The organism is Mycetohabitans sp. B8, assembly GCF_021991875.1.
Classification (GTDB): domain Bacteria; phylum Pseudomonadota; class Gammaproteobacteria; order Burkholderiales; family Burkholderiaceae; genus Mycetohabitans.
The window spans coordinates 171519-227147 of sequence record NZ_JAHLKR010000001.1 but is presented as its reverse complement, the minus strand read 5'-3'; the positions used below and the strand labels follow the sequence as shown (position 1 = coordinate 227147).

Below are 55629 nucleotides of genomic sequence, written 5' to 3'. Positions count from 1 at the left end.
GAAAGTACTGCTCACCGCAGAAGAACTGAAAGTACACGTCCTGTGCCCAGCGCTCGCACACCGACTCATCACTTTCGTTGTAGGCATGCTTCAGATAGAGCAGTCCCACCATCAATCGAATTGGCAGTCGAGGACGTCCGGCTACGCTTACACCGGCGCCAGCCAGCTTGGGCGCCATCCCGAACAGATCGGGCACTGTGCTGCTTAGACCTTCGTGCGTGCGCCGCTCAAACAGCGGGACAAGCGTCGCTTCAATCGTGCTCCATGGCATACGCGTGGCCAGCACCGCAAGCGGGTGCCGTAGATCAATCATCGCGTCCAGGCGGCTACGAAAAAAATCCGGTGTCCCACAAGAACTTGTCTGGCTCGTGCTCATCGGCAGTATTGAAAACTCCCAGAAATTGCCCCTATTGGATTATCTTTCTGGGAGTTACGCAACCCCTCGAGCGACTTCTGCGCCTGACCGCAACAGCATCTCAACCTTTTTGCAGGGCCGACTACCTATGATTACCCCATTAAATCCAGAACTGTTTGGATTCACATAGAGCGCGTAGAACGAACCGTCATCGAGAACCACAGCGACTAAATCTTGATTCTTGTTGGTTTGACCACCATAGGCCCCTTGAGCATCCGTTACAGGACTGGATACGTCACCACCGCCTCCTCCGCAGCCGTATTGAGTAAAAGCCAGAACTATAGCAGCAAGTAATTTATTGTAATTGTTCAAATATTAACCCCGTTGTTCATATTGAGCAAAGTCTCTCCCATAACATTCTTCACAACCTGCTCGAATGGGATAGATACCGGCTTACATCCAGCCTTTGTTGAGCATAGTATTCTTCGCAATTCACTCAGGTACGTCTTTCCGTCATTATGTAGAAACAATCGGCAAGTCGTATGACTTAGGTGGTGAAAGACAGTGACAGGCTAACAGCGTATGCACCACCTACTGCTTACACCACCCATACTAGAAGCATCACTCCATGAGGTTAATCAAGAGTTGCACAAATACCACCCCGAACACTATCCATAGCAGCACATGATATTAATTATTTAAAATCGCTTACTCATATATAGAGACATGATATGTCCAATTACCCATGCCAATCTCCGAGCCGTCTTTTTCTCTAGAAACATTACTAATCGAAAGTGTTCCAAATGACCCAGGCGTAACGGGAATGATTACGCTGCAACCGCGATCTCCATTTTTTAGAAGACCATATTCACCTGCTTTTTCAAGCTCCGTCAATTTAATATCATCCCCCAGCCATGCCTCCGGCTTTTCTTTAGACACATAACCTTTCACACGACATACTCCATGATCGTATTCTTTGGGAATACTGCTAATCATGAACCACTGCGTCCTCTTTGATTCATTTCTCTTGATTAAATGGAGCATAGTAATTTCGCCATCCTTTTTATATTTAGTTGAGAAACCACATTCTTTGTGCCCAAAACAAACATATCTTCCCCCGCTGGCGGTTGCGTAGGACCAGCGACCAGACTGACAAAAGAGGGGCGTTCCATTGGCATCTCTTGCTATACGACCATTTTCAGGACAAGCAGTATCTTCTGCCACGATGTCCGTAATTTGGATTCCCTGAACTCGCATTACCCCGTCCTGCGGAGTGGACGTAGCCGTAGTGTATTGACCAATATCCGACCAAACAGGTGCTGATACAAGCGTAAACAAAAGCATCAACACAATTGCATTCATTCTGCACATTGCCGCCTCACTAGGTGAATTAATTCAATTATTCATAGTTGGCAAGCGTATTAGCTTGCTGAAGCCAGCATATTTCCCCGTCGAGCGGGTAACAATGAGTGTTGGCAAATTATCCATGGCAATTGTCGGCTTAGTACCTCTTGTGTTTCAAAGCGGCTTCACACTGAATGTAATCCGACACGCAATTACATGAGTACAAAGCTTACAAGTCAGAACACTGTCATTATGGAGCGCTCCACTATTGCCCTTGTCTTGTAGGAGCACTCTACTCCCTCGGTCCCTAGGGTACGCCGTTGTTACTGGCACTCGTCGCGTTGCTTCGCTCGCTCCAAGAGTGCGGCACAGATACGCGACTTGCGACAATGTCAGCAAGCCTCCTGGCAGCGAGCGAGGGCTGGAATGATGGGTTGTGTCGGTAAGTGTCCCGATATTGAATGAGGAGAACGCACAGTGCAAAACGGCAAACAGATAGCCCACGCGTGCACGCGCATTCGTGGCACGTTGCCAGAAGCGAGGCGGAGCATGGTCAATGGTGGGCGATGGTTTAGGCCCCGCCTACAGCCCCGCCACGGGCATGGCGCGCCCCTTTCTATACCCGTTTATACCGGGCGCATTCCGTCCCGTTTTAGGCCCGATTGTGTACCCGAACGAAGATGGAACAGCCGCCACGCGTACACAACTCATTGATTAAAAATGAAAAAATTAATACCAACCACTACCTACGATAGGCAGGAATGAAGCGGCCAGCGCCCGGCAGACTTTCCTGCCCCCCTCTCAATCCTCCGGGGTATTCGTCGGAAGACCGATGGGGGGAAACCAGGCGGGCACGCGGCGGCGCAAGCCTTACGAATTAGCAAAGTAAAATTAGGTCCGGGCACCAGGGACAGGCGGGTACAAATTTGGGAACACTGCGAGTCTAAAATGAGGCCATTTTGGGTCTTTTCCAACCGCATGGCTTGTGCGCAAGATCGTGCTAAAACCTTGATTTTTCTAGAAATTCTGGCGCGCCCGGCTGGGATCGAACCAGCAACCCCTGCCTTCGGAGGGCAGTACTCTATCCATTGAGCTACGGGCGCATCGCATTGCAGGGCATCCGAGGTAAACGGACGCCAAAACAGTCCAAAAGTATAACGCAACTCGACTGTGTCGTCCATCCGATGTGTGGGAATATCCGCCCCCGGCCATCGCGGTCCCGCATCGATTCCCGTACATGGGCGCTCCCCCGGTTTGCCAAGCGCTCAGTAGGTGACGACGCGAGGTAAAGATTTTCGCCTGTACATTCGGGTTCTGAGTGGGTAAACGCGCGCTGAATAGCACGGGAAGCTCCGTCACGCCTCGTTTCTTTGCGTCTATAATCGATCGACGGTTGTTATCGGCAGTCGTTCTGGCAGGCCCTGTCGTTCGCTACCACGCTTTACCGAATCCATTGTTAGAGAGACGAGACAGCATGAGCGAAGCACACGAAGCCCCGATCAAGAATCCGAAGCAGCTCATCGCGCTGGTCATTGCCAGCTTTGCGCTCCCGGTCATCATCATTGCGTTGCTCGTTAATTATGTGAACAACGGCACCCGTACCGGTGCCGGCACCGACGGTTTGTCGCACGAGCAGGTTTCCCGCCGTATCGCACCCGTAGCCCGCGTAGCGGTCCGCGACGCGAACACCCCAGGCGAAGGCCAACTCGCGTCTGACACATCGGCTGCCGAAACGCAATCCGCCGCGGTAGCAAATAGCGGTAGCGCGCAAGCTGCCGCAGCGGCAATCGCCGCGATTGCGTCTACGCCGCCGTCCGGCAGCGCCGCCACGTCCGCAAGCGCGGACGCCGCGCAGGCCGGCAAGGCACTGTACCAGCAGGTCTGCCAAACGTGCCATGCCGCCGGCGTAGCCGGCGCACCGAAGCTCGGTGACAAGGCGGCTTGGGCGCCACGGCTGAAGGAGTCGATGGATACTGTCTACCACTACGCGCTGCACGGCAAGGGCGCGATGCCGCCCAAAGGCGGCTCGAATGCTTCCGATGCCGACGTGAAGGCGGCCGTCGACTATATGGTAGGTGCAGCCAAATAGCCGGATTGGCACGGAGCGGCGCAGTCAACCCATCTGCGAACCTTAGGCCCACGCGGCGCGTCGGCTGTCCACAACGCGCCGCTGTGTTAGCGCCGCTGTGTTAACATCCCCGGTCCCAGCGAACCACATCGTCCGACGCGATGCATCCGTGCAGCGCGCGTCGTCGCCCTCCGCTACGCTCCATGTATGGCCTAAACCCCGCGCAAAGTGCCGCCGTCACCTATCTCGACGGCCCCTGCCTCGTGCTTGCCGGCGCCGGCAGCGGCAAGACGCGTGTCATCACGCAAAAGATCGCCCATCTGATCGAGGCAAAAGGTTTCGAGCCACGTCACATTGCTGCGGTTACCTTCACAAACAAGGCGGCAGCCGAAATGCGCGAACGGGTGGGCAAGCTGCTCGAGGGCAAAACGCTGACGACGCCTGGCAAGGAAGGCCGCAAAGTGCCCGTCAATCAGCTGACGGTATGCACGTTCCATTCGCTGGGCGTGCAGATCTTGCGTCAGGAAGCGGCACATGTCGGCTTGAAGCCGCAATTCTCGATCATGGACGCGGACGATTGCTTCGCCATGATCCAGGAGCAGGTCGGCACGACGGACAAGGGACTGATTCGCAGAATCCAGTCGATCATCTCGCTGTGGAAAAACGGCATGGTCACGCCGGAACAGGCCAGTGTACTCGCGCAGAATGAGGACGAAATGCAGGCGGCGATCGTGTTCCGCAATTACGCGGCGACGCTGCACGCGTATCAGGCGGTGGACTTCGACGACTTGATCCGGCTGCCCACGGAATTGTTCCGCGACAATGAGCCGGTGCGCGACAAATGGCAGAACCGGCTGCGCTACCTGCTGGTGGACGAGTACCAGGACACCAACGCGTGCCAGTACGAACTGCTGAAGCTGCTCGCCGGCCCGCGCGCGGCGTTCACGGCAGTCGGCGACGATGACCAAGCGATCTACGGCTGGCGCGGCGCGACATTGGAGAACCTTGCGCAATTGCAAGTGGACTTCCCCCGTCTTAAGGTCATCAAACTCGAGCAAAACTACCGCTCGACGGTGCGCATCCTGAACGCCGCAAACAGCGTGATCGCGCAAAACCCGAAACTGTTCGAGAAGAAGCTGTGGTCCGAGCATGGCATGGGTGACACGATTACCATGACGCCATGCAATGACGAAGAGCACGAAGCGGAATCGGTGGTGTTCCGCCTATCGGCGCACAAGTTCGAACGCCGCGCGCGTTTCCGCGACTATGCGATCCTGTACCGGGGCAACTTCCAAGCCCGGATCTTCGAGCAGGTGCTGCGCCGCGAGCGTATCCCGTACGTGCTGTCCGGCGGACAGTCGTTCTTCGATCGCGCCGAAATCAAGGACATCTGCGCCTATCTCCGGCTGATCGCTAATCACGACGATGATCCAGCGTTTATCCGCGCGATCACCACGCCGCGCCGAGGCGTGGGCAACACGACGCTAGAGGCGCTCGGTTCGTTTGCCGGCCAGGCGAAGGTGTCGCTGTTCGAGGCAGTCTATATGGGCGGCATCGAGGCGCGGCTGTCGCCACGTCAGGTCGAGCCGCTGCGGGTGTTCTGCGATTTCATTCAGCGCATCGCGGCGCGGGCCGGCACCGACCCAGCAACGACGCTACTGGATGATCTGATGGAAGCCATCCATTATGAAGCGTACCTGTATGACGCATTCGACGAGCGCCAGGCGCAGACCAAGTGGACAAACGTGCTCGAGTTCCTCGAATGGCTCAAGAAGAAGGGGACAAAACCGGAGCGCGACGCCACGCTCCGCGGAGCCGACACGCCAGGCGGCGAGGATGCCAACGACGATGACGAACAACACGCATACGGCTACGATCATGCGGACGGACTGGCCGATACCGGCAAGAACCTGCTGGGTTTGATTCAGACCGTCGCACTGATGTCGATGCTCGATGGCAAGGACGAGGACCCAGACGCGGTACGCCTGTCCACCATCCATGCGTCGAAGGGCCTCGAATATCCACACGTGTTTTTGGTAGGCGTCGAGGAAGGCATTCTTCCGCACCGCGGTGGCGCCGATGATGAGCCGATTGACGACGCGCGGATCGAGGAGGAGCGCCGCCTGATGTATGTCGCAATCACGCGCGCACAGCGCAGCCTGCATTTGAACTATTGCAAGAAGCGAAAGCGCGCAAGGGAGACGCTCGTGTGCGAGCCGTCCCGCTTTATTGCGGAAATGCGTCTGGACGATGCGCCGCCGCCCACGCCGGACGAAGCACCGATGACGCCCAAGGATCGGCTGGCGAGCCTGAAGGCCCTACTGCAGAAACAGCCAGGGTGAATACCATCACGCCGCGCATCACGTCACCATTAAAGAAATCCAGACCATAGCCAATGGGGCCGCAATCCGCCTGGCCCATTGCGCGCGCTGGACGGTAATACGGAGCTGTCGCGCGAATATCCGAGCGCGGATAGCGCGCGTACCAGCAGTTCTATGCGGCGATCGCGGACGCGGTCCGGTACGGCACGCCGCTGCCGGTCAGCGCTCGTGATGCGGCCGACGGCCTGGCGATCATCGAAAAGGCACGTGAAAGCGCGGCAACCGGACGGCGGCGCGCAAACCTTCGGCTTGATCGGATTGCTCATCGGGCCGACTGCGATGACCGTGTTGATGACGTGGTGGCGCGATTGGGCCGATTGACACAGCGGCGCGCGGCGCGCACAATCGCCACGCGCGCCGGGAGAGTGCGCCGGCTTCGTGCGACAAATCGCAAGCCGGTGCCGCCGAAGGGGCAACCCACAAACTCTCAGGCAAAAGGACCGTGCGCGCCGGACCGCCGACTCGTCGTCGCGCGCTGCCCGTCGGCGCGTGTGCACCAACCGGTCGGCACCGTACTCTGGAGAGCGGTAGTAGCAGCCGTGCGCGTGCAAACGCAGCGGCGCAGGCTACCCACCGAAGGGGCGCGCGCCGATGCGTGGCAGGCAAGCCGCGCGGCGCAATCTCTCAGGTACCGAGGACAGAGGGGTCATGCATGCATCCACCGCTACCCGGATGCTCGTGCGCCTTTTTGTGTTCGCGCTACCGAGAGCTTTCATGACTCAACTCAAAACCACCCCGCTCAACGCAGCCCACCGTACGCTTCAGGCACGCATGGTTGACTTCGGCGGCTGGGATATGCCGGTGAACTATGGCTCGCAGATTGACGAGCACCGCGCGGTGCGCAGCGACGCCGGCATGTTCGACGTGTCACACATGTGCGTCGTTGATATCACCGGCGCTGGCGCACGGGCGTTCCTGCGCATGGCATTGGCCAACAATGTCGACAAACTGCAAACGCCGGGCCGGGCACTGTACTCGTGCATGCTGAACGCAAGCGGCGGGGTGGTCGACGATCTGATCGTGTATTACTTCGCCGATGATGCGTTCCGCGTCGTGGTCAACGCCGGTACCGCGGACAAGGACATCGGCTGGCTCGGCCAACTCAACGCGCAAGGCAACTTCGGCGTCACGCTGACGCCGCGCCGGGACCTGGCCATCCTCGCCGTGCAAGGCCCGAATGCGCGGGTGAAGGTCGGGCAAGCCGTGCCGGCGGTGCAACAGCCGGGCGAAGCGCTCAAGCCCTTTAACGCCGCGCGCGTGGACGGCACGCCGTTCGGTGCACTGATGGTTGCCCGCACTGGCTATACCGGCGAGGACGGCTTCGAGATCATTGTCGAGACCGCGCACGTGCAAGCGTTGTGGCAGGCGCTGGCGGCGCACGGTGTCAAGCCATGCGGCCTGGGAGCGCGCGATACGCTGCGACTAGAGGCCGGCATGAATCTGTACGGGCAGGACATGGACGAAAATGTGTCACCGCTTGACGCTGGCCTCGCGTGGACCATCGATTTGTCAAGCGAGCGGGATTTCATCGGCAGCGCGGCGCTGCGCGCGCAGGGCCAGCGCGCGGCGTTCGTGGGCCTAGTGCTGGACAAGGACTCGCAGGGCAAGCCAGCGGGCATCTTGCGTGCACACCAGAAGGTGCTCACTGCACACGGCGACGGCGAAGTCACCAGTGGCACGTTCTCGCCGTCGTTGCAGCAATCCATCGCATTGGCACGCGTGCCGACGGCCGTGTCGGCCGGCGACACCGTACAGGTCGTGATCCGCGACAAGGCGTTGCCCGCGCGGGTGGTTAAACTACCGTTCGTGCGCCACGGCAAGCCGCTCGTCTGACGGCGACGTGCCACCACCACCGCGCACTGTCCCCCGCGCCGCGCCGGCGCACACCGATTCACGAGCTCAACGATATCAGGAGTCGTCCATGACCATCCCGGCCGAACTTAAATACACCGAATCTCATGAGTGGATTCGCAAGGAAGACGACGGCACGCTGACCGTCGGCATCACCGACCACGCGCAGGAAGCACTGGGCGACGTCGTATTTCTCGAACTTCCGGAAGCCGGCAAGCAGGTCGAGGCTGGCGACGCGATCGCAGTGATCGAATCAGTCAAGGCGGCCTCTGACATCTATGCGCCGGTTGCTGGCGAAATCGTCGAGTCCAATGACGCGCTGACCAGTGCGCCGGACCAGGTCAACGGCGCGCCATACGAGTCCTGGTTGTTCCGTATCAAGCCCGCGGACGTGGCCGCGTTGGACCCATTGCTCGACGCGGCCGCGTACGGCCAGGCGATCGGCGCCTGATTGACCTCAACGGGTCCACGCCGGCCCCGCGCGTCGCGGCGGCGTGGACCAACAGGATTTCGATATGAAGCCAGAGCTCCCGGATCACCTGACGAATCGCGCCAACCGTCCCACACTCACCGAGCTTGAACGACACGACGCTTTCGCCGAACGTCACATCGGGCCTAGCGCCGACGATCAGCGGCAGATGCTGGCGGTGCTCGGCTTCGATCACCGCGACGCGCTGATCGACGCGGTGATTCCGCCGAACATCCGGCGTCGTGACAGCCTGCCGCTTGGCGAATTCACCGCGCCGCGCAGCGAGGCCGAAGCGCTCGCACGACTGCGCGAACTGGCGTGCCAAAACGAAGTGTTCCGCAGCTACATTGGTCAGGGCTACTATGGCACACATACGCCCGCGGTGATCCTGCGCAACGTGCTCGAGAACCCGGCCTGGTACACCGCCTATACGCCGTACCAGCCCGAAATCTCGCAAGGCCGGCTCGAGGCGCTGCTCAATTTTCAGCAGATGGTGATCGACCTGACCGGGCTGGACACCGCCAATGCATCGCTGCTCGACGAAGGCACGGCGGCGGCCGAGGCCATGACGCTGCTGCAGCGCGTGGGCAAGCCACGCTCGAACGTGTTCTACGTGGCCGATGACGTGCTCCCACAGACGATTGAGGTGGTCCGCACGCGCGCGCAGCCGGTGGGCATCGACGTGCGGGTCGGCCCTGCCGCGGCGGCGGCGCAAGCCGGCGCGTTCGGCGTGCTGCTGCAGTATCCGGGCGTCAACGGCGACGTACGTGACTATCGCGACCTGACCGACGCAATCCATGAAGCCGGCGCGCACGTGGTAGCCGCCGCCGATCTGTTGGCGCTGACGCTGTTGACGCCGCCTGGCGAGTGGGGCGCGGATGTCGCAGTGGGCACCTCACAGCGCTTTGGCGTGCCGCTCGCGTTCGGCGGCCCGCACGCTGCGTATCTTGCCGTGCGCGACGCGTTCAAGCGGCAGATGCCGGGGCGGCTCGTCGGCGTGACCGTCGATGCACAAGGCAAGCCCGCGTTGCGGCTGGCACTGCAAACCCGTGAGCAGCATATCCGTCGCGAGAAGGCGACCTCGAATGTGTGCACCGCGCAGGCATTGCTGGCCATCATGGCTAGCCTGTACGCGGTCTACCACGGTCCACGAGGCCTGCGGCAGATCGCCGAGCGCGTGCACCGCATCGCGGCGATGCTCGCGACCGGCGTGCGGCAGCTCGGCTACACGCTCGCCAATGACACGTTCTTCGACACGTTGACGATTGAGTCGGGCGCGCGCACCGAAGCGCTGCACGAGGCTGCGCTCGCGCGGCGGATCAACCTGCGCCGGATCGACGGCGCGCGCGTGGGCGTGTCGATCGATGAGACGACGACGCGTTCGGACCTGGCCGATTTGCTCGCGCTGTTCGCCGAAACGGCCGGCGCGGCGCCCGCGCTCGCTGGCATGCAGCCGGGCACCGCGCACGCGCACGTCGGCGCGCCGACGTGGGACATCGACGCGCTGGACGCCAGCGTCGAAGACACGCTGCCTGCCGCGTTGTGGCGCCGCAGTGCGTATCTAACGCATCCGGTGTTTAACCGCCACCATTCCGAGACGGAAATGCTGCGCTACCTGCGCCGGCTTGCCGACAAGGACCTTGCCCTAGATCGCGCGATGATCCCGCTCGGTTCGTGCACGATGAAACTGAACGCCACGTCGGAGATGCTGCCCGTCACGTGGCCCGAGTTCGCGCAGATCCATCCGTTCGCGCCCGCCTCGCAAACCGTCGGCTATCGCAAAATGATCGAGCAGCTCGAGCGGATGCTCGTGGCGTGCACCGGCTATGCCGCAGTATCACTGCAACCGAATGCCGGCTCGCAGGGTGAGTACGCCGGGTTGCTCATCATCCACGCGTACCACGCGTCGCGCGGCGAAGGACATCGCAACGTCTGCCTGATCCCGGCGTCCGCGCATGGCACCAATCCGGCATCCGCCCAGATGGCCGGCATGCAAGTCGTGGTTGTCGCGTGCGATGCGCAGGGCAATGTCGACGTCGAGGACCTGAAGACCCAGGCTGCGCGCCATGCAGACAAGCTGGCGGCGATCATGATCACGTACCCGTCCACGCATGGCGTGTTCGAGCAAAACGTGCGAGAGATTTGCGAGATCGTCCACGCGCATGGGGGCCAGGTGTACGTCGACGGCGCGAATATGAACGCGATGGTGGGCCTGACCGCTCCGGGTCAATTCGGCGGCGACGTGTCGCACTTGAACCTGCACAAGACCTTTTGCATCCCGCACGGCGGTGGCGGCCCAGGCGTTGGCCCCGTCGCGGTGGCCGCCCACCTGGCGCGCTTCCTGCCGAACCAGCGTTCGGTCGGCTATGTGCGCGAAGGCGCGGCGACGCCAGCTGGCAATCCGGACGGGATCGGCGCGGTCTCGTCGGCGCCGTACGGTTCAGCCGCCATCCTGCCGATTTCGTGGATGTACATTGCAATGATGGGCGCGTGCGGCCTCAAGTCGGCGACCGAGACGGCGATCCTGAACGCGAACTACATCGCCAAGCGCCTTGCCCCACACTACCCGGTGCTGTATTCCGGAGCCGGCGGCCTGGTCGCGCATGAATGCATCCTGGACTTGCGGCCGATCAAGGACGCAAGCGGCGTAACCGTCGAGGACGTCGCAAAGCGGCTGATCGACTATGGTTTCCACGCACCGACGATGAGTTTTCCGGTGCCCGGCACGTTGATGATCGAGCCGACCGAGTCGGAATCCAAGGCGGAGTTGGACCGTTTCATCGACGCGATGATCGCAATCCGCGACGAAATTCGCGCGATCGAGCAAGGCCACACTGACCGAGACGACAACCCGCTCAAGCATGCACCGCATACGGCCGCGGTCATTGGCGCCGACACGTGGCCTCATGCCTACGGGCGCGAACAGGCTGCGTATCCAGTCCCGTCGCTGGCAGCCAGCAAGTACTGGCCGCCCGTAGGCCGCGCCGACAATGCGTACGGCGATCGCAATCTGTTTTGCTCGTGCGTGCCGGTCTCCGACTATGCGTAGCGCGGCACTGTCATGTTAGCGCCGAACGAACCCCACGCTTTCGGGCCCAAACACAGCAAGGAGACTTGCGTCCGCTGCGGATCGCGAAAACCCACGCATGCGGCGTTCACATTCCCGCGTGGGTTGCTCTCCCCTACCGTTGCTTCACAAGCACTTTAGCCTTGAGAGCCGCACCGCTGTCGTGACCGAGAATCGACACGGTGCAAGTCTGGCCCAACGGGGTCCCTTATGATGAAATGTTCGTAAATTTGCGCGGCGCAGCATCAATGCAGCGCACGAAACCGTGGGTCACGACTTACCAGCCAAGCTTCAATCCGATCGACGAGACGAAGCTCGAGGGCTCGATTCTCGCGTACGACTTGACCGCCAGTGCACTGCCGGCCAAGACGCGCAACGCGACGATCGCGTTCCTGCGCACACTGGCGCGCGGCTATGTCGAGCGCATCGGCAGCCAGCCCCGGCCGCTCCGGCATACGTTCGCGAACAACTGGCAGAGCCATCGCGTCAAGCTGATCGCGATAGCCGCGTTCACGCTGGATGATCGCAAGTTGATCGATGCCGCGCAGCGGCTGTTCGTGGAGCAGGTCGGCACAAACATTGCCCCGGATGGCACAACACGGGATTTTGGCGAGCGCGATGCGCTGCACTACGTGACCTATGATTTGCAGCCGTTGGTGATGGCCGCGCTAGCCGCGCGCCGGCACAACCGTAACTGGCTGCGCGAGCGCAGCACCTGCGGTGCGACGCTGGAGCGCGCGCTCGATTGGCTCGTCCCGTATGCGCTCGGCCGCGCGAGCCATGAGGAGTTCGTCCACAACCGCGTGCCGTTCGATGAAACACGCCGCGCCGCCGGATTGCGCGGCTTCAGTGGCGCGTGGGACCCTCGCAGCGCGGCAGAGCTGTTTCATCTCGCCGCGCGGCTAAACGGGCGGTACCAGCCCGTGGCGCTGCACCTGGCGCCCGTGCCGCCGCCGTGGCTCGCCACATGCCTGCCGCTGCCCGCGCGCTCAAGCGAGCGATGAAACAACGCGAGCGCAACATCAGCATTGCAACCGCCTGCCCCGCTGGTCCGGCCGCGGGCGTAGCGTGACACTTCTGGAGTCGCCATGGCCGTCAGCGTATTCGATTTGTTCAAGATTGGCATTGGCCCGTCGAGCTCGCACACGGTCGGCCCAATGCGTGCCGCACTGCTGTTCGCGCAAGGTTTGCAGCGCGACCTCTTGCTGCCGACCACCGCATCGGTCAAGGTCGAGCTCTATGGCTCGCTCGGCGCGACCGGCAAGGGCCATGGCACCGACCGTGGCGTCATGCTCGGCCTGCTTGGCGAGGCGCCGGACACCGTGCAGGCCGAGACGATCGCGGGCAAGCTCGAGCACGTCGCCTCGTCGCGCACGCTTGCGCTACTCGGCACGCATCCGGTTCCGTTCCTGCCAAAGGAGCATATCGTGTTCTACCGGCAGGCGTTGCCCGAACATCCGAACGGCTTAAAGCTACGGGCGCTCGACGCCGCCGGCGGCGTGCTGCGCGAATCGACCTATCTGTCCGTGGGGGGCGGCTTCGTGGTCACGGCCGGTGCGTCCAATACACGCGTGCTCAATGCGCACGAGCAGCTGCCACACCCTTTCTCGACCGGCAGCGAGTTGTTGCAGCGATGTACGCAGACCGGGCGCACCATCGCACAACTGATGTTCGAGAATGAGCGAATATGGCGTAGCGACGACGCGATCCGTGCCGATCTCCTGCGTATCTGGGACGTGATGCAGTCATGCGTCGCGCGCGGTTGCGGCATCGGCAACCCTGCGGCGAACGGCAACCTGCCGGGCCCGTTCCAGGTGCGCCGGCGGGCGCCTCAGTTGTATCGCGACCTGTCGGGCAAGCCCGAGGTGGCATTGCGCGATCCACTCTCCATGGTGGATTGGATCAATTTGTACGCGATCGCGGTCAACGAGGAAAACGCAGCCGGGGCCCGCGTGGTGACAGCGCCAACGAACGGCGCAGCCGGGATTATCCCAGCTGTGCTGCATTACTACACGCGGTTCGTGCCTGGCGCTAACGACGCGGGCGTTATCGATTTCTTGTTGACCGCAGGAGCGATCGGCATCCTGTACAAGCTTAATGCATCGATCTCCGGCGCCGAGGTCGGTTGCCAGGGCGAGGTTGGGGTCGCCTGCTCGATGGCGGCCGGCGCGCTGGCCGCGGTCATGGGGGCCACGCCCGCGCAAGTCGAGAATGCAGCGGAGATCGGCATGGAGCACAACCTGGGGTTGACCTGCGACCCGGTGGGTGGCATGGTGCAAATCCCCTGCATTGAGCGCAATGCGATGGCGTCGGTCAAGGCCGTCAATGCCGCGCGGATGGCACTGCGCGGCGACGGCTCGCACTACGTGTCACTCGATTCGGTGATCAAGACGATGCGCGAGACCGGCGCCGACATGAAAACGAAGTACAAGGAGACGTCCCGCGGCGGCCTCGCCGTGAACATCGTCGAGTGCTGACGGTACGCAAATAAGCGAGTAAGCTCGCGTCATCCACGCACGAGCGCTCGGCTGCGACTTACTGACCGCCCACGCTTTGCAGCGGGGTCCATTGGCCGTTGACGACCTTGTACAGCGTGATACCACCGTTCTTTAGGTCGCCCTTCGCGTCGTACGCGACGTGCTTGGCCGTGACGCCCGACATGTCGGTCCTCGCCAGCGCCGGCAGGTACTTCGCCGGATCGGTTGAGTTGGCCTGCTTCATCGCTTCGAATAGGGCCATCGCGCCATCGTACGCATACGGTGAATAGGTCTGTACATCTTCGCCGAAACGCTTCTTGTACTTCGCGACATAGTCCTTGCCACCCGGCATTTCTCCCAGCGGCAGGCCCGCCAGCGACGCGATTGTGCCATTGGCGGCGTCGCCCGCGATCTTCAGGAACGTGTCGGTCTTGACCATTTCGCCAGCCATGAGCGGCGCCTTGATCCCTAGCGCCTTCATTTGCTTGACCATCGGAGCGGCTTGCGCGTCCGCGCCGCCATAGTAGACCAGATCCGGCGTCACCGACTTCACCTTGGTTAGAATCGCCTTGAAGTCGACCGCTTTGTCGTTCGTGTACTCGCGCTCAAGAATTTTCGCGCCCGAGGCCTTCGCGGCCTTCTCGAACTGATCAGCCAGGCCTTGGCCATACGCAGTTCGGTCGTCGATGATCACAACCTTCTTCAGTTTCAGCGTCCTCGCCGCGAACGTGCCAGCCACCGAGCCTTGCTGCGTGTCAGAGGTCATCATCCGGAACGTCGTTTTATAGCCCTGCTGCGTGTATTCCGGCGCGGTTGCCATCGCGATCTGCGCAATCCCGGCGTTCGCATAGATGCGCGATGCCGGAATCGTTGTCCCCGAGTTGAAATGGCCGAGCATGCCCTTGATACCGTCGTCGACGAGCTTTTGCGCAACGGTCGTGCCGGTACGCGGGTCGGCCTGGTCATCGCCAGTGTCCAGCACGATTTGCACCGGCTTGCCGCCGATCACCGGCTTGGTCGCGTTGAAGTCCTCGATCGCAAGCACGATGCCGTTGTGCATGTCCTTGCCATAGTGCGCTTGGGCGCCGGTCATCGGTGCGGCAAAGCCCACCTTCACCTGCTCTGCCTGCTGCGCGTGCGCTACGCTCCCCGCAACCGACAAAGCGGCGAACAACATCGCACCCGTCAGCTTTTTCATCGTGTACTCCATCGAGACATCTCCTTTTGGCTTTAAGGGTGAGGCGTCGCCCGGAGTCCGCCGTGCCCCGCCTCGCTTCGTGTCAAGCGACCAAGTGGTGTTTAGCCGATTGCCATCAAACTGGCATTCCCGCCCGCGGCGGCTGTGTTGACGCTCACCGAGCGCTCGGTCAACAGTCGCTCAAGCGCATAGTCGTCGCCGAAGGCGCCATCGTCGAACGCGCCAGCCGCAACGCCCTGCACGCCGACGATCGGGCCGCCGCGCGCGGCGATTTGCCGCACCAGCGATTGCAACGCATCGCTGTCACCCTCGAACAGCACGGCATCATACTCGACGTCGAGGTCACCGTCGCGGCTCACCGCCGCGTGGCTGTGCAACGCGGCCGGCAGCGCGCCAACCAGTTGCTCGCCGCTCGCGCCGATGAACAGCGCGCGGTTGCCGGTGGCCAGCACCGCCGCCAACTGTGCGCGTGCGCCGCTGGCCGTCGACGCACTGCACAGTACCGTGCCACGTGCGCTGAGCGCATAGGTGTTGCGCTCCCCTGTCGGGCCTGGCAGTGCGGCCGTGGCACCGACGAGCACCTGGCTCAGGTAACCGTCGCAACGAGCGGCGAGTTGGGCATCGTACTCGCTGATCAACCAGTCGCGAAACGCCGTGAGCGCCGCCACCGGTCCGCCGCCGGCCGGCGTCTCCTCACTCAGTGACCTGGCCAACGACGCGGGTATGCCGTTCGGACGTTTGGCCAGCAGCCGATGCAGGTACAGCGGTCCACCCGCCTTCGGCCCCGTGCCCGAGAGCCCTTCTCCGCCGAACGGCTGCACGCCGACCACCGCACCGATCACGTTGCGGTTCACATAGATATTGCCCACATGCACACGCTCGATGACGTGGTCGATCGTCTCATCGATCCGCGTGTGGACCCCTAGCGTCAGTCCATAGCCGGTCGCACGGATAGCCTCCAGCAGCGATGCCAGCGCATTGCGACGGTAGCGCACCACATGCAGCACCGGACCGAACACCTCGCGCTCCAACTCGTCGATGCTGTCGAGCTCAATCAGTGTCGGCGGCACGAACGTGCCATGCTGACAGCCGTGCGGCAGCGGCAATTGGAACACCTTGTGGCCCTTGTCGCGCATCGCCGCGATATGCGCTTCGATGCCGCGCTTGGCTTCGGCATCGATGACCGGGCCGACGTCGGTAGACAGACGATCTGGATTGCCAATCGACAATTCGCGCATTGCGCCGGTCAGCATCTGCAACGTGCGCCGCGCCACGTCCTCCTGCAGGCACAGCACGCGTAGCGCCGAACACCGCTGGCCGGCCGAGTCGAACGCCGACTGCAACACGTCCGCGACGACCTGCTGGGCCAGCGCCGACGAATCGACGATCATCGCGTTCTGGCCGCCGGTCTCGGCGATCAGCGCAATCGGCTTGCCGTCCGGGCCCAGCCGTTCGGATAGCGTGCGGTTGATGACGCGTGCGACCTCGGTGGAGCCGGTAAACATCACGCCACGGGTACGCGGATCGGCGACCAACGCAGCGCCCACCCGCTCCCCGTCGCCGGGCAGCAATTGCACGGCGCCCGTTGGAACGCCGGCCTCGTGCAGGATGCGCACCGCCTGCGCGGCAATCAGCGGCGTCTGCTCGGCGGGTTTCGCCAGCACCGTATTGCCGGCGGCCAGCGCCGCCGCGACCTGGCCCATAAAGATCGCCAGCGGAAAATTCCATGGACTGATACAGACAATCGGCCCAAGCGGACGGTGCGTGTCGTTGGAAAACTCGCCGCGGATTTGAGTCGAGTAATAGCGCAGAAAATCAATCGCCTCGCGGATCTCGGAGATCGCATTCGACAACGACTTGCCCGCCTCGCGCACGACCAGCCCCATGAGCGCATGGGTCCGCGCTTCGAGCAGGTCGGCGGCGCGCTCCAGGCAGTCGGCGCGCGCCTGCACGGGCGTGGCTTGCCAGATCGGCGCGGTCGTGAGCGCGGTGGCGAGCGCGGCTTGCACGTGCTCGGCCGTCGCGTCCACCACCGTGCCGACCACGTCGCGATGATCGGCGGGGTTGCGCACTTCACGCGGCGTGCCGCTCACTACCTCGCCGGGCGGCAGCGTCGGCGCGGCATGCCACATCACGTTGGCGCTCGCGAGTAATGCCGACGACAGCGACGCGAGGCGATGCTCATTGGACAGGTCCAGCCCCATTGAGTTGACCCGTTCGCTGCCATACAGCGCGCGCGGCAACGGGATCTTGGGGTGGGGCGCGCCGAGCGGCACGATCCGCGATGCCTCGCCGACCGGATCGGCCACCAGTTCGCCCACGGGCACCGCCTCATCGGCAACCCGGTTCACGAATGATGTGTTCGCACCGTTCTCCAGCAGCCGACGCACTAGGTATGCGAGCAGCGTCTCATGGGTGCCAACCGGCGCGTACACGCGGCACGCACGATTGAGCTTGTCGCGGCCGGTCACTTCCTCGTACAGCGGCTCGCCCATCCCGTGCAGGCACTGGAACTCGTACTGGCCCGGATAATAGTTCCGGCCCGCCAAATGGTAGATCGCCGACAACGTATGAGCGTTGTGCGTGGCGAACTGAGGGTACACTGCATCGGGCGCGCCCAGCAGTTTCTTTGCACACGCGAGATAGGACACGTCAGTGTAGACCTTGCGGGTGTAGACGGGGTAGCCTTCGAGCCCATCCACCTGCGCCCGCTTGATCTCGCTGTCCCAGTACGCGCCCTTGACCAGCCGCACCATCAGGCGATGGCCGCTGCGGCGGGCCAGATCAAGCAAGTAGTCGATCACGAACGGACAACGCTTCTGGTACGCCTGCACGACAAAGCCGATGCCGTTCCAGCCGGCCAGCTCCGGGTCGAAGCACAACGCCTCGAGCAGATCCAGCGAGATCTCCAGCCGCTGCGCTTCCTCTGCATCGATGTTCAGGCCGATATCGTAGCGGCGCGCCAGGCGTGCCAGCGCTCGCACCCGCGGCAGCAACTCGCTCATCACGCGCTCGTACTGCGCGCGCGAGTATCGCGCATGCAACGCCGACAGCTTGATCGAGATCCCCGGTCCGTCGTAGATGCCGCGCCCGCCCGCGGCCTTGCCGATCGCGTGGATCGCCTGCTCGTACAATGCATAGTAATGCTGAGCATCTTCGTCGGTCGTTGCCGCCTCGCCGAGCATGTCATACGAATAGCGAAAGCCGCACGCCTCGTATTTCCGACCGTTCGCCAGCGCCTCGGAAATCGTCTCGCCGGCGACGAATTGCTCGCCCATCAACCGCATTGCCATGCCCACGCCCTTGCGGATCAACGGCTCGCCACCCTTGCCGATTATCCGCGTGAGTGCGCACGACAGGCCCACCTCGCTGTTGGTCGCGACCAGCTTGCCCGTGATCATCAAGCCCCATGTCGCGGCGTTGACGAACAGCGACGAGGCATGGCCGACGTGCGACTTCCAGTCGCCCTTGCTGATCTTGTCACGGATCAGCGCATCGCGCGTGGCCCGGTCCGGAATCCGCAGCAGTGCCTCGGCCACGCACATCAGCGCGACGCCTTCCTGGCTCGACAGCGAGAACTCATGGATTAACCCTTCGACGCCACCGCCGGTACGCTTAGCGCGCAACGCCTCGACCAAGCGCGTGGCGAGCATCTGAACGTCGCTGGCCAGTGGCGCCGCCAGCCGCGCCTGTCCGATTAGGAACGGCACGCACTCCGGCTCCGGACGCCGATAGGCCGCGGTGATCGCCGCACGCAGCACCGACTGCGGCTGCACGTTCTGCGCAAATTCCAGGAACGGGTGCGGCGCGCCGTCGTCCGGTTCGATGCCCGACTCGCCGGCGTCGGCCACCCCATTGGACGGCGACAACTCGGGAGGCAACGTACCGTGCTCAATTTTCTCCAGGTACGCGAAAATTGCCTGCTTGATCAGCCAGTGCGGCGTGCGTTCCAGACGCAAGGCCGCTTCTTTGAGTCGGGTCCGCAGCAGATCGTCAACTTTAACGCCAAGGGTGGTGCTAGCCATGATTCCTTTCCATCGGCGTCGCCGCCGGACCGCTCGAAAAAATCTGGCTGATCGTACTGCGCACATAAAAAAGGCGCAACCTTTTCCAGCCGAGGGCTGCACCTCGATAAGTTATTTATTTACAAGGGTTTACGGAGTTGCTTGCGCAACGAATCGAGCGGCTGGACGTTGGTGTTTTCCCTAGTCATCGAGACGGGGCAGTCCGCCGTTATCAAGATGGAGGACGCAGCAAGACGAGGCAAGCGCATCGCACCCGTCGCGCGGCGACACGCGTTCATCGTCGGGCCGGCGTCGGCGGCTATCGGCCACGCCAGGACCGAAGCAGGGACTGAATACGGAGAGACTTGCCATGGTGTGCTCAAGACTTTTTGCGTCGGCGTCGCGGTGCCGGCAATCGGCACAACTGCCGTACACTCGCATCGGTTCGCCCACGGACACGCCGCTGCGGCGCTCGCCCGTCACCGGGGAACTCATTGGCCGGAATCCGCCCCGTAGCTACCGGATACGGACACTGACAGCACGCAGCCGGCTACTTCGTTGACGGTGCCGCTCGTGTGCGTCCTTCGGTTCCGTCTTTTCGTTCCAAGCGATCCATGCAAGCACCGTCGCGACGCTACCGCGCGATTTGACCTGATCAGACGCGGCGCGCAAAGCTGAACAACGGCTTCGCTAAAAGGATAGGGCGTCATGCCATGCGCACTCAGATATCCAGCGGATCGACTTCCACATTCCAGCGCAGCGCCCCCTTGAGTTCGCGCAACCGCGGCACCCAAGCGCGCAGCGTACGCTGCAGCGCGGCGCGCGAAGCGCTTTCGAGCAGCAGCTGTGCGCGGTGCACGTGCATCACCTTGACGATGTTCAGCGGTACCGGATCATAGCGCGTCACGCACTCGGCGCCGGGTACCGCGTCGAGTATCGCGGCGGCTTCATTGAGAAACCGCAGCGCGTCGTCTAAGCCGCGCGCTTCGGCGCGCAGCAATGCCTGGAAAACGAAGGGCGGCAGATGCGCGTCGCGCCGCTCAGCCAGTGTCGTCTCGGCAAAACCCACGTAATCGTGGCGCGCCAGCGCCGCATATAACGCGTGCCGCACATGGCCGGTCTGGATTAGCACCTCGCCGCGGGCGCCGCCCCGCCCGGCCCGGCCCGAGACTTGCATTAATTGCGCGAACAGCCGTTCCCCCGCGCGAAAATCATGCGAGAACAACGCGGCATCCGCATTCAGCACGCCGACCAGCGTGACCCGTTGAAAGTCATGTCCCTTCGCGATCATCTGTGTGCCGACCAGGATATCGACATCGCCGGCGTGCACCCCGGACAACAAAGCCTGTGCACTACCCTTGCGCCGCGTGCTATCCGCATCGATGCGCAACACTCGCGCACCGGGCACCGCCGCACCAAGCGCCTCCTCGATACGCTGCGTACCGCGGCCGAACGGCGCCAGGTCGACGTTGCCACACGCCGGACATGCCCGCGGGATGCGGCTCTCCCCGCCGCAGTGATGGCATCGCATGCGCTGTTCGGGCTTGTGCAGCACCATATACGCGCTGCAGCGCGGGCAGCCTGTGACCCAGCCGCATGCGTCGCAGGCCAGCACCGGCGCGTAGCCCCGGCGGTTCAGGAACACCAGGCTTTGTTCGCCGCGCGCCAAGCGCTCTTGCAACGCTTTCACGAGCGGCATCGACAACCCGTCTGCGCGATGACGGCCCGTCTGTTTCTCCGCCTCCATGTCGATTAGCCTGACCCGAGGCAACGTCGCGTCCGCGACCGCGCGTCGCGACAACGCCAACGTCGTGTAGCGGCGCTGGCACGCGTGCCACCAAGTTTCGAGCGACGGCGTGGCCGAACCGAGCACGACGGGGACGCTCAATTGCTTGGCCCGCCACACCGCCAGGTCCCGTGCAGAGTAGCGCAGCCCTTCTTGCTGCTTATAGGCGGGCTCGTGTTCTTCGTCGACGATAATCAGCGCCAACCGCGGCAGCGACGCGAGCACCGCCATCCGCGTGCCCAGCACGATCCGCGCACCGGCAGCGTGCGCCGCCAGCCAATTACGCGCTCGCTCGCCGTCTGCCAAACCACTGTGCAAGGTCACCAAGGCGGTAGCCGGCCAGTGCGAAAAACGTGCTCGGAATACCGCTTCGAATTGCGGCGTTAGGTTGATCTCCGGCACCATCACTAGCGCCTGCGCATCGGGCCGACGGGCGAACAAGGCAGCCAAGCTGTGCAGGTACACCTCGGTTTTGCCACTGCCGGTCACGCCATGCAATACGAACGGCGCGAAGCCCCGGGCGGCGTCGATCGCCTCGACTGCCGCCCGCTGTTCAGCATTGAGTTCGGGCACCGGGCACGGGTCCAGCCGCGATGAGACATCGTGCTCGGCCCGCCCCAGCGGCTGCGTCGTGCCGCTCATTTCCATTGCCTCGACGGCGCCACGCCATTGCACGTGGACCCATCCGTGCCCCTGCCACTGCTCGAGCATCGCAACGGCCTTCGGGTGGATCGCGCGGACATCGTCGGCGCCCAGCGTATCCGCCAACAACAATGCCTGGGCGAGCCGTCGCAACGCCGTCGCGCGAGCCGGCAATGCGTCAGGCAGCCTGTCGCGTCCGGCCGCCGTCAGCCGATAGGCCGGCTCGCGCGCGAACAACCGTGGCCAACGGGCCGCATCGCGCAACGCTTGCGGCAACGCTGGCAACGCCACCTCGCCGCGGCCGCGCTGATAGTAATCCGCGGCAAACGCGATCAATTGAAGCCAGTCCGCGTTCAGCGGCGGGCAATCGATGCACGCGCCTTGGACGTCTCGCAACCGAACCTGTGGCACGTCAGTCGTATCCGCGACCTCGATGACCAGTCCCACCGTCTGCCGGCGGCCCAATGGCACTTGCACGAGCATGCCGGGCAGCGGCTGCGACGGCAGGCTCCAGCGGTAGTCGTACAGTGCCGAAAGCGGATGGTCCAGCGCGACTCGGACGTAACGAAAAAGCGTCGGTTGCATGGGTCATGTGTCGGCGCAGCCACAGCGGTTCGAGCCGGCGAAGCGTCACCGAGAGAGGGGACAAGGCGGCGTAAAGTTAAAGTAAAACATCGCAACCGCTGCTAAGCCATGGATTTGGCGTAAAAATTCATAGTCGCTCGGCATCCCTGTGGATAACTTTGTGCAAAAACCCCCGACCGCCTCCGTGGAACGACCGCGCGGCGTGCCTTCCGCTGAGATTGGGTATTACATCGCCCTGATCCGGGTTTCCTTACAAATCAATGGGTTACTCAAATAATCCGCACGTGATGCTACCGTGCTACGCCAAAATCCGTGATGTGGCAAGGTTGGCGAAAAAATGTGTATAAGTGGCCGTCGGCAGGTCTTGACAAGTCGCAGCTACCGCAGTTTGCGCGAGCCCGGGGGCTCCTGACGACCCGAGCCCGCGCTAGTGCATTGCGGCAACGGTCGGCGCTCACTCACCGGCGCGCATTGCGCGGCTGTACTGGTGTACTTCGTCGACTAGTTCGGTGACCGCCTGCACTGGCGTGAATTGCGAGATGCCATGCCCGAGGTTGAATACGTGCCCTGGGTAATTGCCGTAGGCGTCCAGTACCTGCCGGACCTGCGCGCGAATCACGTCGGGCGGGGCAAACAACACGTTCGGGTCGAGATTGCCTTGTAAGGCGACCCGTGCGCCCACTCGCGCCCGCGCCCGCGCCAGATCAACGGTCCAGTCCAGCCCCACCGCATCGACGCCGCTTTCGGCAATGGCTTCAAGCCACTGCCCACCGCCCTTGGTAAAGACAATCACGGGGACGTGCTCGCCATCATGCTCGCGCTTGAGCGCCGCGACGACCTGGGACATGTACTGCAGTGAAAACGACTGGTAAATGCGGTCGGCCAGCACGCCGCCCCAGGTATCGAAGATCATCACCGCTTGCGCGCCGGCATCGATCTGCGCGTTCAGATAATCGGCAACCGCGCGCGCATTGACCTCCAGTATCCGGTGCATCAGATCGGGCCTAGCATACAGCATCGACTTCACGACACGAAAGTCGTCACTGCCACCGCCCTCGACCATGTAGCACGCTAGCGTCCACGGCGAGCCGGAGAAGCCAATCAGCGGCACGCGCTGGCGACCGTCGGCGCCCATCAACGCGCGACGGATCTGCGCAACCGCGTCGGTCACGTAGCGCAACGTCGCATCGATGTCGGGCACCGCGAGCCGGGCAACGTCGGCCTCGGTGCGGACCGGACGCGCGAAGCGCGGGCCCTCGCCGGGCGTGAATTCGAGTCCCAGCCCCATCGCATCGGGGATCGTCAGGATGTCCGAAAATAGAATCGCTGCATCGAGCGCGTAGCGATCCAGCGGCTGCAGCGTCACCTCGGTCGCATAGTCGGGGTGCTTGGCCAAACCGAGGAAGCTGCCCGCACGGGCGCGCGTGGCGTTGTACTCGGGCAGATAGCGGCCCGCCTGGCGCATCAACCAGATCGGCGTGTACTCGGTCGGTTCGCGCCGCAGCGCGCGCAGGAAAGTGTCGTTAGCGAGTTTGTGAGGCACGGTGCGATCTGCCCGATAAAAACATCATTTTAACGGACGCGCGCCGCGCATCGGCGATTCGGGCCATGGACACCGGCTAGTCCATGAGGCACGGGTCCCGGTGTTTGGGTGTTTGGGTCATCGTCACCCAGGCCGCAGCAATGAGCGGTTGCCAAGCAGTTCTTCCCTCTCGCTAAGTTGATTGTGTATCCGGACAACGTAACGATCTTCCTGCAAATTGCCGCCGGCCACGCCGACATGATGGTGACCGACGCCTCGGAGCGCTGCTCCAGCAAAAGCTGTCCCCGGCCTGTGCTCAGCCCACCCCGACAAGCCGTTTCAGTACGAAGAGAAAGCTTACCCACTGCCACACGACGACGTAGCCTGGCAGCAATATGTCGACAGTGGCTGCGACTGGCACGCGACACGGACGAGCACCAGGCCGTGATCGACCACAAGCTGACGTAGTCGGCGCTGCATACGCCGGATCGATGCTCATCACGCGGTGCTTGTAAAAAAACGCGAATGAACGTAACGCAGGGCCGCAACGCACGCGCGCGGCGACAGCCGCATACCGCATCGAGTCAATGTTGCAGAAATTTTTTTACCAAAAGGCGAAGGTTAATAAAATAACCTACTTGCAAACGACAATCGCAAGGACGTTACAACCTGAAACACTTTGTTACCCTACGTATTGCGGGTTTCGCCCAGAATGCTTCCAGCGGGTTCCAACACGGATGTGGTCTGAAGTGTCGTATGAGCGGATGCGACGCGTGAAGATCGGTCGGCACTGCCGAAGCCCTCTTACAGAGGGGCATCCTTGTTGGAATTGCGTCGGACGCGGTAACGCAGTGCCACCCATGGTCTCCTCGCGCTAACCCCGTAGCGTGTGGTTTTTAGCGGGCTTCGAGCCCGCTTTTTTTTGGTTCATCGAATATTTTTGAAGAACGCGGCGCGGATATTGAGGAAGACATACGCTTCGTCGCGGTACCCGTAGGCTCGACGCTTGATGAGTTTGATGATGTTGATTCCCCCGACGTCTTTAAATTCAGCCGTCAGGTTACGCAATCGGCAAAAATCGCTCCACGGTTTCCTACGAAGAACTTTTTTGCCCGCGCTGGCTGCCTACGCGGTCTTATCCGACGATAGCTTCAACTCGTCGATCATCTTGGCGCGCATCACGAATTTTTGCACCTTGCCCGTTACCGTCATCGGCAAGTCCGACACGAATCGTACGTATTTGGGGATTTTATAGTGAGCGATCTGGCCGTGGCAAAAGTCCCGGATGTCCTGCTCGGTCGCCGTCTCGCCAGGCCGCAACACGATCCAGGCGCACAACGCCTCGCCATATTGCGCGTCCGGCACCCCGAAGACCTGCACCGACTGTATCTTTGGATGTCGAAACAAGAATTCTTCGATCTCCCGCGGATAGAGGTTCTCGCCGCCACGGATCACCATGTCTTTGAGTCGTCCTACAATATTGCAGTACCCCTGAGCGTCCAAAATCGCCAGGTCGCCCGTATGCATCCAGCCGTCGATGATCGACTCGCGCGTCTTTTTGTCGTCGTCCCAATAGCCTTGCATCACCGAATAGCCTTTGGTGCAAAGTTCACCGGTCTGCCCGACCGGTACGATATTGCCTAGCGCATCAATGATCTTCGCCTCCAGGTGCGGCTGGACCCGGCCCACCGTCGTGGTGCGCTTTTCGAGCGGGTCTGAAGTCGAACTTTGGAATGAGACAGGGCTCGTCTCGGTCATCCCATACGCAATCGTGATCTCGCCCAGGTGCATGCGTGCGACAACCCGCTTCATCGTTTCAATCGGGCACGGTGAGCCCGCCATGATGCCAGTGCGCAGCCGACTCAAGTCATATTGCTCGAAATCGGGGTGGTCGAGTTCAGCAATGAACATCGTCGGCACGCCGTGCAACGCTGTGCATCGCTCGACCGACACTGCAGCAAGCGTGGCCGCCGGATCGAATCCTTCCGCCGGGAATACCATCGCGGCACCGGTGGACACACAGGCGAGCACCGCAAGCACCATGCCGAAACAGTGATACAGCGGCACCGGGATGCACAACCGGTCCTGCTCGGTCAGTCGCATCGACATCGCAATAAAGCGCGCATTATTCACGATGTTGCGATGGGTCAGCGTAGCGCCCTTCGGGTTGCCGGTGGTGCCGCTGGTGAACTGGATGTTGATCGGGTCGTGCGCATCAAGCGTGCCGCTTATCGCGGCGAGCTGCGCCATGTCCAGGCGGCGTCCTTGCTGCACCAGATCGTCGTAGCGAAGCATGCCCGGCGTCTGGCCGGTGCCCATCCTAATCACGTGGCGCAGTTCGGGCAGGCGCGCCGCTTGCAGTTCCCCCGGCGCGTGCTGCGCAAGTTCCGGTGCGAGCGTCTGCAGCATCTCGAGATACCGCGACGTCTTGAATTGCTCCGCGGCCACAATCGCGCGGCAGCCAACCTTGTTCAACGCATATTCGAGTTCGGCCAGCCGATAGGCGGGGTTAATGTTAACGAGGATCGCGCCGATGCGCGCGGTCGCAAACTGCGTAACCAGCCATTCGACGCGGTTCGGCGACCAAATGCCGACCCGGTCCCCGTTGCCAATGCCCAGCGACGCCAACCCGGCAGCCAGCGCGTCGACCTCCTGAGACAATGCGCGCCACGTCCAGCGCACCCCCTGCTCCCGGAACACGACGGCCAGACGGTCAGCGACGCGTTGCACGGTCTGCCCAAGAAACTCGCCCACCGTCGCCCCGGACAGTGGGACATCGGTACGGCCACGAACGTAGGACAAGCCGTCCTTGGGCTCGATTTGCGCCGGCGGCAAGGCGAGTGCAGCGGTCATGATCGTCTCCGGTTTCATCCTCTGAGTCGTTCAGGGTGACGTTGACGTATTGGGAAGCTTTCAATCGCATTGTGGCCGTGGCCTATGACACTGCGCATCGATTGAAACCCGGACGCAACCGCAACGCTCAAAACGAAGACAAAAAAAAACCCACATCGTTCGATGTGGGTCGTTCAGACTGGCGCGGCCGCGAGCTTGCCGCAGCCATGTCCGGGTCAATGCTGTCCGCGACGACGACGCAGTTGCGCGATGGCCGCGAGTTGAGCAGTGGCATAGGCCAGCTCGGCTTGTGCCGTAGCGTACTCGAGGTTCGAGTCAGTGTTCTGCAAGGCCTCTTCGGCACGCTTGCGCGCCTGCTCGGCCTTTACCTCGTCCAGTTCCGCGCCACGGATCGCGGTATCCGCGAGCACCGTCACCGCGCCGGGCTGCACTTCGAGGATGCCGCCGGCAACGAACACGAACTGCTCGTCGCCATTCTCGTCCTCGATACGCACGGAGCCCGGGCGGATACGCGTGATGAGTGGCGTGTGGCCGGGCAGGATGCCCAACTCACCCGCTTCGCCCGGCAGCGCGACGAATCTCGCGTGTCCCGAGAAAATACTTTCCTCGGCGCTGACGACGTCTACTTTGATGGTTGCCATATCGACTCCTGGTTGAGCGTGAATCGCTGGGATGAGGACGGTCAGTTTTGACTCTCCCGGCGCCCTCAACAAGAGGACGCCTCCCCGATACGAACACCCGACCGATTAGATCTTCTTTGCCTTCTCGAAAGCTTCGTCGATCGTACCCACCATGTAGAACGCCTGCTCCGGCAGATGATCGCACTCGCCATCAACGATCATCTTGAAACCGCGGATCGTTTCCTTCAGCGGCACGTACTTGCCGGGCGAGCCCGTGAACACTTCTGCCACGTGGAACGGCTGCGACAGGAAGCGCTGGATCTTACGCGCACGCGCCACCGTGAGCTTGTCTTCCGGCGACAGTTCGTCCATCCCGAGAATTGCGATGATGTCGCGCAGTTCCTTGAAGCGTTGCAGCGTCTGCTGCACGCTGCGCGTGATCGTGTAGTGCTCCTCGCCAATCACGTTCGGATCGATCTGGCGCGACGTCGAATCGAGCGGATCGACCGCCGGATAGATACCGAGCGACGCGATGTCACGCGACAACACGACGGTGGCATCCAAGTGGCCGAACGTGGTCGCCGGCGACGGATCGGTCAAGTCATCCGCCGGAACGTACACGGCCTGCACCGACGTGATCGAGCCGGTCTTCGTCGACGTAATGCGCTCCTGCAGCTTGCCCATTTCCTCGGCGAGCGTCGGCTGATAACCCACCGCGGACGGCATCCGGCCCAACAGCGCCGACACTTCCGTCCCTGCCAGCGTGAACCGGTAGATGTTGTCGACGAAGAACAGCACGTCGCGGCCTTCGTCACGGAAATGCTCGGCCATCGTCAGACCCGTCAACGCCACGCGCAGGCGGTTACCCGGCGGCTCGTTCATCTGACCGTACACCAGCGCGACCTTGTCCAGGACGTTCGAGTCCTTCATTTCATGATAGAAGTCGTTCCCTTCGCGGGTACGCTCACCCACACCGGCGAATACGGAGTAACCGCCGTGCTCCTTCGCGATGTTGTTGATCAACTCCATCATGTTCACGGTCTTGCCCACGCCGGCGCCGCCGAACAACCCCACTTTCCCGCCCTTTGCGAACGGGCAGATCAGGTCGATCACCTTGATGCCCGTTTCAAGCAGCTCCGTCGATGGCGACAGTTCGTCGAACGCCGGTGCCTTTTGATGGATCGAACGCGTGTTCTCGTGTGAGATGGGGCCCGCTTCATCGATCGGCCGGCCAAGCACGTCCATGATCCGACCGAGCGTCGGCGTGCCGACCGGCACGGTGATCGGGTTGCCCGTGTTCTTCACCGTCAGCCCACGGCGCAAGCCTTCGGACGATCCCAAGCAGATCGTGCGTACAACGCCGTCGCCGAGTTGCTGCTGGACTTCGAGCGTCAGATCGCTGCCTTCCAGAATCAGTGCGTCATAGATCTTCGGCATCTGCTCGCGCGGGAACTCCACGTCGATAACGGCGCCGATGCACTGTACGATCTTGCCTTCTACCAAAGCAGTAGTACTCATCGCATTTCCTTTAGATACTTGATTCTTTCCCCGCGCGCGGCGCGTGGTTCCGGGCCTCGTCCATGCGGGGCTCAGACCGCCGCCGCACCGCCAACGATCTCCGACAGTTCCTTCGTGATCGCTGCCTGACGGCTCTTGTTGTAGACAAGCTGCAGCTCGTTGATCACCGTCTTCGCGTTATCGGATGCCGCCTTCATCGCCACCATCCGCGCCGATTGCTCGGACGCCATGTTTTCGGCCACGGCTTGGTACACCAGTGCTTCTACATAGCGCACTAGCAGGTCATCGACCACCGCCTGCGCATCGGGCTCGTAAATGTAGTCCCACGACGACTTCGGCGTCGGGTCTTCATCCGCGCGTTTCTCGAAACGTTCGTCGGTCAACGGCAGCAGTTGCTCGATCACCGGCTCCTGCTTCATCGTATTGACGAAACGTGTGTAAGCCAGATACACCGCCGACAACTCGCCTTGCGAATACCGGTCGAGCTGGACCTTGATCGCGCCGATCAATTTCTCCAGGTGCGGGGTATCGCCCAGATGCGTGACCTGCGACACGACTTTGCCACCGAAGCGGTTCAAAAAGGCGAGGCCCTTGCCGCCGATTGCGGTCGACTCGGTCTTGATGCCCTGTGCGTCGAGATCCTTGAACTTCTGCACCAATGCACGCAGCACGTTCGTGTTCATGCCGCCGCACAAGCCCTTGTCGGTGGTCACCACGATGACGCCCGCCGTCTTTGCGCCGGCGTTCTTCACCATGAACGGGTGACGATACTCGGGGTTCGCCTCGCTCATATGCGCGGCAATATCGCGAACCTTGTCGGCGTACGGGCGAGCCGCGCGCATGCGCTCCTGCGCGCGTCGCATCTTCGACGCGGCCACCATTTCCATCGCCTTGGTGATCTTGCGCGTGTTCTGCACGCTCTTGATCTTGCCGCGGATTTCCTTCATACCAGCCATTGCTTACTCCTTGTCCGAAGCGGCGCGGCCCGTCGTGACGGCGCACGATGCAGGCCGCATTCTGTCCGCGTTCCCGAGATCAGTAAGCGCCGGACTTCTTGAAGTCCTTGATCGCCGCATGCAGCGCGGCTTCATCGTCCTTCGCCAAGTCCTTGTTGTCTTCGATACGCTTGATCAGCGCGGCATGGCGGGTCTTCAGGAACTCGCCCAAGCCCTTTTCAAACGGCAGCACGTCCTTCACTTCCAGCTCGTCCAGGTAGCCGTTGTTCGCGGCGAACAGCGCGACCGCCAGTTCCCAAACCTGCAGCGGCTGATACTGCGGCTGCTTGAGCAGCTCCGTCACGCGACGGCCACGCTCGAGTTGCTTGCGGGTCGCTTCGTCCAGGTCCGACGCAAATTGCGCAAACGCCGCAAGCTCGCGGTACTGCGCCAAGTCGGTACGGATGCCGCCGGACAGCTTCTTGATCACCTTCGTCTGCGCCGCGCCGCCGACGCGCGACACCGAGATACCGGCGTTGATCGCGGGACGAATACCGGCATTGAACAAATCGGTTTCCAAGAAGATCTGGCCGTCGGTAATCGAGATGACGTTGGTCGGCACGAACGCCGTCACGTCACCGGCCTGCGTCTCGATCACCGGCAGCGCGGTCAGCGATCCGCTCTGGCCCTTCACTTCGCCGTTCGTAAACTTCTCGACATATTCCTCGGACACGCGGGCCGCCCGCTCGAGCAGACGCGAGTGCAGATAGAACACGTCACCGGGATACGCCTCGCGGCCTGGCGGACGACGCAGTAGCAGCGAGATCTGGCGGTACGCCCACGCTTGCTTGGTCAGGTCATCATAGATGATCAGCGCGTCCTGGCCGCGATCGCGGAAGTATTCGCCCATCGTGCAGCCAGCGTACGGCGCGATAAATTGCATCGCGGCGGAATCGGATGCCGACGCAGCCACGACGATTGTGTAGTCCATCGCGCCATGCTCTTCGAGCTTACGCACGACGTTCATGATCGATGACGCCTTCTGGCCGATCGCGACGTAGATACACGTCAGGTTCTTGCCCTTCTGGTTGATGATCGCGTCAACGGCCACGGCGGTCTTACCGGTCTGGCGATCGCCGATGATCAACTCGCGCTGGCCACGGCCGATCGGCACCATCGAGTCGATCGACTTCAGGCCGGTCTGCACCGGCTCGGACACCGACTTGCGCCAGATCACGCCCGGCGCAATCTTTTCGATCGCATCAGTGGTCTTCGCGTTGATCGGACCTTTGCCATCAATCGGGTTGCCTAGCGCGTCGACGACGCGGCCGATCAACTCCGGACCGACCGGCACCTCGAGGATGCGGCCCGTCGTCTTGACCGTGTCGCCTTCGGAGATGTGTTCGAATTCACCGAGAATCACCGCGCCAACTGAGTCGCGCTCCAGATTCAGCGCCAGGCCGAACGTGTTGCCCGGAAACTCCAGCATTTCGCCTTGCATCACGTCCGACAGACCGTGGATGCGGACGATACCGTCGGTCACGGAGACCACGGTTCCCTGGTTGCGGACGTCAGCGTCGGCCTCCAGTCCCTGGATCCGGCTCTTGATCAGCTCGCTGATTTCAGCGGGGTTGAGTTGCATAATCGCTCCTGATGTTCAATTCTGTTGCGCGTCGCGTTGGCGTGACGCTGGCGGACCGCAATTCGGTTATGCGGTCAACGCCGTTTGCATCGCCGCGAGCCGCGCGCGGACCGAGGTATCGAGCACTTCGTCGCCGACCGTCACCCGCACGCCGCCAATCAGTGCCGGCTCGAGCTTCACCGCCGGCTTCAGCTTGCGCTGGAACTTGCGCTCGAGCGCCGCGACCAGATCGGCAAGCGACTGCTCGTCCAGCGCAAACGCACTCTCGATGGTCACATCGGCCGCACCTTCCCGTGCATTCTTTAATGCATCGAACTGAGCAGCGATCTCGGGCAGCAACGGAACCCGGTGGTTTTCCACCAGCATCTGCACAAAGTTCTTCGCGGCCGACGAGTCCTTTGCCGGCGACTTCAGCGCGGCAAGTAGCAGGTCCACGACCTGCTGGCGGCCCACCTTCGGGCTCGATACAATCGACAGCACCTCAGGAAGACGCGCAACCTGCGCCAACTCCTGCACCAGTGCGGACCAGGCAGCCAAATCGGCGGCACGATCGGTCGCCGCCACGCCAAACAGCGCTTCGGCGTACGGACGGGCGATGGTTGCTAGTTCGGCCATGATCAGAGCTCGGCTTTCAGTTGGTTCAGCAGTTCGACATGCGCGTTCTGGTCGATTTCGCGCTTCAAGATCTGCTCAGCACCCTTGACGGCCAATGCGGCGACATCGCCGCGCAATGCGTCGCGAACCTTGACCACTTGTTGTTCGGCCTCGGCCCTCGCTTGCGCGATGATCCGCGCCGCTTCGGCCTGTGCGTTGCGCTTGATCTCGTCGGCCACGAGTTGCGCGCGCTTTTCCGCCTCCGCGACACGCTGCTGTCCTTCGTTGCGCGCGTTCGCCAATTCCTGGTCGATCCGCTTGTGGGCCGCCTCGAGTTCCGTCTTGCCCTTGTCGGCGGCGGCCAGTCCATCGGCGATCTTCTTCGCACGTTCGTCGAGCGCGCTGATCAGGGGTGGCCACACGAACTTCATCGCGAACCACGCGAGGATCAGGAACACGACCATTTGCGCAATCAAAGTTGCGTTCAGATTCACGGTGTTTCCTTAACGATAGCTTTGCCAGAATTGAAAGCGGGCGCGTTCGCAGGACCTAGCGAAGCTCGCGCCCGTTTCTTCAATACGCCGCGCATCATGCGGCGCGCGGTAACCGAAAACCTTAGCCAGCGAGCTTCGACAGCAGTGGGTTCGCAAACGCAAACAGCATGGCCACACCCACGCCGATCAGGAACGCCGCATCGATCAGACCGGCAAGCAGGAACATTTTGGTCTGCAGCGGGTTCATCAATTCCGGCTGGCGCGCGCATGCTTCAATGTACTTGCCGCCCATCAACGCGATACCAAGGCAGGCACCGATCGCGCCCAGGCCGATGATGATGCCGATACCGATGGCGGTCAGACCCTGGATGTTGGCGATGAAAGCTTGCATGATCACTCCTTTTTAAAAGACTTGGGAACTGGAAATCTAAACGTGTTGGGCCGGGGACGCTTTAGTGAGCGTCATGTGCCTGGCCGAGGTAAACCAGCGTCAGCATCATGAAAATGAAGGCTTGCAACAGTACGATCAGGATGTGGAAGATCGCCCAGACGCTGCCAGCGAGCACGTGACCGACAAAGCCGAGCACCGTGGTGTCCGCACCAAAACTCCAGATGCTGCCGAGCAGCGCGATCAGCAGGAACAGCAGCTCGCCTGCGTACATGTTCCCGAACAACCGCATGCCGAGCGAAACGGTCTTCGCGAGAAACTCAATGAGATTGAGCAACAGGTTCGGCAACCAAAGCAGCGGGTTCGAGCCGAATGGCGCCGACACCAGCTCGCGTACAAAGCCGCCGGGCCCTTTGATCTTCACGTTGTAATACAACATCAGTACGAGCACGCCGAGCGCGATACCCAGCGTGCCGTTCAAGTCGGCGGTCGGCACGAGCCGATGATGTGAAATCGTGTTCGACAGGCCGATCCATTCGATGATGCTGCCCGGCAGGTCGACCGGAACGAAGTCCAGCGAATTCATCAACGCAACCCAGACGAACACGGTCAGCGCCAGCGGGGCGATAAAGCGGCGATTGCCATGGACGATTGCCTTGGACTGGTCCTCGACCATCTCGACCAGCATTTCGATCGCGCATTGGAATCGGCCCGGCACACCTGGCGTCGCGGCACGCGCAGCCATCGCCAGTATCACGATCGTGACTAGCCCCATCGCGATCGACCAGAACAGCGTGTCGATGTTGATGATCGAGAAGTCGACGATCGAAGTCTGGTGCTTCGTCGCGAAATTCTGTAAGTGGTGCTGGATATACTCGGACGGATCCAGATGCGTTCCTGCGCTAGCGGCCATGACGTGTCAATCCAATAAATCGAAAACCTGCTTCGTCGGGTACCGCACCGCTCAGCGCCATGCCAGCGCGAGCCAGTACGTTTTCAGCGCAATGAGGTAGGTAACAAGCAGCGCGAGCCAGTGGACGTTCCGATACAGCATCGCGGTCGCAACAAACATCGCGACCGTTGACGCGATCTTGACCGCCTCGCCCAGCACCCAGCCAAGAATGCGCTCGGTGCTGCCCTTCCTCCTCAGGCGTGCCGCGAACAACGCACTCGGCACCCAGCATATCGCCCCGCCCAACACCGCGGACAGCGCAGCATGACCCGGCGACCTTGAAAATAGCCACCACGCAAGCGCCGCTGCCAGGGATACAACCATTTGCACCGCCACGACCTTCGTCGGCGTGACGCGCGATGGACGGCTCACCTGCGGCCCGAACATGCGTTCGGCTTCGCCCCGGGTGAGCGGAACGATGTCGTTATCTTCCAGCTCGTCGTCCCCATCGTGGCACACAGCGGCGGACCGGTTCGATGGCTTGCAAGGCGATGGCACTGAACCCGACGCAACGGCCGGATCACGCTCGTTTTCCGGTACGCCGGTCGTCATCACACATCCTTTGCGGCCCCACCACGCTTACGCGCGCCTTTCGGAGTAGGCAAGCTGATAAATCCGGGCGATTGTAAGCGATTGTTGCAGCGTATTCAAGGCTTTATTGCTGCCGACCCAAGCGCATCCGGGCCGGCGCGCGGCGAGGCACGGCTTCATTTTGCTGCAAATCTTTCCTTACTGGACGCTGACACGGGGCATGCGTCATGGTGCGCGCCTGTATTACAACAACGCTTTGCCCATCAGCAACGCAAGCGCGTAAAACGGCAGCGACATCGCGTGAAAGCACCACCAGCTGCCATGCGAGCCGACCAGGCGCATCGCAATGAGGTTCGCCAGCGAACCGATCGCGATGCCAAAGCCGCCAACGCTGACGCCGAATGCGAGCGCGCGCCAATCCCGCGAGAACTCGGCGAGCATGATCGCAGCTGGCACATTGCTGATGAACTGTGACACCAGTGCGCCGGCAAAGTAAGCCGGCCCAGGCCGCGCGAGATCAGCGCCCGCCAGTAGCCGGTGCACGATCGGCAGCGACGCGGCACTGCGCAGCACAACGAACATCAGCACGAAGATCAGCAGCAACAGCCAGTCGATGCGCATCACGATGTCGCGCCGCCACGCACCCAAGCTCAGTGCCACCAACGCCAGTCCGATCCCGGCATGATGTGCGTCGGCCAGCGCCACGAAGCAGACGAACAAGGCCGCGGCGGCGCAGAATAATGGCCGCTCGAGCGTGCCCGGCAATGGCACGAGCGCATGCAACGACAGCATCAGGGGCACGATCACAAATAACGCAACGTCATTGGTGAACAGCGTCGACAAGCCGGCGGCAAGCAGCACGAGCCATAATGCGAGGCCACGCTCACTATGGATGCGACGCACTAGGCGATGCGACGCCCATGTCAGAAATCCTGAATATTCGACCGCTTTGGTTAGCATCAGCAGACCGGCCAGCGTCATCACGGTTTGCCAGTCGACCCGGGCCGGCATGGTGCGCCAGGGTTGTGGGTGAATGCACTGCAATAGCACGAACGCCGTGATCAGCGTCGCCAGTATGGGCTCCTTAGCAAACCCGCGGCGCACCGCCACGATGACGCGACGGATCCGACAATATGCAACGCCCACGCCGCGTGGCACAGTGTCGGGCTGCACGAAACCGGCACCTTGCTCACGTTGCACGGAGCGCGACGGCTCTTCATGAGGCGGCATCACGCAGTCGCGTCGCGACGCAAGCGAGCCAGAATGCCATCCAATGCATCGAGGCTGCCAAAGTCGATCGTCAGCTGCCCACGGCCGCGTCGGCCCATTTTAATCCTGACCGTGGCCGCGACCAGATCGGACACCTCCTCTTCGAGCCGCATGATGTCACGGCTGCGCTCTTGGCTCGCCCGTTTGGCCGATGGCGGTGTCTCCTTGGCAATGGCCGCAACCAGCTTCTCCGTTTCACGGACCGACAATCGGCGGTTGACCACCTGGTTCGCCAACGTGATTTGGATCGCACTATCTACTGCCAATAGTGCCCGAGCATGTCCCATGTCGAGATCGCCCGCCAGCAGCATGGTCTGAACCGGCTGTGCCAGATTGAGCAGTCGCAGCAGGTTCGACACCGCGCTACGTGAGCGTCCGAGCGATTCGGCCGCTTGCTCGTGCGTGAACTTGAATTCGTCGAGCAGCCGCTGGATGCCCTGCGCCTCTTCGAGCGGGTTCAGATCCTCGCGCTGGATATTTTCAATCAGCGCCATCGCGGCCGCCGCTTCGTCCGCGACCTGCTTGACTAGCACCGGCACCTCGTCGAGGCCGGCGAGCCGTGCCGCGCGAAAGCGCCGCTCCCCGGCAATGATCTCGTAGCGCTGCGCCGCCACCGGTCGCACCAGAATCGGCTGCATCAACCCCTGCGCGCGGATGCTCGCAGCGAGCTCCTGTAATGCGCCTTCGTCCATCCGCGTGCGCGGCTGGTATTTGCCAGGTTGCAGCCGATCCAGCGGCAGCACGCTCGGCGAGCCCTGCTGCTTGACGGCCTCGGTAATGTCGGCACTGCCTCCGAGCAGTGCATCAAGGCCCCGACCCAATCCCTTCTTCTTGACTGCTGCGTTCATCATCGTCCCTCGCGACGCGGCTCCGCCGCGACGCCTGTTTCACCCGACCGGTCCCTGCGCAAACAGGCCCTATAGCGCACGCACGCGCTCAATCATTTCCGCACCGAATTGCAGGTATGCCTGCGCGCCCCGTGACGCGCCATCGAATACGATACCCGGCATCCCATAGCTGGGCGCCTCGGCCAACCGAACATTGCGCGGTATCACCGCATTGAATACCTTGTCGCCAAAATGCTGCTTCAATTGGTCTGATACCTGCTGTTGCAGCGTGATGCGTGGATCGAACATGACCCGCAGCAGGCCGATCACGGTCAACTCGCGATTCAGGTTCGCGTGAATCTGCTTGATGGTATTGACCAAGTCGGACAATCCCTCGAGCGCGAAGTACTCGCACTGCATCGGGATGATCACACCATGTGCTGCGCACAAACCATTGAGGGTCAGCAACGATAGTGCCGGCGGGCAGTCGATCAGCACGAAGTCGTAAGCATCAGCGACCTTGGCTAGCGCGTCCTTGAGCCGTCGCTCGCGTTGCGGCGCGCTCACGAGTTCGACTTCGGCGCCCGCAAGCTCACGATTCGCCGGTAACACGTCGTATCCCGATGTCGGCGCGCGGGTGCAGGCATCGGCGATCGCCACGCCATCGACCAACACCTCATAGACAGTGTTAGCGCAATTGGCCTTGTCCACGCCACTGCCCATCGTCGCGTTGCCTTGCGGATCGAGATCGATCAGCAATACGCGCTGTCCCTGCATCACCAGGCTCGCGGCGAGGTTAACCGACGTCGTGGTCTTGCCAACTCCGCCCTTCTGGTTCGCGATACAAAAGATTTTGGCCACGGCTTGCTGGCCGGCGGGACTTGTCGGGTTCACCACGCGCGACTCAGCCAGGGTGTTGTCAGCATCGCTCATTTAGGCTCCACGGCTATTTCAACAAGATGACGCTCGGCATCGAGCGACGGAACAGTCAGACGGATGACCTGGCGCACCGTCGCGCCAGCCGGCAACCGGGCGATCTCCTCATCCGGACGAACGCCCTTCATGGCCCACAACGCGCCGCCTGGCGTGAGCAAATGCCGAGCGAGCGTAACAAAATCGGCCAGCTCCGCGAACGCGCGCGATACGATCGCATTGAATCGACTCGGTACGTCAGTCTCGGCACGCAACGTCTGCACGCGGCCGGTCACGATAGACAGGTTCGGCAAGCGCAAGCATCCCTTGGCTTGCTGCTGAAATGCAGTTTTCTTGTGCACGATATCGTTGGTCACTACGCCGCAGAACGGCATAGCGAGCGCGATCACAATCCCTGGCAGACCACCGCCCGAACCGACATCGAGCAATGACGCTGGCGAACGGGATGCAATATGCGGCACGATCGCCAGTGAATCGAGCAGGTGCTGGATCACCATTTGACGCGGATCGCGGATCGCCGTCAGATTGTAGACAGCATTCCATTTCGCCAGCAAACCGACATAGTCCAACAATCCCCCGATCTGTTCGTCTGACAGCGGAACGCCCAACTCGTTGGCACCACCACGCAATAATCGCTCAAGCTCGGGCCGTTGCGCCGTAAAGTCTTCAGGCATGCTTCGAACTACCCCACTCCCGGTACGGATCATTGCGCAGTAGACCGAGTGGAGGAAGCACCCATTGTGGCATCGACGGCTTCCGATTCAGTGAGAGGGGTATTCGCCGCCACCGCGCTTTTTTTCAGTGTCGAGCGACCTAGGCCTTTCTTTAGATGAACCATTAACAGCGAAATAGCCGCGGGTGTCACGCCGGAAATCCGTGAGGCTTGGCCGATGGTTTCAGGACGATGCTGATTGAGCTTTTGGCGGACCTCGAACGACAACCCGCGGACCTGCGCGTAATCCAAGTCCGCCGGCAACAGGGTACTCTCATGCGCTTCGTTCCGCTCGATTTCGCCTGTTTGTCGCTCGATATAGCCTTGATACTTAATCCCGATCTCGATCTGGTACTTGACCTGCTCGAGTAGCCCCGGATCGTCGATCAATACATCGGGCGGCGCATAGCGGCTGGCCTGCAGTGCCATCAAGTCGTCATAGCTAATTCCGGGACGGCGTAACAGATCCGCCAAGCTGTATTCGTGGTCGATCGGCTTGCCCAGCAACGCAACCGCGTCCTCCTCCGGCAACGTCTTAGGATTGACCCATATCGACTTCAAACGCGCTGTTTCACGTGAAACAGCCTCGCGTTTACGTGAGAATGTGTCCCATCGCACGTCGTCGACGACACCCAATTCCCGGCCGATTTCCGTCAGCCGCATGTCGGCGTTGTCTTCGCGCAGGCTCAACCGGTATTCAGCCCGGCTGGTGAACATCCGGTAAGGCTCAGATACACCTCGCGTCACCAGATCGTCGACGAGCACACCCAAGTACGCCTGGTCGCGACGGGGCACCCATGCATCGCGCTGTTGCACAAAGCGCCCCGCGTTAATGCCCGCCAGTAGTCCTTGAGCAGCGGCTTCTTCATACCCGGTCGTTCCGTTGATTTGCCCGGCAAAAAACAATCCTGCGATCGCCTTCGTCTCCAGCGATGCCTTCAGTGCCCGTGGATCGAAATAATCATATTCGATTGCATAGCCCGGCCGCAGGATATGGGCGTGCTCGAGACCTTTCATCGAGCGAATCAGGCTCAGTTGCACGTCGAACGGCAAGCTAGTCGAGACACCATTCGGATAGAACTCGTTCGTCGTCAGTCCTTCCGGCTCCAAAAAAATCTGATGGGAGTCTTTAGTGGCGAATCGATGAATCTTGTCCTCGATCGAGGGGCAATAGCGGGGGCCTACGCCTTCGATCACGCCAGTGTACATCGGTGAGCGATCCAGGCCACTACGGATGATCTCGTGCGTCCGCGCGTTCGTATGCGTCACCCAGCACGGCACTTGCCGCGGATGCTGGTCGACACGCCCCAGGAACGAGAATACCGGGATGGGGTCCAGATCACCCGGCTGCTCTTCCAGCTTCGAAAAATCGATGGATCGGCCATCAATTCGGGGTGGCGTGCCGGTCTTCAATCGTCCCTGTGGCAGCTTCAGTTCCCTTAGGCGCGCTGATAGCGACACCGCAGCCGGATCGCCAGCGCGTCCACCCGTATAGTTGTTCAGGCCGACATGGATCTTGCCGTCTAGGAACGTGCCTGCGGTCAAGACAACCGCACGAGACCGGAAGCGAATGCCGACCTGCGTGACAGCGCCTGCTACGCGGTCGCCTTCGATGATCAGGTCGTCAACGGATTGCTGGAACAACCACAGGTTCGGTTGGTTTTCCAAACGGCATCGAATCGCCGCCTTGTACAAGATACGGTCGGCTTGCGCGCGAGTCGCTCGAACGGCAGGACCTTTGGACGAATTGAGGATACGGAATTGAATTCCGGCTTCATCGGTGGCAGCCGCCATTGCCCCACCCAAAGCATCGACCTCCTTGACCAGGTGTCCTTTACCAATGCCGCCAATCGACGGGTTGCAACTCATCTGGCCAAGCGTCTCGATGTTATGTGTCAGCAGCAACGTCTTAGCGCCCATCCGGGCGGAAGCCAGTGCGGCTTCGGTGCCGGCATGTCCGCCGCCTACCACGATGACATCAAATTCGGTGGGGTAAAGCATGATGATGACGCGCCGAGCAACCGTGCGCGCCCCTGCAAAAGAGATAAGGGAATCAGTGAATTATAGCGGCTCAGCCACATAGGTGAATTGACTGCACGACCTACGTGTGAAAAAAGCGTCGTGTTTCACGTGAAACAACTGCGGGATCATCGCCGCGCCGACACTAGCCGCGAGGTCGGCCGTGATGAAACGCTACGCCGCAGCCTTCTTGGTAAGGTGTCGATCACGTTCGGATTCGCCGTAAGCAATGCCACGGGGCCTGCTAGCATCCAGTCACCAGTCTCGATCACATAGCCATAATTAAACGTCTGCAACGCGGCGCGCGCGTGCTGCTCAATCCATAACGTCGCCACGCTGGTGCTGCGCAAGTCCCCGATGACATGCAGGATTTCCTTCGTGGTCAGCGGCGCCCATCCCAGGCCCGGCTCGTCGAGCATCAGCAGATCGGGCTTGACCATCAACGCGTGGCCCACTGCCAACGTTGGTTGCTCACCGCCGGACAGCGTGCCCGCGGCCTGCTTGCACCTCTCCTTGAGCCGGGGGAACAAGCTAAAAACAACTTCATCTGATCCAGTTAGTGGCGCGCTCCGGCACGCTTGCGTCGATAGGGAACAAGTAACCGGTTATTCCCGACCGTCATCGACGCACACAACTCGCGCTTTCCGGCACCAGACACATGCCACATGCAGCACGGTGCTCCACCTCAATGCTGCTGACGTGTTCGCCAGATAGCGGACCGAGCTCTGGGCGTGGCCCGCGCAACAAACTCATGATAGCGTTCAGCAACATGGACTTGCCCGCGCCGTTCGGCCCGATGACCGGGTCGATCTGCCCCGCGCCCACCTTAATGTGCGCATCGCCCAGAACGACGAATAGGATTCGAGCCGCCCAATCAGTAACCAACAAGCTACGGCAAGCGGGTAACTGACCAGCCCGCCGATGATCGGGGCCGTCTATTTATTGAACCCACTCATATTATTCCGGAAAACCACGCGTAGTTTCCTTGACACTCAGCAGGCGAATGGCCATGTTGAGCGCGCATTGCATCATCCATCGATGACGCAAAAAAGACGGCGAATCGGCGCGCGCCTTTCGTCTTTAAGCCGGACAGATATCACGCTCTCCTCCATTTCGTGATTCTCCATACGCCCGCTGCATCACTACCGCATCATACGCAATGATCGGACGTACACCGATCTTGCCCGTACGTGGCTGTCGCGCATCGGACAATCGAATTGGCTCATGTCAGGCTTGCTATTCCCGACCGGTCATATAATTTTGCATAGCGAGTGTAACGACGCGCCTGCGGTGAGCGCGACCGTGACGACGGGTGTGGCCGCCGGCGCAGGGTGGCGCAGCCTGATTATGATCGCAACAGTCATCGTGATGGTGGCCGTGCCCAGCACACGCAACAGTCACACCGCGTGACACGGCCACGTGAATCGTGGCTGGCATACGATCGACGACAACGCAATTGTTTGATAAATATTAATCGACACCACAAATAAAAAGCGCTGTTGGACACTTCTCCAACAGCGCTTTCGTTTTTGGGCGCTTTGCGCCACTTGTCTCCTCGTTCTCCACTTGTAAATTGGGTGCGTCGAACGGTTTGAGATTAAACAATCGCCCGCCCTGCAACAACTAGCATTTACCCTAGTGGTGCATGACACTCACAATTAGCGCCTTCCTATTGCATCGCCGCGATGCGCTACACCGCTATTGCAGCCGCCACGCACGATGCAGTCACGCAGACACCGCGCGATGCTTACAGCCCCCATTGCCACGGCGCCGCTGAATGCCCTGCCCTATTATTCGGGCTCCATATAATATACAGAATCCCATTCTATCCGCCTCACACACGCAACGGCTTCACCTTGGCGACGATCCCCTCCACCACGCCACGCCTGAATAAAAGCACGCAGACGATAAGGAGGATACCCGTGATGAGGGTGACTGATTCGCCCCTCTTGCAGGTCCTCACGGGATGAAAAATCGTCGTGCCGATCTTCCCCGCTGCGGCACAGAACGCTTGCTGCGCCCGATAGGCGGCACCCGTCATGATTGCTTCCGGCTGATAGCAGGCCAACGTAGGCGAGGCGACGATATCGCGCGTCAGCAAAAGCGCGTGGCCACGACCCGCCGGTCATCAGCGGTGGACGGCCCCGATTTTGTCGTTGATAGCGGCTAGAACCTGATACCCGTGCAGCAGGACGTCATTTATCTGCATCGCATCCCACGGGACTAGCTAGACAATCCCGTCTTGAGCCGCCGCGCCAACTCCACCGCTAACCAGTTCATGCGCGCAGGCTTTTCAAAGGGTTTCACGTCGTATTGCTGGATCACGCGCGCCACCTCATCCTCGTTCGCCTCGCCTGTCACGAGCTTGCCCGTGAGCAGCAAAATGGGCGCGTCGCCGTGATGCGACTGACGGATCGACTGGATAATCTGTTCGGCCGTGCTGCTCTCCAGTAGCCAGTCAACAATGAATCCGTCGAACACATTTTCGCCAAGCGCCGCGCGGAACGTGGCCTCCGTGTTGTACGGCCGCGCAATATAGCCACGGGAATGGAAATACGAGCACATCTCCGCGGTCAATAACGGATCGTCGTCGAGTATCGCAATGACCGGGTTCACCTCGGGCGCGCCACGCGAGCGTATCAGAATCTGGTCCACCACGAAATACTCGCCCCGGGGCGCCGCTTCGACCGGAAACACCTCCCATCGATTGCTGTCCTTGAGCGCAACGAACTCCAGCCCCGACACATCATGCGCCCTCTCCCCAATATCGGCTAGGCAACGATAGACGGCCTCGCCAACATAAAACACCGCTTTTTGCATCTTCGCGGTCAGTGCGCCAACCGGCTCGCTCGAGTCCAGACCATCGAGCAGCATCGCGGCAGATTCGCCATACGCTTGCGCTACAGCCTTGACCTGCGTAATAGTCCACGGATTGGCGCCCTTCATTTTCCGATGAGCCTGCGAATAACTCAGCCCGAGGATGCGCTGAATCTCCGCCGCGTGCTGACGTTTGCCTACACCGTGTCGGTTCAGCAAATCATGAATTCGTATGGCAATCGCCAGCGACTCTTCTGAAACCTTGTCTTCGCTTGAATACATTTCATGTCTGGATTGTCTGCTCCGCCCTCATCCGGATGCCCGGATGCCCGGATCTGCCGAGAGCCGGCTCACCCGCACGCAGCTTGGCGTGCCCGCCCCTACAATGATGTAGCCGTACTCGCCGGCGCCGCCATGAGCCAGCGATTGCTGCCGTGCTGCGACTGGTCGAACAACAATGGGCACAAGATACGATGATACGCTAAGCTGCATGAGCAGCCGCGCGGCAGACGCCGTTCGGTCATTTACCGCCCCTATCGTCGTGGAGAGATCAATGGCACGCAATATCGAGATCAAAGCCCGAATTCCGAACATCGACGCGTTACGCGAGCGCGCGGCGGCGCTCGCCAACGGTGATGCCCCGCTAGTGTACCGCCAGCAGGATCACTTCTACGATGTGCCGCGTGGCAGGCTGAAACTACGGCAGTTCGAGGATGGCACGCCAGCCGAGTTGATCTTCTACCAGCGCGATGACCGCGATGGCCCAAAGGTGTCGTTCTACCAGCGCTGTCCGGTCGCGAATCCGCACGCCACGCATGCGCTACTGGCCGCGGCACTGGGCACGCGCGGCATCGTCACGAAGGAGCGCACCGTCTATCTGGCCGGCCGCACCCGGATTCACCTGGATCGCGTCGACGGACTGGGGGATTTCATCGAGCTCGAAGTCGTGCTCGCGCAGGATGACGAGGAGGCAGATGGCGAGGCGGAAGCACTCGATATCTTCGGCAAGTTGGGTGTATCCGACACCGACCTCGTGCCGCATGCCTATGTTGATCTGCTGCAGGAACAAGTGACGACATGATCCAAAAACTCAGCACCAACGAGCGCTCAAAGCTCGGCTCGACATTGCCCGCATGGCAGCCGGTCGAGGGCCGTGACGCGATTCGGCGCCAGTTGCAGTTCGCCGACTTCAACGCGGCGTTCGGCTTCATGACCCGTGTGGCGATTAAGGCACAGGAAATGAACCATCACCCGGAATGGTCCAATGTCTACAATCGGGTCGAAATCACGCTGGCCACGCACGAGGCAGGCGGCCTCACCACGCGCGACGTCGAGTTGGCCTGCTTCATCGATTTGATCGCCGGCGCGTCATAGGGTTGAAAGCTCACGCGGGCGCTGCCTTTCACGAATGTCAGCGCCCGTTCAACCGTATGTAAGCCTGCCACGCATCGCGCGCCACGGGGTCTAGCGCGTCCTCCGGAATGGCGTGCTGACGCGTTACAATCAAAAGCGCATAAGGTTTCGATAGCGCGCTCGCCTCGTTGCCCAGGCGCAATTCATCACCGGTGGACGGCGAACGAGCACGCCAGTAGTTGATTGCAGCTTCCAGCTCGTAAATCGAGATATTGGACATCACGGGCCCTTGTGCAAAACGCGGGGCCTTATCGCCCCAGCAGGCGGTCCAACCTATTGTACTTGAGCGACTTCCATGCGACTCCTCCTGATTGAAGATGACCGCCCCATCGCACGGGGTATTCAAAGCAGCCTAGAGCAGGCAGGCTTCACGGTGGACATGGTCCACGATGGCATTTTCGCGGAACAGGCCTTGACGCAAAACCGGCATGAACTCGTGATCCTCGACCTGGGTTTGCCGGGCATCGACGGCATGACGTTGCTAGCGCGATTCAGGCAGACGAATCGCCATACGCCGGTCATCGTGCTAACCGCCCGCGACGAATTGAACGATCGCGTGCAGGGCTTGAACAGCGGCGCCGACGACTACATGATCAAACCGTTTGAGCCAGCCGAACTCGAAGCCCGGATCCGCGCGGTCATGCGCCGCAGCGGGTCGCATGGCGACATGCCGCGCCCGGAGGTGAGCCTTGGCGGACTGCGGCTATCCGGCGTCGATCGGCGCATCTTCAACGACGACAAGCCGCTCGAGTTGTCGCCGCGCGAGTTCGCGGTGCTCGAGATGCTGCTGTTGCGCCACGGACGCGTGGTCAGCAAGGCGCAGTTGCAGGACCACCTAACGCACTTTGGCGGCGACCTCGGCGACACGGCGATCGAAGTCTATGTGCACCGCGTACGCAAGAAGCTCGAGCATTGCCGCGTTGAAATTGTGACCGTGCGCGGCTTCGGCTACCTGCTTCAGGAAATCCACCAGAATTCATGACCAACGCGAAGAGTCTGCGTCGCTCGCTGCTGCGCAAGCTGGCGGCGCCGTTGTCGATGCTGGCATTGATGAGCGGACTCATTGCGTACTGGCTCGCGTGGGAATACACGGAGCGGGTCGTGGACCGTTCGATGGTCGATCTGGCCAGCGCAATTGGACGGCAGGTCGAGTTGTCCGGGCCGGACGCGCCGCGGACCGTGCCGCCGCTCACGCATGCAATGTTTTCTGATCCGGCGCAGCAGTTGATCTACCGTGTGAGCCGCGGCAACCAGCTAATCGCCGGTGACCCGGCTTTGCCGCTGCACGGCACGCGGGTGCGCCATATGCACTACGCGTACGTGTTCGATGCCCACTACGGCGACAGCGTGGTACGGGTGGCCCAGGTACGGGTCGAACAGGTGAACAGCGATGCAATCATCATCGAGGTGGGCCAGCATGTCACACACGGCTACCAGATCGCCGCTGAATTCCTCGTCGCGATCATGATGCCGCTGCTGATTTTGCTGTTCGCCGGCTGGGTAATCGTATGGCGCGTAGTCAATCAGCAGTTGAATCCGCTTACCGACCTGGCTGACTCGCTAAACCGCCAGACGCACCGATCGCTGGAGCCCGTGGATGAAACGCACGTGCCACTGGAAATCCGCCCGTTGACCAGTGCGCTAAACGCGTTACTCGATCGGTTGAAAGCAGCGCTGGACGCACAGCGCAAATTCATTGCCGATGCCGCGCACCAATTGCGCACGCCGTTGACCGCTGTCAAGCTGCATGCCGAACAGGCCAGCGTGGCCAAGGACAACACGACGTTGCGGCTTGCGCTACACGAGCTGCGCACCTCGGCGGACCGCGCAGTGCGCCTATCTAACCAATTGTTATCGTTGGCCCGTGCAGAACCGGAGGAGCAAAACGCGCGATTCGTCGACATCGATCTGACCGAACTCGCGTTCGACACGGGCGCGGAATGGGTGCCCCGTGCGCTGGCCGCGCAGCTGGATCTGGGCTTTCACTACAATCCACCACCGGACGGCAAACCACTGATCGTGCGGGGCAATCCAGTGCTGCTGCGCGAGGTCATCGGCAACTTGATCGATAACGCGCTCAAATATGTCCCACCGGCGCGGCCCAGCGGCGGCGGCATCGTCACGGTCACGGTCGGCCGTGTCGACGCCCCGCTCCACGATGCCGGATTGGCCGACGATCGCGCGAGCGCGGCCGTTGAACCAGCCGCTCGCTTCCCCGGAGCCCGGCCGCCCGCCGACCTGCGCCGCTGGGCGGAAGTGGTTGTCGAAGATAACGGCCCCGGTGTGCCGAAGGCGCTGCATGCCGACCTATTCAAGCGCTTTTTCCGCGGCGACGCGCAGACCGGCAGCGAAGGACCGACGGGCGCGGGCCTGGGGCTGGCCATCATACGGGACATCATCGCGCTGCACGGCGGCTCGGTACACTATGAAGATGCGCCAGGCGGCGGATCGCGATTCATCGTACGTCTGCCGCTGCCCTCGTTGCACAAGCCTGGACACGATGACGCGCCACCGACGCCGGCCCACTGAGCTCCAGTGTGGCCTATGAATGCCACCCGGGCCCGCGGCGGGCCCGGGCCGCGCTCAACGCTTTTTCTTCGCTGAGGCCGAATTGCGGTGCTGGCGGCTGCCGTTACGCAGCTTCGCGCCGCCGCTGGTGGCAAGCGGCTTCTCGCTAGTAGCACGCGGTTTTCTGCCGCCGCTGGACACCGGCGACGATGATGCGAGCATCGTGCCACGGCACTTTTTCGCGCCACACCGGCATTCATATTCCTTCTTCAGCTTCTTAGTCAGTCGTGCGTCGATGACCAGCCCGTAGTCGTAGAATAACTCCTCATCCGGCTCGATCGCGCGAATCGCATGGATGAATACGCGCCCGTCGATCTCTTGCGCTTCGCAGTTCGGCGCACACGAATGATTGATCCAGCGCGCACTGTTGCCCTCGACCTTGCCATCGATCACTGTGCCGTCATCCAGCGCGAAATAAAATGTATGGTTTGGCTGCTCGGGATCGTGCGGATGGCGACGCAGCGCTTCCTTCCAGGAAATGCGCTCTCCTTTGTATTCGATCAACTGTTCGCCCGACGCAATCCTGCGGGTCGCGAACACGCCTTTTCCATGCACTCCAGAGCGACGCACGGCGATCCTGCGTGAACTCATCGAATTGTCCTTCCCGAAGAATCAACTGTGAAACTTTGCATCGTACACGCACCCCATTACGCTGTTCAACGCGGGCACGCATCGAATGCATCGCGGATCGCACCGACGAGCCGTGCCGCGCATGTCCCACAGTCCGAGTTCCGCCAGCGTGATGCGGCCAACCGGTTTCACTGCCCTCGCCTTGAGGCTCAGCATGCCGGCCCCGCGCAGCGCTCATTGGCCCAGATGGATCATGTACCCGTCCGTGGCCCAGCCCTGCGACGTCGAGACCGGCACATCGGCGAGATAAAACGATCCGGTTCGCGAGCGAGCATCACGTCGCGCAGCCGGAACGGTGAAAGAAAAACGCTCACCGCGGCACGATTCCAGGTAGTGGCACCCTGCACACGAGCATGGTATGGGGGAACGCTGCTACCGGACGCGCGCCGACGGCAATGCGCTGCACGTCCGGCCCTCGCCACGCCTGATGCCAGACGCTGCCGCCACGACGTTGCAACGCCCGTGCTTAGGCGGCTTGCGAGAAGATCTTCCAGGTTCTCTTCTGTGTGGGTACGTCGGCTTCTTCGAAGACCGAACAATCGAGCCGCAGATCTGTGTCACTCATCGACAGATCGAGCAACTCGCACCGGTGGGGTGTCTTCTTCGGGGACTTGCTCGGCACAAAATGAGTACATGACACACACATCCGGTGACGCGGAATATGATCTTTCTCCTGCATCTGCCAAATCATCTTCAACAACGAGCGATAGAAGTGCGATTGCTCCTCCGCGCGCAGCACACCGAGCGCATGCCCGATGAAGTCGGGCCATTGCAACGCTTTTTTGGCAGCCGTCTTGCCGCGCGCGCTCAGGCGCACCGCGAGCGCCCGCCCATCGTCTAGCGCGCGGCGTTTCTCGACCAAGCCTTTGCTCTCCAGGGTACTGACCGCATCGCTGGTGGTGGCCGGTGTCAATGCCGTCTCACGCGCGATCTCGCCCAAACGCATCGGTCCCTTGCGCTGCATCAGCAACACCAGGATTTCTCCCTGGGTCGGCGTCAGGCCCGCGCCTTCTGCCCAGCCCCAGGCCTGACTGCGCATTGCCGTACTCAGCCGCAGCAACCCATGGGTAATTCGACCGGTTACCCTATCGCCGTAGACCCCTTCGCTCATAGTCGTGTTTTGCAATCCATCCAAGATAAGTATAAAGACGGGAGACCGCAGCGATGCACTGCCGCTCCCTCCGTCCGGTTCACTACCGGCGCCGCGCTGCCGTGCGCCAAAACGCCGACAATGAAAGTTCGTACCACGATGTTCCGGTGGCCACGTTACCGGGTCGGCGTGTCCATTCTATGCGAGCCTGGAGAATAGGTCATGTCGCGATCAGACATAAACTGTGGATAATCCAGCAAAAAAACGGCGTTGTTTGCGATGCATCCATTCTGAACAAGTGTCCAACGGTAGCGGCAAGCTCACATCTGTTCATCACGATCCACCGTGGCAACACCGCAATTCCTATTGTTATTATTTTCGTAACGCATTGATATACTAGTGTTTTCTTCGGTTTTTCACGCTGTTGGCACGCTCTAGTTAACTATTATTACCGTTGTATACGAAATTTCTGATAGTCCTGGTGAGGATGTCGAATCGAGTTCACTACAGGATTGAGCGCATACATTTCCAACGTTTACCAAGCTTTCCGCACGCCTACATATAATGGCGGACAACGATAAATCGCCGGAGTTCCGTGGGGCTATTCGTTATTCAGTAAGTTGATCCGGGCGCGGCCACCACGCGCCATAAGGACGGGATTGCGAAACAATTGCCAGCACAGCAATAACGACAACGCGGCGATGTATCAGCCCCGCCAGCGCAGCGTCTGCTGCCGCACCACTTCGGGCAGCGACTGTTCCTGGCTGAAGACATTGCGCAGCCATGTCGCATCATTCTCGCCGCTTCGTGCGATTCGCTCAATGTCGGTCAGCGCGTCGATCGAGCCCAGCGCGCGCGCATGCGGCTCTAGTGCGGCAAGCGTTGCCAGGATATCTTCACCGATCGTGCGCCGCTCACGGGTCTGTGGATTGACAAGCACACCGGAAAGTCCAAAACGGCATGCCTCGAAACGGTTGAACGTATAGACGAGATAGTCGTCCTCGGACAGTGTCAGCGGCCGGTCGAGCAGCAAGTAACGCGCGAGCGCTTGGATGTACGACGCAATCGCCGCAGCCCGGTCAATTGACAGCGGCGTATCCATCACGCGCACCTCAATGGTGCCGTAGCCGGGCTTCGGCCGGATATCCCAGTAGAAGTCCTTCATACTGTTCACTACGCCGGTGCTGACCATTTTTGAGAAATACGTCTCGAAACCTTCCCAGGTCAGTTCGTACGGCGCGCGGCCCGAGAGCGGAAAGGCAAATACCGAATTTAGCCGCGCCGAATGAAATCCCGTGTCCACACCCTGCACGTACGGTGACGACGCTGATAACGCAATGAAATGCGGAATGTACCGCGACATCGAATGCAGGAGGAACAATGCACTGTCCGCGTCCGGGCAGCCGACATGCACGTGCTGACCGAACACGGTGAATTGCTTGGCCAGATAGCCGTACAGTTCCGATAAGTACTGGAACCGCGGCATGTCGAAAATCTGCCGCTCGTTCCATTGCTGGAAGGCATGGGTGCCGCCGCCGCATAGCCCGACATTGAGTTGGTCGGCCGCGGAAACCAGCATGTCACGGATCACACAAAGCTCGTCCAGGGCCTGTGCATGGGAGCGACAAATGCCGGTCGACAGTTCAATCATGCTTTCGGTGATCTCGGGCGTGACCGCGCCCGGTGTCTTTTGGCCCTTGATCAGCCGCATCAGGTCGGATGCGGCCTTGGTCAGGTCATAGTCGTGCGTATTGACGACCTGGATCTCCAACTCGACGCCGAACGTGAACGGTTCCGAATTGATGAAGGGTTCGAGTGCCATGATCAACGCCTTTGGATACTTCAATTATGCTTGTTCCATACCTGGCCGCAGCCGCATGTCGCGGTTGCGCCGATCGTCACTGACGCCGTTCGCCCGCGCGCGCCAGTCCCCAATACACGAGCAGTGGCGCAGCCAGTTGCAGCGTGACAATCGAGCACATCAACACGGCTCGGAACGCGGGGTCGAAGTCAGGATACAACGCATAGGTGTCATCCATCAGCAAGTACGCGAGCGCGGACATCGGCGCAAGTGACACGCCCAGCGCAGTGCCTTGACGCAGGTCGATACCGCTGGGCTTGGCAAATGCCAGCACACCTACCAGCTTGGCGACAAAGCGCGCGACGATCAACACCAGTGCGGCCAACCCACCCATCGCAATCTGCGACCATTGGAAGCTGAGCAACGTCAACACAAACAGGATCACGGTCAGCAGCCAGCCGGCGCTGCCGAAATGCTCGGGCCATAGCTGTGGGCGCTCGTCCAGGTTCTTAAAGATGATCCCCGCCGCGAGCAAGGCCAAGACCGTCGACAGCTTGAATAAATGCGCGATGGCGATCGCCAGCAGCACGAGACCGAAAACCGCGACAAACGAATGCTCGTCTTGCAAGCCGATGCGCCGGTACAGGAAATTACAACTGCGCGCGAGCCCGTAGGCCAGCACCGACGAGCCGACGATCAAGTAGATCGGCTGCACAATCGTGGCGAACGCGTTGCCGTAATATTCCTGGTGCAGCCAGCCAGACACTAGCTTCACTAATACGACAGCGTACATGCTGTTCAGTGCTGCAAGGGTCAGCAAGCGCTGCGTGACCTGCCCCTGCGCACGCAGTTCGGTCTTTAACTGGATGACCATCGCAGGCGAAGTCGCGATTGCGATCGCCGCTAGCACGGTTGCCTCGACGACCGGCATCTTCAAGGACAGCAACGCGCCAAGCACCGCGATGAACGTCAACGCGCCCTCGGCCAGACTCGATACGATCAGCCACGGATTCTTGCGCAACCAGCGCAAGTCGACGCGGCTGCCGAGCTCAAACAACAACAGACCGAGTGCCACATCCATCAACAAGCGGGTCGAAAAACCCAATGTCGCATCAATCGCATGCGCACCGGCGCCCGAAGCCACCAGGCCGATGATCGCATAGCCGGTAATGCGCGGTAAGCGAAACGCTCGCCAACAGGCTTCACCGCACAATCCGGCAATCAGCAAAACGAGTCCGGCATAGAAAACCGCGTCGGGAACCAGCGGCCAGCTCGGAAAAAAAGAAAACGCCGACTTCATCGTGATGCCTTCTCCTGTCAAGTATCCAGTGTTTCTGCAAAGTATTTGCCTAGGGGACAGTCGTTGCGCACCACCGGCGCTTAAGGCTGGCTCATTATCTACGATCGTCGCCGGTTCGCATGTGGCCGCTAGGCGGCACGCGTGGCGATACCATCCCGTGCGGACACCGCATCGAAACACCGCGGCGTGAAGAAAGTGTGCTGCCTGGTATGGCCGTTCGGGCACATTCCGCCACGGTGTCAACTGCTTCGACTGGCGGGCGTGACCGCCGTTGCACCACGGATCGTTATAGCTATGCGTCCCGCACGATGCCGGACAAGCCGGATTGGCTGCCCGGGCAAACACGAGCAGAGTAGAAAGTGCCTGATTTTGCCACAGCCCGGCTATCCCGACGCAACGTTGCGGACCCTAAATGAAATTAGCCAGTCTGAGCCGGTAAAAACAGCGCGATCTTCACTGGCGAGGCATGAGCGATAGGTCATTTCGACCGATAGATACCTTGCGCGATGCGATTCGAGGCATTTGACGCAAGTGCGCTCGTTCCCGGACAGCCGCGCGATGCATTGACGCCTGTCTTGTCCACTCGGCTTTCGCGTAATCAAACCACGCTTCTCCAGTCGCTTGAGCACATCGGCCATCATCGTGCAGTCGATGCCCAACCCTGCACAACGATACCTGGCGCATGCCGGGGATGCCTGCCACAGCTGGGCTGGCAAACGGTGCTGTAAGAATGCAAAGGCAAATTGCTTATAGCGCCCAAAAGGCAGCGAATAGTGAATTGAGTTACGTTGGCGCATAAGAGAACCTGGCTGTTGCCAAAGTGTCGTGTGGACAGAGATGGGTTTCTCGAGTGCCCCGGTGTGTGCGTCTGGTTCAGTCATCTACGCTGGAATATTGGGTTGTGGTCGTTGAAATTGACGGTTTTCACATAGCGTGCGTTTGCCTAGCCCAGCATAACCGGGCGTTGGAGTGTTGGTTTTAATGTTTACCGTATATGTAAACGTAGTAGAAGTTAACAAGGTGGTGCTCTATCTGTGGATAACCTAAGTTAACGCCTTGTAAACATCCACTTGCCATACTGAGAAGTCGCCGGAAAAAATGTGTGATGCGCGATGCTTTCGCCGAACAACTTTCTTGACGCAAGATCACGGTCAGCAGTTACCCAGAATAGGTCCACATGCCGTGCGTTGTTAACTCACGCAGTTATCCACAGCACAAGGTGGATAACCGGCGAACGAGCATTAGGCCACCGCGCTGTGCCACCGTGTCGCTCTAGCGCTGTGCCATGGCGCGCAGTGCGCGTAGTAGGTAACGCGCCGGATCCAATGCATCGGCCAGGTCCCGCTCCAGTGGCCAAGGCTCGCCGTTGATTTGGCTGGCGAGCAATTCGCCGCCTATCGCCGCCCACACGAGTCCTCGTGAACCATAGGCGAATGCGCCGTACAGGCCTGGGTGTCGTTGCAGGTCCGGGAGCCGTGCGCCGCACTGGGAGGCGCCGGCCGCCATCGGATTCGCTTCGTTCACCAGCGGACCGACCATGGGCAGCCGGTCACTGACCACGCAGCGTAGGCCCACCCGCCCCTGTATCCTGGTCCAGTCGACTGACGGCGCGATTCCCGGTATTAGCGCGCGCAGGCGGGCGAGATTCTCGTCATGTGACGCGCGCCGCTCGTCCAAACCGGCGTCGTCCATGTCGTAGCTCGCGCCGGTCATCAGGCGGCCGCCATCCAATGCCAGGGCGTAGCCATCGCCGATTACAGGTACGCGAAGCGAAGCCGGCGTGGCGTGTGGCAATATCGTCAATTGCCCACGAGCCGAGCGCACCGGCGCGTGTGCCATATGGCCCAGACGGACCGCGTCGTGCGCGTTGGCGATGACCACGACGGGCGCCGTGGCGATTCGCCCGCCTGCTGCATCGAGCGCATGCCAGTGTCCCGCGTCACGAACGAGTTGTTCAACACGCACGCCGAACAGCGTGCGCCACGCCAGGCTTTGGCCGTTCGCGGCGAGTGTGATGTGTGCCGAGGCCAATTGGGCGCGGCACAGTGACGGCGGCGCGATCCACCCGCCACGTGGGAACCAGACGCCACCGCGTTCGAGCGTGACGCCAGCGTGGGCGCTGGCCACATCGCGGTCCACCGCGACGGCGAATCCAGCCGGCAGTCCGGCTGCGGCGATGGCGTCGCGCAATGCCGCGGCGTCGACGTCGTCTTGCGCGAGTTGCAGCAGCCCGCCGGCGTGCCAGTGCAGCACATGGCCGGCGTCGGCCAATGCCTGCCAGGCCCGCAGCGCATACAGGAAGCCCGCGCTCGAGAGCCGCGTGGCGGGTGTCGTTGCGCGCGCGATCATCGGATGGAACACGCCCGCCGGGTTACCTGAAGCTTCACTTGCCGGCGCATCGCGTTGTTCCAGTAGCGTGATCGCCCAGCCGCGCGCAGCCAGCCGCTCGGCTACCGCGCAGCCGGCCAGCCCCGCACCGACCACGATCGCATGGCGGTGCGTCCAGGCAGCGCGCGGCGGCGGTTCATGTCGTCGGACCCGGTAGGCCGGTGCGAATTCGCCGACCAGCATGTCGCGCTTGGTGCCGTAGCCCCGCGCCTTACGGTGCACGAAACCGGCGCCGGTGAGCGCAGCCTTGACCTTGCCGGCCGACGTATAAGTGGCGAATGTGGCGCCTACTTCGGCCATCCTGGCCAGCGCCTTGAAGATCGCGGGCGACCATAGCGCGTCGTTCTTGGCCGGCGAGAAGCCGTCGAGATAGAACGCATCGGCGCGCACGGCCAGCTTGGGCAGCATTTGCGCTGCATCACCCAGTGCCAGTGTCAATGTGACGCGTCCGTCATCGAACGCCAGCCGATGAATGCCGGGCGTGAGCATGGGCCAGGCGCGCACCAGCTTGCGCGCAAGGCCTGCAAGTTCATCATGCGAATCGAGCAGGCGCGTAAGGAGCGTGTCAAGATCGTCGTGGTTGAACGGATGTTTTTCGACGGAAACGAAATGCAGCCGATCGCATCGCGAGGGGTCGCCGCGCCACTGCGACCATGTGACGAGGAAGTTCAAGCCGACACCGAAGCCGGTCTCCACGATCGAAAACACCGCCTTGTGTCGCCAATTGGCGGGCAGCCGGTTTCCTGCGACGAACACGTGCAGCGCCTGGCCGATGCCTCCCATCGCGCTATGGTAGATGTCATCGAACAGCGGTGAATAAGGGGTGCCGTCCTCGCGCAACGCCAACTGCGCGGCAATGAGTGGACCCGTCATCGAGCTCGAACGTTGGCAAAAACCAACGCTGGCCAGGTTTTTATCGGGATGGGAGCGAACATCGCATTCCTTTTCGGCACAAACTGCACACAGCGCGTGAAAGAGCAGGTAAATTCTGCAGAACCCTTGTCAACAAAGGGTTTGCCGTGGTTATCATATCAAGTGCCGTCCACGCACGTGGGAGTATGTCAGTCTGGGCCGGGAGGCAGCAACGCTGATGTCCCATCGCCGCAGGGGGTGCGGGGAACGCTTGCAGCAAGATCGCGGGGCTCGACGCCATGGCGCGCGCACGTATAATCGGCGCGTTTGTGGCGTTCGTAATCAACCAACTTTAAAAGGATACGTATGAACAAACAGGAACTGATCGACGCGGTCGCCGCGCAGACCGGCGCCAGCAAGGCGCAAACCGGCGAGACGCTCGACACGCTGCTCGAAGTCATTAAGAAGGCCGTGTCTAAGGGCGACAGCGTCCAGTTGATCGGCTTCGGCAGCTTTGGCTCGGGCAAGCGCGCGGCGCGCACCGGCCGTAACCCGAAGACCGGTGAGACGATCAAGATTCCCGCTGCAAAGACAGTTAAGTTCACGGCCGGCAAGGCGTTCAAGGACGCCGTCAACAAGCGTTAACCGCTACGCTGGCAGGCGTGCCGCCCGCCGCTCGCGAGCGGGTGCACTTTCCCCGCGCCACGCCCAGCGAGCACGCCGGGCGTGGCGCG

Annotated in this window: 43 protein-coding genes, 1 tRNA gene, 3 pseudogenes and 2 riboswitches; of the genes and pseudogenes, 13 read left to right on the top strand and 34 right to left on the bottom strand. The window is 61.3% G+C overall.

The features are described from left to right. The 4 genes from KQH60_RS00955 to KQH60_RS00940 all read right to left on the bottom strand — a co-directional run. On the bottom strand, positions 1-376 hold a 376-nt coding region (locus tag KQH60_RS00955), incomplete at its 3' end, for a transposase (RefSeq protein ID WP_237574676.1). Positions 377-430: 54 nt separating this feature from the next. Next, positions 431-727 (bottom strand): hypothetical protein, encoded by a 297-nt coding sequence (locus KQH60_RS00950; protein WP_237574675.1) that lies wholly within the window; start codon positions 725-727, stop codon positions 431-433. A gap of 336 nt (positions 728-1063) precedes the next feature. After that, complete coding sequence (locus tag KQH60_RS00945; protein WP_237574673.1) at positions 1064-1717, bottom strand: hypothetical protein; 654 nt, start codon at positions 1715-1717, stop codon at positions 1064-1066. 1009 nt (positions 1718-2726) lie between these two features. Further along, positions 2727-2802 (bottom strand) — tRNA-Arg (locus tag KQH60_RS00940). Between the two features lie 371 nt (positions 2803-3173). On the opposite strand from KQH60_RS00940, the gene KQH60_RS00935 reads away from it, so the two are divergent. From KQH60_RS00935 to KQH60_RS00905, 7 genes and pseudogenes are all read left to right on the top strand, one after another. Further along, positions 3174-3788 (top strand): cytochrome c5 family protein, encoded by a 615-nt coding sequence (locus tag KQH60_RS00935; RefSeq protein WP_237574671.1) that lies wholly within the window; start codon positions 3174-3176, stop codon positions 3786-3788. A 182-nt stretch (positions 3789-3970) separates the two neighbouring features. Next, positions 3971-6109 (top strand): UvrD-helicase domain-containing protein, encoded by a 2139-nt coding sequence (locus KQH60_RS00930; RefSeq protein WP_237574670.1) that lies wholly within the window; start codon positions 3971-3973, stop codon positions 6107-6109. A 387-nt stretch (positions 6110-6496) separates the two neighbouring features. After that, a riboswitch (glycine riboswitch) is annotated at positions 6497-6600 on the top strand. Between the two features lie 55 nt (positions 6601-6655). Further along, positions 6656-6799, top strand: a riboswitch (glycine riboswitch). A 63-nt stretch (positions 6800-6862) separates the two neighbouring features. Then, positions 6863-7981, top strand: a complete 1119-nt coding sequence (gcvT, locus tag KQH60_RS00925; protein ID WP_237574669.1) for a glycine cleavage system aminomethyltransferase GcvT — start codon at positions 6863-6865, stop codon at positions 7979-7981. An 88-nt stretch (positions 7982-8069) separates the two neighbouring features. Continuing rightward, positions 8070-8450, top strand: coding sequence for a glycine cleavage system protein GcvH (gcvH, locus tag KQH60_RS00920; protein ID WP_237574667.1), 381 nt, complete (start codon positions 8070-8072; stop codon positions 8448-8450). A gap of 64 nt (positions 8451-8514) precedes the next feature. After that, complete coding sequence (gcvP, locus tag KQH60_RS00915; protein ID WP_237574665.1) at positions 8515-11517, top strand: aminomethyl-transferring glycine dehydrogenase; 3003 nt, start codon at positions 8515-8517, stop codon at positions 11515-11517. A 284-nt stretch (positions 11518-11801) separates the two neighbouring features. After that, a pseudogene (locus KQH60_RS00910) lies at positions 11802-12539 on the top strand (alginate lyase family protein); the annotation flags it as partial. A gap of 84 nt (positions 12540-12623) precedes the next feature. Then, positions 12624-14012: an L-serine ammonia-lyase gene (locus KQH60_RS00905; RefSeq protein ID WP_237574664.1), complete on the top strand. Its 1389-nt coding sequence runs from the start codon at positions 12624-12626 to the stop codon at positions 14010-14012. A gap of 58 nt (positions 14013-14070) precedes the next feature. Here KQH60_RS00905 and KQH60_RS00900 read toward each other — a convergent pair whose 3' ends face one another. The 4 genes from KQH60_RS00900 to hemE all read right to left on the bottom strand — a co-directional run bounded on the left by KQH60_RS00900 (position 14071) and on the right by hemE (position 23770). After that, positions 14071-15222 (bottom strand): branched-chain amino acid ABC transporter substrate-binding protein, encoded by a 1152-nt coding sequence (locus KQH60_RS00900; RefSeq protein ID WP_237574663.1) that lies wholly within the window; start codon positions 15220-15222, stop codon positions 14071-14073. Positions 15223-15311: 89 nt separating this feature from the next. Further along, complete coding sequence (gene putA, locus KQH60_RS00895) at positions 15312-19235, bottom strand: trifunctional transcriptional regulator/proline dehydrogenase/L-glutamate gamma-semialdehyde dehydrogenase (protein ID WP_237574662.1); 3924 nt, start codon at positions 19233-19235, stop codon at positions 15312-15314. 700 nt (positions 19236-19935) lie between these two features. Beyond that, on the bottom strand, positions 19936-22227 hold the full coding sequence (locus KQH60_RS00890; protein ID WP_237574661.1) for a primosomal protein N': 2292 nt from the start codon (positions 22225-22227) through the stop codon (positions 19936-19938). 454 nt (positions 22228-22681) lie between these two features. Further along, positions 22682-23770 (bottom strand): uroporphyrinogen decarboxylase, encoded by a 1089-nt coding sequence (gene hemE, locus KQH60_RS00885; RefSeq protein WP_237574659.1) that lies wholly within the window; start codon positions 23768-23770, stop codon positions 22682-22684. A 124-nt stretch (positions 23771-23894) separates the two neighbouring features. On the opposite strand from hemE, the pseudogene KQH60_RS00880 reads away from it, so the two are divergent. Further along, positions 23895-24217 (top strand): annotated as a pseudogene (locus KQH60_RS00880) (transporter substrate-binding domain-containing protein); the annotation flags it as partial. Between the two features lie 459 nt (positions 24218-24676). Here KQH60_RS00880 and KQH60_RS00875 read toward each other — a convergent pair. The 19 genes and pseudogenes from KQH60_RS00875 to KQH60_RS00785 all read right to left on the bottom strand — a co-directional run bounded on the left by KQH60_RS00875 (position 24677) and on the right by KQH60_RS00785 (position 43135). Continuing rightward, positions 24677-24817 carry a hypothetical protein gene (locus KQH60_RS00875; RefSeq protein WP_237574688.1) on the bottom strand — a complete coding sequence of 47 codons (141 nt, stop codon included), beginning with the start codon at positions 24815-24817 and terminating at the stop codon, positions 24677-24679. 57 nt (positions 24818-24874) lie between these two features. Beyond that, entirely contained in the window at positions 24875-26602 is a 1728-nt protein-coding gene (locus KQH60_RS00870) for an AMP-binding protein (RefSeq protein ID WP_237574657.1), read from the bottom strand. Positions 26603-26817: 215 nt separating this feature from the next. Continuing rightward, complete coding sequence (locus tag KQH60_RS00865; RefSeq protein ID WP_237574656.1) at positions 26818-27243, bottom strand: F0F1 ATP synthase subunit epsilon; 426 nt, start codon at positions 27241-27243, stop codon at positions 26818-26820. 105 nt (positions 27244-27348) lie between these two features. Then, positions 27349-28740 carry a F0F1 ATP synthase subunit beta gene (gene atpD / locus KQH60_RS00860; RefSeq protein ID WP_237574655.1) on the bottom strand — a complete coding sequence of 464 codons (1392 nt, stop codon included), beginning with the start codon at positions 28738-28740 and terminating at the stop codon, positions 27349-27351. A 71-nt stretch (positions 28741-28811) separates the two neighbouring features. Then, positions 28812-29696 (bottom strand): F0F1 ATP synthase subunit gamma, encoded by an 885-nt coding sequence (atpG, locus tag KQH60_RS00855; RefSeq protein ID WP_237574654.1) that lies wholly within the window; start codon positions 29694-29696, stop codon positions 28812-28814. Positions 29697-29775: 79 nt separating this feature from the next. Next, the gene (gene atpA, locus KQH60_RS00850) at positions 29776-31317 is read right to left on the bottom strand and encodes a F0F1 ATP synthase subunit alpha (protein ID WP_237574653.1); all 1542 of its coding nucleotides are present in this window, start codon (positions 31315-31317) and stop codon (positions 29776-29778) included. A gap of 66 nt (positions 31318-31383) precedes the next feature. Next, positions 31384-31932 (bottom strand): F0F1 ATP synthase subunit delta, encoded by a 549-nt coding sequence (locus KQH60_RS00845; RefSeq protein ID WP_237574652.1) that lies wholly within the window; start codon positions 31930-31932, stop codon positions 31384-31386. Between the two features lie 2 nt (positions 31933-31934). Further along, the gene (locus KQH60_RS00840; RefSeq protein ID WP_237574651.1) at positions 31935-32405 is read right to left on the bottom strand and encodes a F0F1 ATP synthase subunit B; all 471 of its coding nucleotides are present in this window, start codon (positions 32403-32405) and stop codon (positions 31935-31937) included. Positions 32406-32526: 121 nt separating this feature from the next. Continuing rightward, positions 32527-32796 carry a F0F1 ATP synthase subunit C gene (gene atpE, locus KQH60_RS00835; RefSeq protein ID WP_041752938.1) on the bottom strand — a complete coding sequence of 90 codons (270 nt, stop codon included), beginning with the start codon at positions 32794-32796 and terminating at the stop codon, positions 32527-32529. A gap of 61 nt (positions 32797-32857) precedes the next feature. Continuing rightward, complete coding sequence (atpB, locus tag KQH60_RS00830; protein ID WP_237574650.1) at positions 32858-33706, bottom strand: F0F1 ATP synthase subunit A; 849 nt, start codon at positions 33704-33706, stop codon at positions 32858-32860. A 51-nt stretch (positions 33707-33757) separates the two neighbouring features. Continuing rightward, entirely contained in the window at positions 33758-34300 is a 543-nt protein-coding gene (locus KQH60_RS00825; protein ID WP_237574648.1) for an ATP synthase subunit I, read from the bottom strand. A 219-nt stretch (positions 34301-34519) separates the two neighbouring features. Then, the gene (locus KQH60_RS00820) at positions 34520-35509 is read right to left on the bottom strand and encodes an SLC13 family permease (RefSeq protein ID WP_237574646.1); all 990 of its coding nucleotides are present in this window, start codon (positions 35507-35509) and stop codon (positions 34520-34522) included. Beyond that, on the bottom strand, positions 35506-36393 hold the full coding sequence (locus tag KQH60_RS00815) for a ParB/RepB/Spo0J family partition protein (protein ID WP_237574645.1): 888 nt from the start codon (positions 36391-36393) through the stop codon (positions 35506-35508). Before KQH60_RS00815 ends, KQH60_RS00820 begins: the two co-directional genes overlap by 4 nt. Positions 36394-36462: 69 nt before the next feature. Then, a complete protein-coding gene (locus tag KQH60_RS00810) occupies positions 36463-37233 on the bottom strand; it encodes a ParA family protein (RefSeq protein WP_041753959.1) in 771 nt (256 codons plus the stop codon). Between the two features lie 68 nt (positions 37234-37301). After that, positions 37302-37979 carry a 16S rRNA (guanine(527)-N(7))-methyltransferase RsmG gene (gene rsmG / locus KQH60_RS00805; protein WP_237574643.1) on the bottom strand — a complete coding sequence of 226 codons (678 nt, stop codon included), beginning with the start codon at positions 37977-37979 and terminating at the stop codon, positions 37302-37304. A gap of 29 nt (positions 37980-38008) precedes the next feature. Further along, a complete protein-coding gene (gene mnmG / locus KQH60_RS00800) occupies positions 38009-40018 on the bottom strand; it encodes a tRNA uridine-5-carboxymethylaminomethyl(34) synthesis enzyme MnmG (protein WP_237574642.1) in 2010 nt (669 codons plus the stop codon). A 146-nt stretch (positions 40019-40164) separates the two neighbouring features. Beyond that, positions 40165-40897, bottom strand: a pseudogene (locus tag KQH60_RS00795) (ATP-binding cassette domain-containing protein). A gap of 973 nt (positions 40898-41870) precedes the next feature. Next, positions 41871-42137, bottom strand: coding sequence for a hypothetical protein (locus tag KQH60_RS00790; protein WP_237574641.1), 267 nt, complete (start codon positions 42135-42137; stop codon positions 41871-41873). Between the two features lie 122 nt (positions 42138-42259). Next, positions 42260-43135, bottom strand: a complete 876-nt coding sequence (locus tag KQH60_RS00785) for a helix-turn-helix domain-containing protein (protein ID WP_237574640.1) — start codon at positions 43133-43135, stop codon at positions 42260-42262. A 271-nt stretch (positions 43136-43406) separates the two neighbouring features. Between KQH60_RS00785 and KQH60_RS00780 the strand changes: the two genes are divergently transcribed. Together KQH60_RS00780 and KQH60_RS00775 are read left to right on the top strand one after the other, a co-directional pair. Further along, positions 43407-43934: a class IV adenylate cyclase gene (locus KQH60_RS00780; RefSeq protein ID WP_237574638.1), complete on the top strand. Its 528-nt coding sequence runs from the start codon at positions 43407-43409 to the stop codon at positions 43932-43934. Beyond that, positions 43931-44227 (top strand): 4a-hydroxytetrahydrobiopterin dehydratase, encoded by a 297-nt coding sequence (locus tag KQH60_RS00775; protein ID WP_237574637.1) that lies wholly within the window; start codon positions 43931-43933, stop codon positions 44225-44227. Before KQH60_RS00780 ends, KQH60_RS00775 begins: the two co-directional genes overlap by 4 nt. 37 nt (positions 44228-44264) lie before the next feature. Here the strand turns inward: KQH60_RS00775 and KQH60_RS00770 are convergent, their stop codons facing one another. After that, a complete protein-coding gene (locus tag KQH60_RS00770; RefSeq protein WP_237574636.1) occupies positions 44265-44486 on the bottom strand; it encodes a DUF3717 domain-containing protein in 222 nt (73 codons plus the stop codon). A gap of 75 nt (positions 44487-44561) precedes the next feature. On the opposite strand from KQH60_RS00770, the gene KQH60_RS00765 reads away from it, so the two are divergent. Beyond that, positions 44562-45248 carry a response regulator transcription factor gene (locus KQH60_RS00765; RefSeq protein ID WP_237574634.1) on the top strand — a complete coding sequence of 229 codons (687 nt, stop codon included), beginning with the start codon at positions 44562-44564 and terminating at the stop codon, positions 45246-45248. After that, complete coding sequence (locus tag KQH60_RS00760) at positions 45245-46795, top strand: sensor histidine kinase (protein WP_237574633.1); 1551 nt, start codon at positions 45245-45247, stop codon at positions 46793-46795. Before KQH60_RS00765 ends, KQH60_RS00760 begins: the two co-directional genes overlap by 4 nt. Positions 46796-46849: 54 nt before the next feature. Here KQH60_RS00760 and KQH60_RS00755 read toward each other — a convergent pair whose 3' ends face one another. From KQH60_RS00755 to mnmC, 6 genes are all read right to left on the bottom strand, one after another. Further along, entirely contained in the window at positions 46850-47425 is a 576-nt protein-coding gene (locus KQH60_RS00755; RefSeq protein WP_237574632.1) for an SET domain-containing protein, read from the bottom strand. Positions 47426-47930: 505 nt separating this feature from the next. Continuing rightward, a complete protein-coding gene (locus KQH60_RS00750; RefSeq protein WP_237574686.1) occupies positions 47931-48575 on the bottom strand; it encodes a MarR family winged helix-turn-helix transcriptional regulator in 645 nt (214 codons plus the stop codon). 685 nt (positions 48576-49260) lie between these two features. Then, positions 49261-50376, bottom strand: a complete 1116-nt coding sequence (locus KQH60_RS00745; RefSeq protein WP_237574631.1) for a YbdK family carboxylate-amine ligase — start codon at positions 50374-50376, stop codon at positions 49261-49263. Positions 50377-50452: 76 nt separating this feature from the next. Then, on the bottom strand, positions 50453-51655 hold the full coding sequence (locus KQH60_RS00740; protein ID WP_237574630.1) for a cation:proton antiporter: 1203 nt from the start codon (positions 51653-51655) through the stop codon (positions 50453-50455). A gap of 383 nt (positions 51656-52038) precedes the next feature. Beyond that, positions 52039-52452 (bottom strand): MarR family transcriptional regulator, encoded by a 414-nt coding sequence (locus KQH60_RS14950; RefSeq protein WP_368669305.1) that lies wholly within the window; start codon positions 52450-52452, stop codon positions 52039-52041. Positions 52453-52927: 475 nt separating this feature from the next. Beyond that, a complete protein-coding gene (gene mnmC, locus KQH60_RS00735; RefSeq protein ID WP_237574629.1) occupies positions 52928-54916 on the bottom strand; it encodes a bifunctional tRNA (5-methylaminomethyl-2-thiouridine)(34)-methyltransferase MnmD/FAD-dependent 5-carboxymethylaminomethyl-2-thiouridine(34) oxidoreductase MnmC in 1989 nt (662 codons plus the stop codon). Positions 54917-55261: 345 nt separating this feature from the next. Here mnmC and KQH60_RS00730 point away from each other — a divergent pair, with 345 nt between their 5' ends. Then, positions 55262-55540 (top strand): HU family DNA-binding protein, encoded by a 279-nt coding sequence (locus KQH60_RS00730; protein ID WP_004195781.1) that lies wholly within the window; start codon positions 55262-55264, stop codon positions 55538-55540. Positions 55541-55629: the final 89 nt, after the last annotated feature.

What these genes read in the sequence shown, in the direction of transcription:
- KQH60_RS00945 (WP_237574673.1), bottom strand. Translation starts at nt 1,717, where the DNA reads ATGAATGCAATTGTGTTGATGCTTTTGTTTACGCTTGTATCAGCACCT.
- KQH60_RS00935 (WP_237574671.1), top strand. Translation starts at nt 3,174, where the DNA reads ATGAGCGAAGCACACGAAGCCCCGATCAAGAATCCGAAGCAGCTCATC.
- KQH60_RS00930 (WP_237574670.1), top strand. Translation starts at nt 3,971, where the DNA reads ATGTATGGCCTAAACCCCGCGCAAAGTGCCGCCGTCACCTATCTCGAC.
- gcvT (WP_237574669.1), top strand. Translation starts at nt 6,863, where the DNA reads ATGACTCAACTCAAAACCACCCCGCTCAACGCAGCCCACCGTACGCTT.
- gcvH (WP_237574667.1), top strand. Translation starts at nt 8,070, where the DNA reads ATGACCATCCCGGCCGAACTTAAATACACCGAATCTCATGAGTGGATT.
- gcvP (WP_237574665.1), top strand. Translation starts at nt 8,515, where the DNA reads ATGAAGCCAGAGCTCCCGGATCACCTGACGAATCGCGCCAACCGTCCC.
- KQH60_RS00905 (WP_237574664.1), top strand. Translation starts at nt 12,624, where the DNA reads ATGGCCGTCAGCGTATTCGATTTGTTCAAGATTGGCATTGGCCCGTCG.
- KQH60_RS00900 (WP_237574663.1), bottom strand. Translation starts at nt 15,222, where the DNA reads ATGGAGTACACGATGAAAAAGCTGACGGGTGCGATGTTGTTCGCCGCT.
- putA (WP_237574662.1), bottom strand. Translation starts at nt 19,235, where the DNA reads ATGGCTAGCACCACCCTTGGCGTTAAAGTTGACGATCTGCTGCGGACC.
- KQH60_RS00890 (WP_237574661.1), bottom strand. Translation starts at nt 22,227, where the DNA reads ATGCAACCGACGCTTTTTCGTTACGTCCGAGTCGCGCTGGACCATCCG.
- KQH60_RS00870 (WP_237574657.1), bottom strand. Translation starts at nt 26,602, where the DNA reads ATGACCGCTGCACTCGCCTTGCCGCCGGCGCAAATCGAGCCCAAGGAC.
- KQH60_RS00865 (WP_237574656.1), bottom strand. Translation starts at nt 27,243, where the DNA reads ATGGCAACCATCAAAGTAGACGTCGTCAGCGCCGAGGAAAGTATTTTC.
- atpD (WP_237574655.1), bottom strand. Translation starts at nt 28,740, where the DNA reads ATGAGTACTACTGCTTTGGTAGAAGGCAAGATCGTACAGTGCATCGGC.
- atpG (WP_237574654.1), bottom strand. Translation starts at nt 29,696, where the DNA reads ATGGCTGGTATGAAGGAAATCCGCGGCAAGATCAAGAGCGTGCAGAAC.
- atpA (WP_237574653.1), bottom strand. Translation starts at nt 31,317, where the DNA reads ATGCAACTCAACCCCGCTGAAATCAGCGAGCTGATCAAGAGCCGGATC.
- KQH60_RS00845 (WP_237574652.1), bottom strand. Translation starts at nt 31,932, where the DNA reads ATGGCCGAACTAGCAACCATCGCCCGTCCGTACGCCGAAGCGCTGTTT.
- atpE (WP_041752938.1), bottom strand. Translation starts at nt 32,796, where the DNA reads ATGCAAGCTTTCATCGCCAACATCCAGGGTCTGACCGCCATCGGTATC.
- atpB (WP_237574650.1), bottom strand. Translation starts at nt 33,706, where the DNA reads ATGGCCGCTAGCGCAGGAACGCATCTGGATCCGTCCGAGTATATCCAG.
- KQH60_RS00815 (WP_237574645.1), bottom strand. Translation starts at nt 36,393, where the DNA reads ATGAACGCAGCAGTCAAGAAGAAGGGATTGGGTCGGGGCCTTGATGCA.
- rsmG (WP_237574643.1), bottom strand. Translation starts at nt 37,979, where the DNA reads ATGCCTGAAGACTTTACGGCGCAACGGCCCGAGCTTGAGCGATTATTG.
- mnmG (WP_237574642.1), bottom strand. Translation starts at nt 40,018, where the DNA reads ATGCTTTACCCCACCGAATTTGATGTCATCGTGGTAGGCGGCGGACAT.
- KQH60_RS00785 (WP_237574640.1), bottom strand. Translation starts at nt 43,135, where the DNA reads ATGTATTCAAGCGAAGACAAGGTTTCAGAAGAGTCGCTGGCGATTGCC.
- KQH60_RS00780 (WP_237574638.1), top strand. Translation starts at nt 43,407, where the DNA reads ATGGCACGCAATATCGAGATCAAAGCCCGAATTCCGAACATCGACGCG.
- KQH60_RS00775 (WP_237574637.1), top strand. Translation starts at nt 43,931, where the DNA reads ATGATCCAAAAACTCAGCACCAACGAGCGCTCAAAGCTCGGCTCGACA.
- KQH60_RS00770 (WP_237574636.1), bottom strand. Translation starts at nt 44,486, where the DNA reads ATGTCCAATATCTCGATTTACGAGCTGGAAGCTGCAATCAACTACTGG.
- KQH60_RS00765 (WP_237574634.1), top strand. Translation starts at nt 44,562, where the DNA reads ATGCGACTCCTCCTGATTGAAGATGACCGCCCCATCGCACGGGGTATT.
- KQH60_RS00760 (WP_237574633.1), top strand. Translation starts at nt 45,245, where the DNA reads ATGACCAACGCGAAGAGTCTGCGTCGCTCGCTGCTGCGCAAGCTGGCG.
- KQH60_RS00755 (WP_237574632.1), bottom strand. Translation starts at nt 47,425, where the DNA reads ATGAGTTCACGCAGGATCGCCGTGCGTCGCTCTGGAGTGCATGGAAAA.
- KQH60_RS00750 (WP_237574686.1), bottom strand. Translation starts at nt 48,575, where the DNA reads ATGAGCGAAGGGGTCTACGGCGATAGGGTAACCGGTCGAATTACCCAT.
- KQH60_RS00745 (WP_237574631.1), bottom strand. Translation starts at nt 50,376, where the DNA reads ATGGCACTCGAACCCTTCATCAATTCGGAACCGTTCACGTTCGGCGTC.
- KQH60_RS00740 (WP_237574630.1), bottom strand. Translation starts at nt 51,655, where the DNA reads ATGAAGTCGGCGTTTTCTTTTTTTCCGAGCTGGCCGCTGGTTCCCGAC.
- KQH60_RS14950 (WP_368669305.1), bottom strand. Translation starts at nt 52,452, where the DNA reads ATGCGCCAACGTAACTCAATTCACTATTCGCTGCCTTTTGGGCGCTAT.
- mnmC (WP_237574629.1), bottom strand. Translation starts at nt 54,916, where the DNA reads ATGACGGGTCCACTCATTGCCGCGCAGTTGGCGTTGCGCGAGGACGGC.
- KQH60_RS00730 (WP_004195781.1), top strand. Translation starts at nt 55,262, where the DNA reads ATGAACAAACAGGAACTGATCGACGCGGTCGCCGCGCAGACCGGCGCC.